At 42.9% G+C, this 57,671-nt stretch carries 59 protein-coding genes and 2 riboswitches; of the genes, 39 read left to right on the top strand and 20 right to left on the bottom strand.

What is annotated here, in order from left to right:
• A partial coding sequence (locus ACR65H_RS16905; protein ID WP_440502030.1) for a hypothetical protein occupies window positions 1–480 on the bottom strand: 480 nt, incomplete at its 3' end.
• On the opposite strand from ACR65H_RS16905, the gene ACR65H_RS16910 reads away from it, so the two are divergent.
• Window positions 410–1,267 carry a DMT family transporter gene (locus tag ACR65H_RS16910; protein ID WP_440502022.1) on the top strand — a complete coding sequence of 286 codons (858 nt, stop codon included), beginning with the start codon at window positions 410–412 and terminating at the stop codon, window positions 1,265–1,267. The two genes, ACR65H_RS16905 and ACR65H_RS16910, sit on opposite strands and share 71 nt — an antisense overlap.
• Before the next feature lie 176 nt (window positions 1,268–1,443).
• Window positions 1,444–1,917: a DinB family protein gene (locus ACR65H_RS16915; RefSeq protein WP_440501905.1), complete on the top strand. Its 474-nt coding sequence runs from the start codon at window positions 1,444–1,446 to the stop codon at window positions 1,915–1,917.
• A 57-nt stretch (window positions 1,918–1,974) separates the two neighbouring features.
• On the opposite strand, the gene ACR65H_RS16920 is transcribed toward ACR65H_RS16915, so the two are convergent.
• The gene (locus ACR65H_RS16920; RefSeq protein WP_440502024.1) at window positions 1,975–2,601 is read right to left on the bottom strand and encodes an HAD family hydrolase; all 627 of its coding nucleotides are present in this window, start codon (window positions 2,599–2,601) and stop codon (window positions 1,975–1,977) included.
• 138 nt (window positions 2,602–2,739) lie between these two features.
• On the opposite strand from ACR65H_RS16920, the gene ACR65H_RS16925 reads away from it, so the two are divergent.
• The 3 genes from ACR65H_RS16925 (at window position 2,740) to ACR65H_RS16935 (ending at window position 5,629) form a co-directional block, all read left to right on the top strand.
• A complete protein-coding gene (locus ACR65H_RS16925; protein ID WP_440501907.1) occupies window positions 2,740–3,402 on the top strand; it encodes a ribonuclease H family protein in 663 nt (220 codons plus the stop codon).
• Between the two features lie 294 nt (window positions 3,403–3,696).
• Complete coding sequence (locus tag ACR65H_RS16930; RefSeq protein WP_440501909.1) at window positions 3,697–4,752, top strand: LLM class flavin-dependent oxidoreductase; 1,056 nt, start codon at window positions 3,697–3,699, stop codon at window positions 4,750–4,752.
• 31 nt (window positions 4,753–4,783) lie between these two features.
• On the top strand, window positions 4,784–5,629 hold the full coding sequence (locus ACR65H_RS16935; protein ID WP_440501911.1) for an MBL fold metallo-hydrolase: 846 nt from the start codon (window positions 4,784–4,786) through the stop codon (window positions 5,627–5,629).
• Window positions 5,630–5,632: 3 nt separating this feature from the next.
• Here ACR65H_RS16935 and ACR65H_RS16940 read toward each other — a convergent pair whose 3' ends face one another.
• Window positions 5,633–5,968: a DUF3889 domain-containing protein gene (locus ACR65H_RS16940; protein ID WP_440501912.1), complete on the bottom strand. Its 336-nt coding sequence runs from the start codon at window positions 5,966–5,968 to the stop codon at window positions 5,633–5,635.
• 133 nt (window positions 5,969–6,101) lie between these two features.
• On the opposite strand from ACR65H_RS16940, the gene ACR65H_RS16945 reads away from it, so the two are divergent.
• From ACR65H_RS16945 to ACR65H_RS17035, 19 genes are all read left to right on the top strand, one after another.
• Window positions 6,102–6,668: an ATP-binding protein gene (locus ACR65H_RS16945; protein WP_440501914.1), complete on the top strand. Its 567-nt coding sequence runs from the start codon at window positions 6,102–6,104 to the stop codon at window positions 6,666–6,668.
• Window positions 6,669–6,740: 72 nt separating this feature from the next.
• Complete coding sequence (locus ACR65H_RS16950) at window positions 6,741–7,670, top strand: polysaccharide deacetylase family protein (RefSeq protein WP_440501916.1); 930 nt, start codon at window positions 6,741–6,743, stop codon at window positions 7,668–7,670.
• A gap of 99 nt (window positions 7,671–7,769) precedes the next feature.
• Window positions 7,770–8,261 carry a hypothetical protein gene (locus ACR65H_RS16955; RefSeq protein ID WP_440501918.1) on the top strand — a complete coding sequence of 164 codons (492 nt, stop codon included), beginning with the start codon at window positions 7,770–7,772 and terminating at the stop codon, window positions 8,259–8,261.
• A 181-nt stretch (window positions 8,262–8,442) separates the two neighbouring features.
• Window positions 8,443–9,441: a YecA family protein gene (locus ACR65H_RS16960; protein ID WP_440501919.1), complete on the top strand. Its 999-nt coding sequence runs from the start codon at window positions 8,443–8,445 to the stop codon at window positions 9,439–9,441.
• A gap of 125 nt (window positions 9,442–9,566) precedes the next feature.
• Complete coding sequence (locus ACR65H_RS16965; protein WP_440501921.1) at window positions 9,567–10,049, top strand: NUDIX hydrolase; 483 nt, start codon at window positions 9,567–9,569, stop codon at window positions 10,047–10,049.
• A 101-nt stretch (window positions 10,050–10,150) separates the two neighbouring features.
• A riboswitch (TPP riboswitch) is annotated at window positions 10,151–10,257 on the top strand.
• Window positions 10,258–10,335: 78 nt separating this feature from the next.
• Window positions 10,336–10,917, top strand: a complete 582-nt coding sequence (locus tag ACR65H_RS16970) for a YkoF family thiamine/hydroxymethylpyrimidine-binding protein (protein WP_440501923.1) — start codon at window positions 10,336–10,338, stop codon at window positions 10,915–10,917.
• Between the two features lies 1 nt (window position 10,918).
• Window positions 10,919–11,500: an ECF transporter S component gene (locus ACR65H_RS16975; protein ID WP_440501925.1), complete on the top strand. Its 582-nt coding sequence runs from the start codon at window positions 10,919–10,921 to the stop codon at window positions 11,498–11,500.
• Window positions 11,493–12,860: an ABC transporter ATP-binding protein gene (locus ACR65H_RS16980; protein ID WP_440501927.1), complete on the top strand. Its 1,368-nt coding sequence runs from the start codon at window positions 11,493–11,495 to the stop codon at window positions 12,858–12,860. Before ACR65H_RS16975 ends, ACR65H_RS16980 begins: the two co-directional genes overlap by 8 nt.
• Window positions 12,841–13,596 (top strand): energy-coupling factor transporter transmembrane component T family protein, encoded by a 756-nt coding sequence (locus ACR65H_RS16985; protein ID WP_440501929.1) that lies wholly within the window; start codon window positions 12,841–12,843, stop codon window positions 13,594–13,596. The genes ACR65H_RS16980 and ACR65H_RS16985 overlap by 20 nt, the downstream gene beginning before the upstream one ends.
• A gap of 108 nt (window positions 13,597–13,704) precedes the next feature.
• The gene (locus ACR65H_RS16990; protein WP_440501930.1) at window positions 13,705–14,778 is read left to right on the top strand and encodes a metallophosphoesterase; all 1,074 of its coding nucleotides are present in this window, start codon (window positions 13,705–13,707) and stop codon (window positions 14,776–14,778) included.
• A gap of 126 nt (window positions 14,779–14,904) precedes the next feature.
• Window positions 14,905–15,510, top strand: a complete 606-nt coding sequence (locus tag ACR65H_RS16995; protein ID WP_440501932.1) for a VanZ family protein — start codon at window positions 14,905–14,907, stop codon at window positions 15,508–15,510.
• A gap of 208 nt (window positions 15,511–15,718) precedes the next feature.
• Window positions 15,719–16,798 (top strand): ribosome small subunit-dependent GTPase A, encoded by a 1,080-nt coding sequence (gene rsgA, locus ACR65H_RS17000; RefSeq protein ID WP_440502026.1) that lies wholly within the window; start codon window positions 15,719–15,721, stop codon window positions 16,796–16,798.
• A 153-nt stretch (window positions 16,799–16,951) separates the two neighbouring features.
• Window positions 16,952–17,950 (top strand): dipeptidase, encoded by a 999-nt coding sequence (locus tag ACR65H_RS17005; RefSeq protein ID WP_440501934.1) that lies wholly within the window; start codon window positions 16,952–16,954, stop codon window positions 17,948–17,950.
• 17 nt (window positions 17,951–17,967) lie between these two features.
• Window positions 17,968–19,194 carry a DUF819 family protein gene (locus ACR65H_RS17010; RefSeq protein WP_440501936.1) on the top strand — a complete coding sequence of 409 codons (1,227 nt, stop codon included), beginning with the start codon at window positions 17,968–17,970 and terminating at the stop codon, window positions 19,192–19,194.
• A 79-nt stretch (window positions 19,195–19,273) separates the two neighbouring features.
• A complete protein-coding gene (locus ACR65H_RS17015; RefSeq protein WP_440501938.1) occupies window positions 19,274–19,810 on the top strand; it encodes a helix-turn-helix domain-containing protein in 537 nt (178 codons plus the stop codon).
• Between the two features lie 136 nt (window positions 19,811–19,946).
• Entirely contained in the window at window positions 19,947–20,846 is a 900-nt protein-coding gene (locus ACR65H_RS17020) for an ABC transporter ATP-binding protein (protein ID WP_440501939.1), read from the top strand.
• Window positions 20,847–21,584, top strand: coding sequence for an ABC transporter permease (locus tag ACR65H_RS17025; protein WP_440501941.1), 738 nt, complete (start codon window positions 20,847–20,849; stop codon window positions 21,582–21,584).
• Between the two features lie 2 nt (window positions 21,585–21,586).
• Entirely contained in the window at window positions 21,587–22,708 is a 1,122-nt protein-coding gene (locus ACR65H_RS17030) for a sensor histidine kinase (RefSeq protein WP_440501943.1), read from the top strand.
• A complete protein-coding gene (locus ACR65H_RS17035) occupies window positions 22,705–23,307 on the top strand; it encodes a response regulator (RefSeq protein WP_440501945.1) in 603 nt (200 codons plus the stop codon). Before ACR65H_RS17030 ends, ACR65H_RS17035 begins: the two co-directional genes overlap by 4 nt.
• 62 nt (window positions 23,308–23,369) lie before the next feature.
• On the opposite strand, the gene ACR65H_RS17040 is transcribed toward ACR65H_RS17035, so the two are convergent.
• The 3 genes from ACR65H_RS17040 to yxzF all read right to left on the bottom strand — a co-directional run bounded on the left by ACR65H_RS17040 (window position 23,370) and on the right by yxzF (window position 28,781).
• Window positions 23,370–27,848 (bottom strand): S8 family serine peptidase, encoded by a 4,479-nt coding sequence (locus ACR65H_RS17040; RefSeq protein WP_440501947.1) that lies wholly within the window; start codon window positions 27,846–27,848, stop codon window positions 23,370–23,372.
• 520 nt (window positions 27,849–28,368) lie between these two features.
• Window positions 28,369–28,572 carry a YczO family protein gene (locus tag ACR65H_RS17045; RefSeq protein ID WP_440501948.1) on the bottom strand — a complete coding sequence of 68 codons (204 nt, stop codon included), beginning with the start codon at window positions 28,570–28,572 and terminating at the stop codon, window positions 28,369–28,371.
• A gap of 92 nt (window positions 28,573–28,664) precedes the next feature.
• Window positions 28,665–28,781 (bottom strand): small protein YxzF, encoded by a 117-nt coding sequence (yxzF, locus tag ACR65H_RS17050; protein WP_495164287.1) that lies wholly within the window; start codon window positions 28,779–28,781, stop codon window positions 28,665–28,667.
• Window positions 28,782–28,990: 209 nt separating this feature from the next.
• Between yxzF and ACR65H_RS17055 the strand changes: the two genes are divergently transcribed.
• Both ACR65H_RS17055 and ACR65H_RS17060 read left to right on the top strand, forming a co-directional pair.
• Entirely contained in the window at window positions 28,991–29,785 is a 795-nt protein-coding gene (locus tag ACR65H_RS17055) for a 3D domain-containing protein (RefSeq protein WP_440502027.1), read from the top strand.
• A gap of 108 nt (window positions 29,786–29,893) precedes the next feature.
• Window positions 29,894–30,739: an STAS domain-containing protein gene (locus tag ACR65H_RS17060; RefSeq protein ID WP_440502029.1), complete on the top strand. Its 846-nt coding sequence runs from the start codon at window positions 29,894–29,896 to the stop codon at window positions 30,737–30,739.
• 54 nt (window positions 30,740–30,793) lie between these two features.
• Here ACR65H_RS17060 and ACR65H_RS17065 read toward each other — a convergent pair whose 3' ends face one another.
• The 3 genes from ACR65H_RS17065 to ACR65H_RS17075 all read right to left on the bottom strand — a co-directional run bounded on the left by ACR65H_RS17065 (window position 30,794) and on the right by ACR65H_RS17075 (window position 34,090).
• On the bottom strand, window positions 30,794–31,537 hold the full coding sequence (locus tag ACR65H_RS17065; RefSeq protein ID WP_440501949.1) for an arylamine N-acetyltransferase family protein: 744 nt from the start codon (window positions 31,535–31,537) through the stop codon (window positions 30,794–30,796).
• 122 nt (window positions 31,538–31,659) lie between these two features.
• Entirely contained in the window at window positions 31,660–32,904 is a 1,245-nt protein-coding gene (locus ACR65H_RS17070; protein WP_440501951.1) for a metal-dependent hydrolase family protein, read from the bottom strand.
• Window positions 32,905–32,920: 16 nt separating this feature from the next.
• The gene (locus tag ACR65H_RS17075) at window positions 32,921–34,090 is read right to left on the bottom strand and encodes a hypothetical protein (RefSeq protein ID WP_440501952.1); all 1,170 of its coding nucleotides are present in this window, start codon (window positions 34,088–34,090) and stop codon (window positions 32,921–32,923) included.
• A gap of 421 nt (window positions 34,091–34,511) precedes the next feature.
• Here ACR65H_RS17075 and ACR65H_RS17080 point away from each other — a divergent pair, with 421 nt between their 5' ends.
• The 6 genes from ACR65H_RS17080 to ACR65H_RS17105 all read left to right on the top strand — a co-directional run bounded on the left by ACR65H_RS17080 (window position 34,512) and on the right by ACR65H_RS17105 (window position 40,499).
• Window positions 34,512–35,345: a glycerophosphodiester phosphodiesterase gene (locus ACR65H_RS17080; protein ID WP_440501954.1), complete on the top strand. Its 834-nt coding sequence runs from the start codon at window positions 34,512–34,514 to the stop codon at window positions 35,343–35,345.
• A 201-nt stretch (window positions 35,346–35,546) separates the two neighbouring features.
• Window positions 35,547–36,242: an RluA family pseudouridine synthase gene (locus ACR65H_RS17085; protein WP_440501956.1), complete on the top strand. Its 696-nt coding sequence runs from the start codon at window positions 35,547–35,549 to the stop codon at window positions 36,240–36,242.
• 87 nt (window positions 36,243–36,329) lie between these two features.
• Window positions 36,330–37,547, top strand: coding sequence for a carboxylate--amine ligase (locus tag ACR65H_RS17090; RefSeq protein ID WP_440501958.1), 1,218 nt, complete (start codon window positions 36,330–36,332; stop codon window positions 37,545–37,547).
• Window positions 37,548–37,659: 112 nt separating this feature from the next.
• Complete coding sequence (locus ACR65H_RS17095) at window positions 37,660–37,812, top strand: Fur-regulated basic protein FbpA (protein WP_440501960.1); 153 nt, start codon at window positions 37,660–37,662, stop codon at window positions 37,810–37,812.
• 19 nt (window positions 37,813–37,831) lie between these two features.
• Window positions 37,832–39,280: an amidase family protein gene (locus tag ACR65H_RS17100; protein WP_440501962.1), complete on the top strand. Its 1,449-nt coding sequence runs from the start codon at window positions 37,832–37,834 to the stop codon at window positions 39,278–39,280.
• A gap of 64 nt (window positions 39,281–39,344) precedes the next feature.
• A complete protein-coding gene (locus ACR65H_RS17105; RefSeq protein ID WP_440501963.1) occupies window positions 39,345–40,499 on the top strand; it encodes a DEAD/DEAH box helicase in 1,155 nt (384 codons plus the stop codon).
• 201 nt (window positions 40,500–40,700) lie between these two features.
• Here the strand turns inward: ACR65H_RS17105 and map are convergent, their stop codons facing one another.
• Both map and ACR65H_RS17115 read right to left on the bottom strand, forming a co-directional pair.
• Window positions 40,701–41,447, bottom strand: a complete 747-nt coding sequence (gene map, locus ACR65H_RS17110; protein WP_440501965.1) for a type I methionyl aminopeptidase — start codon at window positions 41,445–41,447, stop codon at window positions 40,701–40,703.
• Window positions 41,448–41,527: 80 nt separating this feature from the next.
• Window positions 41,528–41,869: a magnetosome magnetite crystal formation protein family gene (locus tag ACR65H_RS17115; RefSeq protein ID WP_440501967.1), complete on the bottom strand. Its 342-nt coding sequence runs from the start codon at window positions 41,867–41,869 to the stop codon at window positions 41,528–41,530.
• Window positions 41,870–41,961: 92 nt separating this feature from the next.
• A riboswitch (TPP riboswitch) is annotated at window positions 41,962–42,064 on the top strand.
• 186 nt (window positions 42,065–42,250) lie between these two features.
• Here ACR65H_RS17115 and thiT point away from each other — a divergent pair.
• The gene (gene thiT, locus ACR65H_RS17120) at window positions 42,251–42,808 is read left to right on the top strand and encodes an energy-coupled thiamine transporter ThiT (protein ID WP_440501969.1); all 558 of its coding nucleotides are present in this window, start codon (window positions 42,251–42,253) and stop codon (window positions 42,806–42,808) included.
• Window positions 42,809–42,851: 43 nt separating this feature from the next.
• Here thiT and ACR65H_RS17125 read toward each other — a convergent pair whose 3' ends face one another.
• Entirely contained in the window at window positions 42,852–43,583 is a 732-nt protein-coding gene (locus ACR65H_RS17125; protein ID WP_440501971.1) for a TspO-related membrane protein, read from the bottom strand.
• Window positions 43,584–43,744: 161 nt separating this feature from the next.
• Between ACR65H_RS17125 and ACR65H_RS17130 the strand changes: the two genes are divergently transcribed.
• Both ACR65H_RS17130 and ACR65H_RS17135 read left to right on the top strand, forming a co-directional pair.
• Window positions 43,745–45,550 carry a M3 family oligoendopeptidase gene (locus tag ACR65H_RS17130; protein ID WP_440501973.1) on the top strand — a complete coding sequence of 602 codons (1,806 nt, stop codon included), beginning with the start codon at window positions 43,745–43,747 and terminating at the stop codon, window positions 45,548–45,550.
• A gap of 7 nt (window positions 45,551–45,557) precedes the next feature.
• Entirely contained in the window at window positions 45,558–46,103 is a 546-nt protein-coding gene (locus tag ACR65H_RS17135) for a GNAT family N-acetyltransferase (protein WP_440501975.1), read from the top strand.
• 226 nt (window positions 46,104–46,329) lie between these two features.
• On the opposite strand, the gene ACR65H_RS17140 is transcribed toward ACR65H_RS17135, so the two are convergent.
• From ACR65H_RS17140 to ACR65H_RS17150, 3 genes are all read right to left on the bottom strand, one after another.
• The gene (locus ACR65H_RS17140) at window positions 46,330–46,905 is read right to left on the bottom strand and encodes a beta-class carbonic anhydrase (protein WP_440501977.1); all 576 of its coding nucleotides are present in this window, start codon (window positions 46,903–46,905) and stop codon (window positions 46,330–46,332) included.
• Window positions 46,906–47,045: 140 nt separating this feature from the next.
• The gene (locus ACR65H_RS17145) at window positions 47,046–47,183 is read right to left on the bottom strand and encodes a hypothetical protein (protein WP_440501979.1); all 138 of its coding nucleotides are present in this window, start codon (window positions 47,181–47,183) and stop codon (window positions 47,046–47,048) included.
• Between the two features lie 106 nt (window positions 47,184–47,289).
• Window positions 47,290–48,522 (bottom strand): aminopeptidase, encoded by a 1,233-nt coding sequence (locus ACR65H_RS17150; RefSeq protein WP_440501980.1) that lies wholly within the window; start codon window positions 48,520–48,522, stop codon window positions 47,290–47,292.
• Between the two features lie 269 nt (window positions 48,523–48,791).
• Here ACR65H_RS17150 and motA point away from each other — a divergent pair, with 269 nt between their 5' ends.
• Both motA and motB read left to right on the top strand, forming a co-directional pair.
• Complete coding sequence (motA, locus tag ACR65H_RS17155) at window positions 48,792–49,607, top strand: flagellar motor stator protein MotA (RefSeq protein ID WP_440501982.1); 816 nt, start codon at window positions 48,792–48,794, stop codon at window positions 49,605–49,607.
• Entirely contained in the window at window positions 49,591–50,352 is a 762-nt protein-coding gene (gene motB, locus ACR65H_RS17160) for a flagellar motor protein MotB (protein ID WP_440501983.1), read from the top strand. Before motA ends, motB begins: the two co-directional genes overlap by 17 nt.
• 64 nt (window positions 50,353–50,416) lie before the next feature.
• On the opposite strand, the gene ACR65H_RS17165 is transcribed toward motB, so the two are convergent.
• Window positions 50,417–50,638 carry a DUF1128 domain-containing protein gene (locus ACR65H_RS17165; RefSeq protein ID WP_429919549.1) on the bottom strand — a complete coding sequence of 74 codons (222 nt, stop codon included), beginning with the start codon at window positions 50,636–50,638 and terminating at the stop codon, window positions 50,417–50,419.
• 41 nt (window positions 50,639–50,679) lie between these two features.
• Complete coding sequence (locus ACR65H_RS17170; protein WP_440501985.1) at window positions 50,680–52,068, bottom strand: alanine/glycine:cation symporter family protein; 1,389 nt, start codon at window positions 52,066–52,068, stop codon at window positions 50,680–50,682.
• Between the two features lie 256 nt (window positions 52,069–52,324).
• Here ACR65H_RS17170 and ACR65H_RS17175 point away from each other — a divergent pair, with 256 nt between their 5' ends.
• Window positions 52,325–52,702, top strand: a complete 378-nt coding sequence (locus tag ACR65H_RS17175) for a YtxH domain-containing protein (RefSeq protein WP_440501987.1) — start codon at window positions 52,325–52,327, stop codon at window positions 52,700–52,702.
• Between the two features lie 23 nt (window positions 52,703–52,725).
• The gene (locus ACR65H_RS17180; RefSeq protein WP_440501989.1) at window positions 52,726–53,712 is read left to right on the top strand and encodes a YihY/virulence factor BrkB family protein; all 987 of its coding nucleotides are present in this window, start codon (window positions 52,726–52,728) and stop codon (window positions 53,710–53,712) included.
• A 92-nt stretch (window positions 53,713–53,804) separates the two neighbouring features.
• Here the strand turns inward: ACR65H_RS17180 and ACR65H_RS17185 are convergent, their stop codons facing one another.
• From ACR65H_RS17185 to ACR65H_RS17195, 3 genes are all read right to left on the bottom strand, one after another.
• The gene (locus ACR65H_RS17185) at window positions 53,805–55,709 is read right to left on the bottom strand and encodes a heavy metal translocating P-type ATPase (RefSeq protein ID WP_440501990.1); all 1,905 of its coding nucleotides are present in this window, start codon (window positions 55,707–55,709) and stop codon (window positions 53,805–53,807) included.
• Between the two features lie 179 nt (window positions 55,710–55,888).
• Complete coding sequence (locus ACR65H_RS17190) at window positions 55,889–57,424, bottom strand: fumarate hydratase (protein ID WP_440501992.1); 1,536 nt, start codon at window positions 57,422–57,424, stop codon at window positions 55,889–55,891.
• A 20-nt stretch (window positions 57,425–57,444) separates the two neighbouring features.
• Window positions 57,445–57,621 (bottom strand): SE1561 family protein, encoded by a 177-nt coding sequence (locus tag ACR65H_RS17195; protein ID WP_440501993.1) that lies wholly within the window; start codon window positions 57,619–57,621, stop codon window positions 57,445–57,447.
• Window positions 57,622–57,671: the final 50 nt, after the last annotated feature.

Consider the following 57,671-nt stretch of genomic DNA (forward strand, 5'->3'; position numbering starts at 1 on the left):
TTTGAATTTATTTACAGCAAGTCGACTGGTAAAAAATGAAAGTAATAACTTTTTACGGTATCCGTGCAACGCTAATGGGCAGTGTCTGTGTAAGAAACATTTATGACAATTCAATAATCCGCATAAAAAAAGTAAGAAAACCTTTTGATTATTGAATCGAATCGTTTTCTTATTTTTTTTATTCAATTGTAGTGCATAGTCAAAATAGATTGCTGCATATGCACTTGAAATAGATCTGAAGTAAAGGGAGTATAAAATCCACTTTGAAAGACAAATTAAAGAGTGGGTTGATTTATAGATTTCTTGAGAAGAGGTAAAGTCGATGACTAAAAAGAGTGCTAAAGAAGTCAGAATGGGGATAGGCTTAGGGGCGACTTCCGCTATTGCATGGGGTGTCGATACAGTAATCATTGGCATAATTATAGCGAGCACGCCATTTAAAGAAGCTATAACTCTTGCTCCAATTATAGCAGCATTCATGCATGACTTTTTCTCCTCGATTTGGATTTCGTTATTTATGATAATTAAGGGTGAATTTATAAATGTCTTAAAGGTTTTTCCAACGAAGAGCGGCGCTATTTTAGCTTTAGGCGCACTGTCGGGAGGACCTCTAGCGATGAGTTTTTACTTTCTTGGGATTCAAAATGCCGGGGTGACATACGCGGCAAGTATTGCGTCTATATTTCCTGGCATAGGGGCCGTGCTCGCATATTTCTTTTTGAAAGAAAAAATGAACAAAAAGACTTGGTCGGGCGTAGTGTTGAGTATTATCGGGGTGATTGTACTGGCATATGTACCGACAAGGTTTGATGCTGAAAGCAATTTCTTCATAGGGATTTTGTTCTCTTTAGGTGCCGCCATCTTTTGGGGCCTTGAAGGTGTCATTGGTGCATGGGGAATGAGAGGCAAAGAGGTCATCCCTCTATACGCAATTAATATTAGACAAATTACTTCAGCTCTCAGTTATGGAATTATACTCGTCCCGTTGCTGCATGGCTATCCTTTAGTATTTGAGGCGGCGACGTCCAGCGTTGTATGGGTCATCGTTATCGCAGGTCTATTAGGAACTGCTAATTATTCTTTATATTATTCGGCGATCGACAAAATCGGAGCTGCAAGGGGACAATCATTAAACAATACGTATGTATTTTGGGCAATCGCAACTGAAATCGTGTTTATCGGTACCCCGGTTAATTTACAATTTATCGTAGGAGCTATCATCGTAATTTTAGGATCCATTCTCGTATCAGGCAGCGTCAAAAGGTAAAGGCATAGGCATTGACTCCATGCCTTTTTTGGTGCCTGTGCTTGGAACTATTAATTGGTTCTATAGGGAAAATCCTATTTGCACGTATAGTCTGGATAGTTTGCGGCTCGTGGACCGGTTTTGCTATCATTACAGTTGTATAGGCACTAATAATAATTCCTAGAGGTGAATCAATTATGTACCGTAAAGTTGAGGATTTCATAGAAGAATGGGTGAATGCATCTGAAGGAACTGCCAATGTGATTAAAGCAATTACAGATGAGAAGCTCAATCAATCCATCGAAGCAGGTCATAGCACGCTTGGCTGGTTAGCATGGCATTTAGTAGGAGCTGCAGGTGCATTTGGCCACTTTGCAGGATTTAACGTACAAGGACCTGGTCCGAATGATCCGCAGCCAACTAGCGCAAAAGAAATTTCTGATGCGTATGAGGCAATTGCAAAAGCTATTAAGGAACAAGCAATGAAGCTTTCCGACGAAGATTTGCTTGGTGATGTAACGAGTTTTACAGGGCAAACACAACGTGGAAAGCTATTGCGTGGATTGATTGATCACCAAACGCACCATCGAGGTCAAATGACGGTTCTTCTACGTCAAGCAGGCTTGTCGGTGCCACCAGTTATGGGGCCGACAAAGGAAATGAGCATGTAAGAAACAATCGAAACCGATTCTCTATAAATTATAGTGAATCGGTTTTTATAGTAACTGTCATCTTGACAATACGGTCTTCAATTCAAGCAATTCATTAATGACAACATCAGCATGAACAAGTTCATCGACTTGGGCAAAATCAAAATTACAGCCAATTGCTAGGAAACCATTGTCTTTCGCAGCGTTTATATCGGATAGCCGATCGCCTACAACCACGCCTTTTTGGATGTTATAATTCTCTTTTATTGTTTTGACTAAATCACTCTTATTTAACGAGTCGATTTGTTGGATACTAAACGTCTCAGTAACCCAGTGATCTAAATGATAGTAGTCAACAATTGCTTGTAAGTATGCTGTTAACCCATTGCTCGCTATGTAAATCGAATAATCATTCGAAGTAAGATACTCGAAAGTTTCTTTTACATTTGGATATAATGCTCCTTTTCCCAATTTGATGTTTTCAATCAATCTCTCCAAAAAGTAGGCGTCTGTTTGTTCTCTCACTTCCATAGAATGCTCTGGCAATAATGTCTCCCATACTTTTGGCAAAGGTGCCCCCATAATTTCACGGTATGCTGCAATAGGTGTTTCGCCAGTCCAGTACTTCATTGAGCGCAATTTTTCAAAAGCATCGTCAAGAGCAAGCTCTAAAATGTTATCCGTCTGAAATAACGTTCCGTCCATATCAAAAATTATTGATTCCACATTGTTCTACCCTTTCATACCATCATTAACATTCATTATACAGTCAAGTTAGGCGTGAGAGGATGAGTAAGGGGAAATAGATGAATACTAAGCGTGCATAACATTGGAGGGGTAACGATGATCGTCACAATTGAATGGACGTACAGAACACCGAAAGGATTAGAAACCGTCTTTCGTTCCGAGGAAATGAATGCGGCAGATGCTGTCCTCGTTGCGGATGATTTGGATAGGACCGGACGTGCGAAAAACGTGAAGTTCCTTGATAGATTCGACAGCTATTGGACCATTAAGGAAATGAAGGGCTACTTGAAAGGGATTGAAACAGAACCGCATAATATAACCGTTTATTTTGATGGGGGATTCGATTTGGCGACAAAGGCGGCAGGTTTTGGCTGTGTCATTTATTATGATCAGAATGGAAAGTCATATCGCCTAAGAAGAAACGCATCAGTGGAAGAACTCATCTCAAATAATGAAGCTGAATATGCTGCTCTTTATTTTAGCTTGCAAGAATTGGAGCTATTGAATGTCCACGATTTATCAGTCCGTTTTGTTGGGGATTCGCGTGTTGTCATTAATCATCTGAGTGAGGAATGGCCGGTTATTGAAGAGAGTTTGTTCAGTTGGGCGGATCGAATCGAAGCGAAAATGAAACAGCTTGGAATTCGTCCTGAATATGAGCTGGTGTCGCGAAAAGCGAATGCCGAAGCGGATCGGCTTGCTGGCCAGGCATTGAATGGCGTTGAAATTACAGCGACGATTGAAAAAGTACCGGAATAAAAAAAGTCCCCGATAGGGAACGAAGGCTTTTCACATTCATCTATGCCCAATGATCAATTACATTTTTTGCAATCTTTGCATTTAGAATTATCAGCACCACATTTTTTACATTTCGCCACTTCATCACTCCTTTGTAAGCATATAATCAAATTTATTCTATTTCATTTGAAGTTATGCATTGAAATCACTTGCATCAGTAAATAAAGAGCTGGATTCTTCTTAACAGCCGTAACATCATAGTTAGTATACAATGGATTCGAAGCAATTGAGATTGTTCAAATGGGAGGAAATACAATGGAGATTGGTTTAACAACTTTCGTGGAAACGACGCCCGATGTGGAAACTGGTCAAGTCGTCAGCCATGCACAAAGAATAAGAGAAGTCGTAGAAGAAATCGTATTAGCAGATAAAGTCGGGTTGGACGTTTTTGGCGTAGGAGAACACCATCGTAAAGATTATGCGTGTTCATCGCCTACTGTTTTGCTCGCTGCAGCAGCCGCTCGGACAAGCCGAATTAAACTGACGAGCGCAGTTTCCGTTTTATCTTCAGATGATCCGGTGCGCCTTTATCAGCAGTTCGCAACGGTAGATGCCATTTCAAACGGTCGCGCGGAGATTATGGCAGGACGGGGATCATTCATTGAATCATTTCCTTTATTCGGTTACGACTTACAAGACTATAATGAGTTATTCGATGAAAAGCTTGAGCTCTTAATGAAAATTAATGAGTCTGAGAAGGTTACATGGAATGGAAAACACCGACCGTCGATTCCTAATTTAGGTGTTTATCCAAGACCTGAGCAGGATAAATTGCCGATTTGGATTGCAAGTGGCGGTACTCCCCAATCAGCGGTGCGCGCCGGTGTTCTTGGGCTGCCACTCGTTCTTGCGATCATTGGAGGCAGTCCGTTGCAATTTGCACCGATTGTCGACCTATATAAGCGGGCGGCAAAGCAAGCGGGGCATGACGTTTCAAAGCTGAAGATTGCTTCGCATTCCCATGGGTTTGTAGGGGAAACGACTGATGAGGCGAAAGATAAATTCTTTCCGTCAACTGCACAGGCGATGAATGTGTTAGGGAAGGAACGCGGATGGGGACCATATACGCGGGAGACGTTTGAGGCAGCGAGCAGCTTGGAAGGTGCATTGTATGTCGGCGATGCTGAAACAGTTGCGAAAAAGATCATCTTTCTCCGTAAAAACGTCGGAGTTGAACGGTTCATGCTCCACGTACCTGTCGGCTCCATGCCGCATGAAGAAGTTATGAGGGCGATTGAATTATTGGGAACAGAAGTGGCACCACTCGTTAGAGCAGAGATTGATCGATGGGAGAAGGAAACGCAGCAATAAGTGATATATCGAAGTAGTAAGGAGAAGGAAAATGCAAAAGTTAACGAAAGTATCAGAGCGCATCTATTATTTGCCGCCTGTCCAAGAAACGGACCGACCGATATTAGGCGCGGTTGTGGGAGACGAAAAGACGATTCTCATTGATGCGGGAAACTCATCAAACAACGCCAAGTTGTTCCTTCAGCAGCTCAAGGGAATTGGGGTGGAAGCCGATCTTCTCGTCCTTTCCCATTGGCACTGGGACCATGTCTTTGGCATGCGTGACATTTCCGTTCCAAGCATTTCATATATAAAAACATACGAAAAAATAAAGGAAATGCAGTCGTTATCTTGGGAAGACAAAGATTTAGATGAGCGTGTTCGGGCAGGAACGGAAATTCCGTTTTGTGCAGATACGATGAAGAAAGAATTTGGCGATGAGCGGGATATTCAAGTCCAACTTCCTACGATTGTTTTCGAAGATCGAATGAATGTTCATTTAGGTGGAGTGACTTGCGAAATTGAACACGTTGGCGGGGACCACTCAAGCGATTCGTGCGTCATTTACATTCCTGAGGAAAAGGCATTATTCGTAGGAGATTGCCTCTATGCGAACATGTACGCCGAAAAATGGAATTATACCGTTAAAAATACATTGAAGTTAATTGAGCAACTGGAAAAATATGATGCGGATATTTATTTCCTCTCCCATCATCCAGCTCCTTTAACAAAAGAGGCATTCCAATCATTTTTACAACTTTTGAAAAACTGCGCATTGCTTACAAAAAAGCACGCAGGTAATCGAGGCGCAATCCGTCAAGAAATGGTGGAGAATCTGCAACGCGACCTGAACGAAGAAGAATTAGAAACAATCACCTTCTTCGTCAACGGCCACTAATTTTTATTTATTTGTCTCTTTGAAATCAATTTTTTTGAGTTGGCCGGTCTTTGTTATGAAGGTTATGGTGACAAAGACACCAAATTCATGTTGGTCGTCTTTTAGCCATAGCTTGAACTTTTCGATTGTTGTATTGCCTTGAGTTTCGCTCCCAATATGCAAGTAATCAATGACATTTGCATTGGGATATTTTTGCTTCGACTCTTTTACAGCAAGCAACCCCCATTTGGCATATGCAGGGACTTCTACTTCTTGTTGGACTAGAATGATGCCAGGTGCAAATGTCGCGGATGTATTTACCGACATCAAAAAAACAAGTGCTATAAGAAAATACTTCATTTGATTTCAACTCCTTTGCCAGTCTCAGTTGTTATAGGATGAGTCATTTATTCAGTTTCATTCTGAAGATGCAGGAATGAGATAGAGTTTTTAGTAAACTGATTCGTAGATTGTATGAATAGGAGCTGCACTTATGAAAAGGTTAGTCATTATTACAGTCGGCAAGACCCATAGCGGCAAGACCACTTTTGCACGGAATTTAGAGCGAACGCTAGTCAACTCCATTGTGATGGATCAAGATAACCACGGAGCATTCATCAACACATATTACAATAACTTGCAGCCGAAAACAGGGCCGAATACGCTTAAGCACTCCATCTCACAGCTCATTGTTAATTATGCAAAAGAGCATAGTGACTGCCATCTAATTATTTGCAATTCAAATCGAAGTCGCCAAGGCCGAGCATATTTACTAAAGGAATTGTTTCCGGGAAATGAGTTTATCCGTATTCTCGTGCACTTTGATTTGCCGGATCATGTCCTTCATTCACGCGTTACGAACAGTGAACGCGCCACGAATATATTTAGGAGTGCCTCTAATTTTGTGCAAGTGCTTGACCGGCAAAATGCAGATTCACTAAAGGCGGATGTTGTAGATCCTGTAGAAGGTGAAGCGGATCATTTATTTGTAATAAAAGACAGCAGCGAAGTGGACAACGTTATCAATAGAATTGTATTAATAGAGAAAGATTTACACTAGAAGTTGACCCGTATAGTTCTTTAAAGAACGGGAATCTTAAAGCCAATATACTCAATTGGAGGATTGGCGGACATGAAAAATCTAGTGCTTATTGGCACACTTATTCTAGCAATCGAAGGTATTATTATTCCCGCTAATGCTATGGTCATTGATTCCAACAAGAAAAACACAGTACAGAACGAAGCACTTTTTGAGGAAATAAAATCTTACAGTAAGCAGCATGAAATCAAACCAATTGATGCAAAAGTGGACAGGGTGTGGAAGGCGATGCCTGGGTATAATGGATTGCGGGTCGATGTTCAAGCGAGTTATGAAAAAATGAAAACAGCAGGGAAATTTGACGAGACGAAGCTCGTTTACGAAGAAGTGCCACCGTCTGTGCATTTAGACGACTTGGAACCCCAGCCGATCTTTAGAGGGAATCCGGAAAAGCCGATGGTCTCTTTAAATATTAATGTTGCTTGGGGAAATGAATTTATTCCTCCTATCCTTAAAACTCTCAATGATCACCAAGTGAAGGCAACATTTTTCTTCGACGGCAGTTGGACGAAAAAGAATCAGGAACTGGCACAGATGATCTACAATGAAGGTCATGAAATCGGCAACCATGCATACAGTCATCCTGATCTTCAAAAACGCTCCAGAATCGACACGATGGAAGAAATCTCAAAAACGAATACAGTAATCGAGGAAACAATCGGCTTCAAGCCGAAATGGTTCGCCCCGCCAAGCGGAAGCTTCAATCAGCAAACTGTCGACGTCGCGTACGAACTAAATATGAAAACTGTGTTATGGACGGTCGATACAGTTGATTGGAAAAAACCTGCACCATCCGAAATGGTTAGGCGTGTCGTGTCGCAAGTTGAAAACGGCACGATGATCCTCATGCATCCTACCGAGCCAATCGCACTAGGATTGGGAAAAATGATTGCCGATATCAAAGCGAAAGGTTATCAGCTCGGGACGGTCAGTGAATTGATGAGTGAGAAACGGGTTGATTGAATAATCCTATAGAAACGGAAATGTTTACTTTAAGCCATCACTTTGGAATGAACTTGCATACTATGTATCGAACGTTCTAATCATGATGGAGGTATGCAATTGACGAACTTTTTATCATTTACTGGCAGAGTGATGTGGATTGATGACTTCCCAACTGCAACAAACGATCCGCAATTAGGCTGCTATAAGTTATTTTCGCTGTCTGACAGGGACGGTTCGATTGTAAATTTTGTTATTGAACCTGCCACTTATTTTGTAGACTATGTTAAGGTGAAAGTCGGAGATATTGTGACGGGGTTTTATGATGCAGATGCGCCGGTGCCATTAATTTACCCTCCTCAATATCGGGCAGCTGTGATGGCAAGGGATCAACCAAATACTTTTGTGACAGTGAGTTTCTTCAACAACCAATTAATAAGCAGCGACGGCAGTTTAAAATTGAATGTATCGAGGCAAACAGAAATTGTACTGGAAAACGGGCAAGACTTTAATGGCAATCCTGCAAACCGCGATCTAATCGTCATCTACAGTACTTCAACAAGAAGCATTCCAGCCCAAACGACACCACATAAAATTATCGTGCTTTGTTAAAGCCACCCATGATGAAAGAGCCAAACGCTAGGCGATTGGTTCTTTTTATTATGTTAAAATTAAGCTCCAACAGCCTAAAGGGTCAATAACTACATCAAAACAAGAAATTGGAACCGTTTCGAAAACGCCATATAAATGGTAAAATAGAAGAGTTGTAAATTTTTTAAGGGAAGTGTTATAAATGATTGGTCGTAATGATCCTTGTCCTTGTGGCAGTGGAAAGAAATATAAAAAATGTTGTCAGTCGAAAGAGACTGTTTCCGTAGAGACAGTTCAAATGGAAGAATTGGAAGGGGTACTGCAAACATTTTATGATGTGTATCCTGAGCGGAAAGATATCCCGGAGTACTTGGAATTAGCGAATGAATGGAAGCGTTCATTAGATACATATTTGCCCGAAGAAGAGATGGTTGAAGCGATTGTGTTGGATGAATTCTTTTTCCATCACCGTCCGGACATTTGGACTGGATACTTGGACAAACAAAAGAAAAAACAGTTGCGTCCTTCCGTATTGCGGGTAATGGACACTTGGCGGCAACCGCAAGCAATTATTGGTGAAGTGATTGATGTTGAAGGAAATTACATTTCAGTGAAATCGATCTTTGCTGACGAAGTCATCAGGTTGCGCCGGGAAAGTGAGAAGCCGGTGCCAGTGGGCGTCCACTTATTCTGCTTCATGTTGCCTGACGGTACAGGAGTGGAAGGACAATATTTGGCCGTGTCGAGCTTAATCTTCTTCCCGACAGATCACGCGGATGTATTCAAAGAATTTACGAAGAAATTTGCGGAAAGTGAGGAACAAGATATCAGCAATTTCTTACAAGAAAATGCGATGGATTTTTGGAAGTTGCTTGGTCAAAACGGATATCAAGGCGGCGAGTTCACGGAGTTCGAAGCCGGCGTATTGCTCGATGCAATGGATTTTCTCGAAAAACATGACCGCATGTCTAGAAAGTTATTGGACGTCGTCGAAGACTTTTTAGTGGAACAACAACCGAATGCTCGTAAGGAAACAGCGATTGCAGCTGGGGCGATCCGATTCGGGCAAGAGAAGTCGTTTTTCGAGCCGCTATCTATGACGTTGAAAGAAATCGCTGAGTGGTTCGATGTTTCCCCTTCTTCCATGAACAAATATTACAAGGAATTGGATGCTTATTATAGCTCCAAAGTTATGAATTAAGAAAAATACGGTCCACCTATTGCCTTCAATAGCAATAGGTGGACTTTTTAGAATCTTTCATTATTACTGGAAGATTGGTAGTATTAAGTGGTGAGATGATTTAGTAGAGCAAAGGGGATGGGAAAATGGCAATGCCAACGCATATTGTCGCTTGCGGTGCGCTCGTCGAAGATGATGGTGGAAATTTACTAATCGTAAAAACGCATCACGGGGGATGGGTATTTCCAGGCGGACAAGTCGAAGTGGGTGAAAACTTAATGGATGGCGTCATTCGGGAAGTGAAAGAGGAGAGTGGCATCGATGTAGAAGTGTCCCACTTGATCGGCGTGTATACGAATTCGGCTATTTATAAATGGTATGACGGAGTGACTGACGTTCCGACGAAAGTGATGTTCGACTTCGCTTGCAAGCCGGTCGGCGGGGAGTTATGCACGTCAGAGGAAACATCCGATTGCAAGTGGGTTCCTAAGGATGAAGTACTGGATTATATTACACAACCGGCGATACGGGCACGCATTGAGGAGTATTTCAAATTTGACGGAAACGTGGAGTACCAAGAATATGTTACACATCCGGAGTTTAAACTGAAATTGAGCAGGAAAGTGTAGCACCGTTGAATGGACAAAAAGTACGAGTTTGCTAGTTTTCATTTACAATAAAAAATTCTTCGTCTATACTGATGGCAACATAACTAATAACTACATACCGTTTTCTGCACTAGGGGTGCCCAATTTTGGCTGAGATGCGAGCAATAGCTCCGATCCCTTATGACCCGATCAGGATAATACCTGCGTGGGGAAGTGTAGTGGCTTTCCGATGGTTTCATATTGGAGAAGTGCTACATCTTCCGGGATGTAGTTTTTTTTATGAAAAATTTTCGGGAGGTCGAAGGAAATGGAATGTGGTTTAAGTCCAATCGTCGGATTTCGTTTTTCGTTATATCCGATGGCAGATGATTTTGTAAGTGTAATTAAAGGAGCACTGGAAAAGACCGACACGTCGAATGTGTGGATGCATACGGATGATGTATCGACCGTCATCCGAGGAAAGCAAGTCCATGTATTTAACGTTGCTAAAGCGATAGCATTGCACGCTGCGAAAACAGGCAAGCATATTGCGTTATCCGGTACTTTTTCGGCGGGATGCCCAGGTGATACTGCTGGCGATGCGTATTTGGACAAGGCCGATGAAGTGGCCAATACGGATGGGACAAAGCAATATGTGTCCTCACAATTTGCGCTGTATCCAATGAATAATCCGGCGTATATGGAAATCATTTATCGCGAAGTGGACAGGGCGAAAGAGCAAGGCGTCTTTAATGAATCGATGCATTATGCGAGCGGCATCCATGGGGATATTCATGATGTATTTGCATTTTACGAAGAGGCTTTCAGCAATGCGCGCTCTGAAGAACATAAGCATCTCGTTATGACCGTCTCGATGAGCATAAATAGTCCGTCGCACGGAGGACTGTAACATGTTGAAATCATGGAAGCTGAAAGAGGTCGTCCTCATGTCTTTGTTTTCGGTCGTGTTCGGGATTATTTATTTGCTGTTTTTGCATGTCGGGAATATTTGGGCGGGGTTCATTGGGCCGATCGCCTATGAATGGATTTTCGGTATTTGGTTCATCGTGTCGATCATTTGTATGTATATTATTCGGAAACCTGGGGCGGCTGTCATTTCGGAAACGATTGCAGCTGCCATCGAGGTACTGTTAGGGAATGCAGTTGGTCCACGATTGATTCTTGCAGGTATCATTCAAGGGCTAGGTGCCGAGGCGGCATTTGCTGCAACGCGCTATCGTCGGTTTGATGTATGGGTCTTAATGTTGGCAGGTGTCGGTGCATCAGTGTTCAGTTTCACATATGGTTATTTCTTAGGTGGATTTACTGTGTTCAGCACAGGCTATGTCCTACTCATGCTTGGCATCCGGATTCTCAGCGGAGCAATGATTGCGGGAATTGGCGGCAAAGCGGTCGTCGACGGATTGCTTGCAACAGGCTCGCTCCGCGGATATGCCATTACACGTGCGAAAAAAGGTGAGGCCCGTGCATGAAGTAATCCAGTTTGATAACGTAAGTTTTCGCTATCCCGATGACGATGATTGGATATTTGAAGATCTATCATTCTCCGTTGGAAGCGGAGAAAAGGTTGTCATTACAGGGCCAAGCGGAAGCGGCAAAACGACGATGCTCTATCTTTGCAACCGGCTGTATCCCGAAAACTGTGATGGAATCGTAAAAGGCACTGTTACGTTATTTGATAAAGAAAGCAAGTCTTATTCTCCTGGTGAAGTGAATCACCGGATTGCGACTGTTTTTCAAGATCCTGATGCACAGTTTTGCATGCTGACTGTCGAAGAAGAGCTTGCGTTCACGCTTGAAAACTTAAAAGTAGATCGCGCAGAGATGGATAGGCGGATACAGGACGTTTTGGAGCTGACAGGATTGACCAATTTCCGTCATTCCGTTATTCAACAGTTATCCGGCGGGGAAAAGCAGCGGATTGCGACGGCATGCGCATTAATTATGGAGCCGGAAATTCTTCTGCTCGATGAACCGATTTCCCATTTGGATCCGTATACCGCAAAACAGTTCATCATTTGGCTTGATGAGCTTCAGCGGAAACGGTCTTTGACGGTGTTGGCGATCGAGCATCGACTTGATTTATGGGGCGATTTTTTCGATCGAGAAATTCAGTTGGAACAAACGGCTAGTGCGATTCCAATGATGAAAAGGGCAAGCAGCAAACAGGAGTCACAAGCATTGAAGGCAAATAGAGTTAGTACTGATTTTTTAAAAGAAGTTTCTTTCACATTAAACAAAGGTGAAGTGACAGTCCTCGCAGGTCCGAATGGAAGTGGAAAATCGACGTTATTGAAAGCATTATGCGGATTGATTCCTGCGAATGGAACTGTGCACCCTTCCCATGTCGGATATGTGCCTCAATCACCGGAATTTTTATTCGTGACGAAAACAGTACGGGAAGAAATCGCTTTCGGAGGAGGTACTACTGCAGATGAATTGCTTGAACGGTTGCAATTGACGAAGGTTGCGGATGCCCATCCGTTTGCTGTGAGTCATGGACAAAAAAGAAGAGTGGCGATTGCCGCTATGCTATGCGATGGCAGAGAAATTATTATGATGGATGAACCGACATCAGGCCAGGATGCCGCTTCCATGGTGGAACTGTTCCGGTTGATCGACGAGCGTGCAAAGGAAGGGACGACCTTTTTGATCGTCACCCATGATATGGAGTTTGCTTTTCATGTGGCGGATTCGATTTTAATAATGAAGGATGGGGCATTGACAGGGAAGTTTAATGCCGATGAAGTATGGCGGGATGTTAAGTTGCTCGCTTCGCATCGTCTGCTTCAGCCGAAAGGGTGGGTCGATCGTGAACTCTGCTTTGCATAATATGAACCCTGCCGCAAAGTTCATCGTCGTTACGATTTGTATGTTGACGATGGCGTTCTTTTTCAATCCGTGGACCCCGCTGTTCATGTGGGTCGGCGTGCTAATCGTCCAGCTGCTGTTCAGCCGAATCGATTGGAAACTGTGGATTCTGTTCATGATTCCGTTCTTTATTATGGCATTCGGTTACTTTTGGACGACGCTCGTGTTTGCCGAAGACAAGTCGGGACCCGTTGTACTATCGATTTGGTCAATTAACATCACGGAAGTCCAGTTAAATCATGCATTGTCTTTAAGTTTTCGTGTGCTCGCATTTTCCGGATTGTCATTGCTATTCGCGTTGACGACAAATCCCGTTTCATTCATTTTAAGCTTAATGCAGCAAATGAAGCTGTCACCGAAAATCGCGTACAGCATATTGGTCGGGTATCAGTTCCTGCCTGTCCTGAAGGATGAATTTGTGCAAATCCAACAAGCTCATCGTCTAAGGGGCGCCATGCAAGAGAAAAATGTGGTTCATCGGCTATTGCATTTGAGGAAAATTCTCCTTCCGATGCTTGCAGGGGCGGTCCGGAAAGCAGAACGGGCGGCATTTGCAATGGAAGCGAGGGGGTTCACGGGAGAAAAAAGGAAAGACTTTTATAAGATTGTTCGTGTCAGCAAGTTGGATGGTTATTTGGTTAGTCTCTTCATGTTACTGCTCGTAGTAAGTTGTACAAGTACTTTGTATATAAAATAATGTGCGAGGGTCCCACTTGGAGTGGGGCCCTTTTGCCGTTCATTTCCATATGGTATAGTTTTTCTTATAGAAATTCTGAAAATCGTTCAGAAAAGGGGAAATCGCATTATGATTGATGTAAGGGAATTGAAGTTGGAAAAAGGGAGAAGAGTCATCATTACATCGGATGTTCATGCAAATCTTTCACTGTTCCAGGAATTGCTTGCGAAAGTAAATTATACGACGGACGATTACTTATTCATTAACGGAGACCTTTGTGAAAAAGGGCAGGACAGCTTGTCGACAGTTGGATTTGCAAGGAAGCTTATCGCTGAATCGGACCGGGTTTTCATTACAAAAGGGAATTGCGATGTCGTCCATGACTACGTATTCAATCACGTCGAAGGCATCAAAAACTATATGCAGCAGCGCAAGAACTCTATTTTGAATGAGATGATGTTTTCTCACGGGAAGACACTTGATGATTTTGAAACGCTTCAGCAACTTGGAGAATTTTATCGAACTCATTTCGGTGAGCTGCTTGACTGGTTGGATGAACTGCCGATTGCTTATGAAACAGACGATTTCATCATCATCCATGCAGGAGTAGAAGACATTCCTGATTGGAAGGAGACGAGCCGTGAATTTGCTCTGTATACGCCAGCATTTTATGAGAAAGAGCATCAGGCGGATAAGCCGGTTATCGTCGGTCATTGGCCAGTCGTTAATTACCGAGCGAATGCAGTTAGCTCGAACTGTCCTCTTATTGATTTAGAGAAAAAGGTAATCGCAATCGATGGCGGCAATCAAATTAAAAAAGACGGTCAGTTAAATGCGCTTATTATTGAAGGAGAAAACATTACTTATACATACGTGGATGGTTTGGAAGAAAAAACAATTACACGAAATCATATTGATGAACTGGGGCGGGTTGGAACGGTCACCTATCCGAACTATGAATTGCGCGTACTTCAAGAAGATGATCATTTTACATTATGCGAAAATGTGAATCTTAGTATTAAGCAGTGGATAAAAAATGAATTTATTCATGAAGGTAATTGCAAAAACGACTTGAGCACGACTTTTTTATCTGTTGAAAAAGGACAAAGCGTTTCCATCGTCGATGATCGCCATGAAGGATATACATTAGTGAAGTCATGCGTTGGCGAAGTTGGGTGGATTCCAAACGATTGCCTAGTATAATACGTATGCTTCGAAGGCTGATGCCTATCGAAGCTTTTTCTTGTGGACAAAGGTCATGATTGGGAACAACTCAAGATTGAAAACGTCAAGCTCTTTAAGAACAATTCGGAGTCAAAAGGAGAAGCTATGTGGTTAATTAGTATGTATGTCATTGAGATGCTAGGATATATGATCGTCGCGTTACCAATTTATGCAATCGTGCGAATGATCATCGTCAAAAGAAGAAAGCGGCCCGTTAACAAATTGCATGAGGTGCTGCTCGCCTTATTCATCCTCTACTTGGTGGGACTAGCCTCCCAGACGATTATTCCGAAGTGGACTATGGGAATTGATGTAAGTACGGGGAAGTTCTTTTTTGATGTTTACATTTTTGATCGTCTATCAAGCGTCAATATGATGCCGTTCCGAACAATCATGAGTTACTTTCAAGCTAATGAATATGTGAGCGGTTGGAGCAGCGTATCGCTTGTGAATCTTCTTGGAAATATGTTCGTTTTTTCCCCGATTGGATTTTTCATTCCTTTGTTGTGGCGAAGGATGGATTCATTTAAAGCAATCTTTTTCATCGGTTTTGGCGTCACTTGCTTCATCGAAGGCACCCAATATTTCATCGGTCGCAGTACGGATATTGATGATATCATCCTGAACACAATCGGCGTATTAATTGGATACTGGGTCTATCTCACTTGGAAAGTCTTAACTAAGCGTGAAAAAATTGTTGACCGCAAATAATCATTTTGTTATGATAAAAACAACTTTCAGAAAGCAGGTGATGTTTTATGGCGAAAATCGATATGGCTATTGCAAAATTGATCGGCACCATAATTTCACCTGCCATGCCTTCGTAATAGGCATGTTTCTTCTGTTATGCGCGTGAAAGCATGGTGTCCGATCCGGAACCATGCTTTTTTATTTGCCCATAATAGGAGGAAGTAATTTGATTAACTTAAACGAATACGGTTGGAATCAATTCCATCAAGAAAATATGTACACGATAGTAGAAGAACTTAAAGCGGATAATTACGTTCCAGGACGTGTCACACTTGAACATAAAAGGATGTACCGTGTCATGACAGCTGAAGGGGAATGGCTGTCCGTATGCTCGGGCGCATTCCAGCATGCAGCCTATGAAAGAAGGGATTACCCTGCTGTCGGCGATTGGGTAGTCGTTGAAAAAATGCCCGGCGAAGAGCGTGGAATTATCCACTCTATCCTTCCAAGGACGTCACTTTTTTCTAGGAAATCGGCGGGGACAACAAATTCCGAGCAAATCATTGCGGTGAATGTCGACATCGTTTTCCTCGTCATGTCCATGAATCATGATTTCAACGCAAGACGATTGGAACGCTATCTTGTTGCGGCCTATGATTCCGGGGCGACGCCTGTCGTTGTCCTAACGAAAATGGATGTTAGCGATGATCCGGATCATTATTTGGAATTGGCGAGAGCAATCGCACTTGGCACAGATGTTTTTCCGGTGAGCAATACGACCGGGGAAGGAATCGAACGGATTACGGATTTATTGAGAAATGGCAAGACGGCGGCGTTGCTCGGTTCTTCCGGCGTCGGGAAATCTTCGCTCGTCAACTCAATTTGCGGCGAAGGGAAGATGGCGGTGCAAGGCATCCGTGAAGATGACGCGAAAGGAAGACATACGACAACCCATCGGGAGCTCATCAAAATTCCGACAGGAGGAGTGCTCATCGATACGCCGGGAATGCGGGAATTTCAGTTGTGGAATGAAAGTGAGAGCCTCGATTCCGGATTCAAAGATATCGAAGAACTAGCAACGGCTTGCAAATTCGGTGATTGCCGACATGAAAGCGAACCGGGATGTGCAATCCAAGACGCGCTCGAAACAGGTGAGCTGGCGAAGGAGCGGTACGGAAATTACGTCAAACTCCAAAAAGAGCTCGCTTTCCTAGACCGGAAAATGGACCGCCAGGCACAAGCCGCTGAACGGGATAAATGGAAGAAGATAACGAAAGGCATGCGAAAGCATCCTTCGAAGAAAAAATAAAAGTCATAGATGCGGAAGCAGGGATAGCGTAATTCCTGCTTTCGCTTTTTTACATTAACTGCCTACAATATTTCGCTTTCCGAAATCACACTCTTGTTTTAATATAGTAAATAAAATATACTATATTAAAAGTCAGTTAAAGGAGGTGTGAGAATGAAAGTATTCGATTTGCATTCGGATCTATTTACCGACATAGCATATCGGCGGAAAATTGGAGAAACGAATGTTTTTGACCGGATCCACTATCCGAGATTAAAAAAAGGCTACATTGATTCCGTCATATGTGTTTTTTGGGTGGAACCGGCATTCCGGAATAATCCTCTGGCAAGGTTTGAGGAACTCTATCGATATGTGATGGAAGACTTGCATGAATCATTGCATGTGAATTTATGTGTATCAACAAAAGACATGGTAGATTCGAACGAAACGAAAAAGATCAATGTTTTCCTTGGGCTAGAAGGAATGACCTTTATGGAGCAATGGGGCAAGGGTGATCTATCCGAGAATATTGAGAGCGCTTTCCCAGAACTGCATGAGAAAGATTTCAGGCATGCGATTTACGCATGGAATGAAACGAATTTCCTCGCTAGCGGTACAGGTTCTTATAATGAAGGAATACATAAAGGGTTAACAATGCATGGAAAGGAAGTCACTCGACTGGCGAATACACAGAATTGGATAGTGGATGCTTCCCATACAGACGATAAAACCTTTTGGGATCTCTACCATGCAAGCGATCAGCCAATCATTGCGTCACACAGCAATGTCCGGGCACTTTGCCCGCAAAATCGGAACCTCACAGATGAACAAATTAAAGCGATTGCAAACAGGGGAGGCATTATCGGACTGAATGCATACTTTGAATTCATCGACGAAAAAAATCCGACTGTCGACCATTTCATAGACCATGCTGTATATATTGCAGAGCTGGTCGGACCGGAATACGTCGCTTTTGGCTTTGATTTTGTAGATTTCTTGGATGCTCATGAAGTAGGGGCGTCATTTGAAGGAACTACAGTCGGGCTTGAAACTGTCGAACAAGTACCAGAGCTTTTAATGAAAATGGAGAAAAGGGGCTTTTCTGCGAAAGAGTTGGCGGGCATCAGTTTTGAAAATGCCTTCAATTTTTTAAGCAGGCAATTAAAGGGATGAAAATGGGGGAATAAAAAATGGAGAAAACACTTATTCAACCAGATGATATGATCACCCTATGGGGGATTATCGTCGTTTGGGCAGCAGTCAGTATCTTTTTAGAACAACGATTTAGTTGGGCAAGTAAAATATCAGGCGCAATCATTGCCCTTGTTGGTGCAATTATTTTATCGAATACGGGTGTCATACCGACAGAATCACCTGTTTATGATGCCGTTTGGGCATTTATTATACCGCTTGCGATTCCATTATTGCTGTTTCACGTGAATTTTAAAAAGATCTGGCAGGAAAGTGGGCGTATGCTCATCATTTTCTTGCTTAGTTCCATCGGGACGGTTGCAGGGACAATCATTAGCTTCTTCTTATTGAAAGATCATATTCCTTATTTAGATAAAATCGGTGCGATGATGAGTGCTTCTTATGTTGGCGGCGGCGTCAACTTTGCGGCAATGGCAGGGAAGTTCGAGACGCCTGGTGAAATGGTCTCTGCAACAATTGTTGCAGATAATTTAATGATGGCAATGTATTTTGTTGTCCTCATGATCATACCTACGTTGGCGTTTTTCCGGAAGCGTTATTCCCATCCACATGTATTGGAAGTTGAAGCAGGGAAAGGAAAAAACGACGGAAAAACACTTGCGGAAAGCTTTTGGGCACGCAAAGATATTTCATTGAAGGATATGGCGTTATCCGTTGGGACAGCCTTCTTCCTCGTAATTGTTGCCTTTAAAATTGCAGCATTCTTAGACGGGATTATTCCTTCTGGTGAAGATGTGTCCTTCTTTATGAATTTATTGAATGGTTTATTCGGGGACAAATATTTAGTGTTAACGACAATAACATTTTTAGCACTTGCTTTGTTTCCTAAATACTTCGAAGGAATCAATGGAAGCCAAGAGATCGGTACATTGCTCATATACTTATTCTTCGTCGTTATTGGGGTACCGGCGTCAATTCCGTTAATCATTCAAAATGCGCCGCTTCTATTAGTCTTCGTTGCTATTATCGTCATCGTCAACATGGTCATTTCCCTCGTTGCAGGGAAGTTGCTGAAATATGACCTTGAAGACATTCTACTTGTGAGCAACGCTAACATTGGCGGACCGACAACGGCGGCGGCAATGGCGATTGCGAAAGGATGGAAAAACTTAATAGGTCCGATTTTAGTCGTCGGCACGATCGGTTACATTATCGGAAACTATATCGGTACGACATTAGGTTTATGGTTTGCAACACTTCTATAAAAGGGAAGCCTGGCACTGTAAGACTGCCAGGCTTTTTATATGGTAAAATGAATAAAAGAAGTTAAATGAGGCGGGTATTATGTTTGATGGTCAAAAAATTAGAAAACTGCGTACGGAACAAAATCTTTCATTGAAGGATCTCTCAGACAAATCAGGTGTCAGTGTAAGTATGATCAGTCAAATTGAACGGCGGAATACGGATCCTACGCTCACGACGCTTTATAAATTGTGTAAAGGACTCGATGTTTCTATTTCGACATTATTAGGCGCGGATGAACAAGCGTTGCAGCTTGTACGGAAAAACGAACGGAAATCAGTCAATTTCCCTAAGTCCAATTCGAAATACGAACTTCTCACTCCGATTAATGAAGGGTCTATAGAAATGATAATGATCCATTTGGAGCCTGGTCAAGAGGATCAGCAGCTTGTCGAGCATTCAGGCGAGGAATGCGGGTATGTCGTGAAAGGGGAAATGACAATTGTACTCGGAGATGAAGAGTATATACTGTACGAAGGCGACAGCATCCGCTTCAAAAGTACAACACCCCATCGTTTTTTCAACCACTCACAAGAAACCGCCATATCCGTATGGGCAATGACTGGAAGGGTGCTTTAATAGCAAAATGCGGGAGGACATCATTGGATGCCTCCCGTTTTTATTTTCATGACAAATGTCATCTCACCATATGACAGAGCATACTGAAAAAAGCTGCGCAAACCTCCTATGATAATTATAAGAGGAGTGTGAGCGCATGGAAACAATTGTTCAGATTAAAAATCTATCAAAGGAATTCAAAGGGAAAAAAGCGGTCGAGAATGTCTCGTTCTCCATTGAACCAGGTGAAGTCGTTGCGATTCTAGGCCCTAATGGGGCTGGAAAGAGTACGTCAATACTTATGATGCTCGGTTTGCTGCATCCGACGTCGGGTACAGTTTCGATTTTCAATAAACAGCCTCAAGATCAAAAAGTTCGTGAACGGATAGGAGTCATGCTCCAGCAAGTAAGCTTGATGGATGCATTAAAGGTGAAAGAGGTTCTCGCATTGTTTAGAAGCTATTATCCAAACCCGTTGTCGATGGAAGAGTTGATCCGATTGACTGGCTTGCAAGATAGTGAATTGAACAAACGGACAGAAAAATTATCAGGCGGGCAAAAGCGTCGCGTGAGCTTCGCACTTGCGATGGCTGGAAACCCCGATCTTGTATTTTTTGATGAACCAACTGTCGGGATGGACAGCACAGCAAGAAGAGAATTTTGGGCAAAAGTCCAGCAGCTTTCCAAAGCGGGGAAAACTGTATTATTTTCCACCCATTACTTGCAGGAGGCAGATGATGTAGCGACGCGCATCCTTTTATTCAATGAAGGTAAATTGATTGCAGACGGTTGTCCGTCAACGATTAAACAAAGTTTGCTGAAAAAGACGGTTTCTTTCAAGATCAAGGGAAATTTCCCGAAAGAGCAATTTCTCTCCATGAATCATATATCGGACGTTTACGAGGAAAAGGGAAGAATCGTCATTCAAACAGAGGACACCGATCATGTCCTATCATCGCTCTTCACTGGAGAATTGGCAGTTTCAGATATTTCCATTGATAAAGGGCGACTGGAAGATGCGTTTGAACAATTGACAGTCGAACAGGGGGTATCGTGAATGAAAATGCTATTAAATGAATGCAAAATAGAAATGATCCGGATTTTCCGCAATCCATATTTCGTCTTCTGGTCCTTGTTCATGCCAATTGTCTTCTATTTCATTTTCACGAAAGTCGTTAACACAGGTATAGATGATCAGGAATTATGGAACAAACATTTCCTTATGTCTATTGCAGTTTTCAGTGTCATGGGGAGCGCCATCATGACACTCGGCATCCGGATGGTGCAGGAAAGGAATGAAGGGTGGACGACGTGGATAAAAGTGACGCCGTTGCCTAGTTCAAGTTATTTCATATCAAAGATGATTGGTCAATCGGCAGTCCATCTTTTTTCGATAATCGTCATTTTCATGGCTGGGATTATCGTGAACGGCGTATCGATGTCCTTCGTGGAATGGTTGTCATGTGCTGCTTGGATATTGATAGCATCGTTCCCGTTTCTAGCGTTGGGCGTGCTTGTCGGTACGATGAAGCGGGTTGATACCGCTTCAGGAGTGAGCAATATTATATATTTAGCTTTGGCGATCACGGGAGGATTATGGATGCCGATGGAAATTTTGCCGAAGACGATTCAGCAAATCGGTTCTTGGCTGCCGGCGTACCATTATGGGAATGGCGCTTGGGGAATTATCCGAGGACATTTTCCGGAATTTATAAGTATTGTAATTTTAGCGTCCTACCTGCTTATATTCATGGTATTATCAATTTATATAAGAAGGAAACAGGAAGCGGTGTGAACGTGAAGAACTTTAGGTTGTTTCCAAAAAGATTTGGCTACATCCCTCATATTTTTTTAGTCTATTTGATACTGCCGCTCTATCAAGTGAACAAAGAAGTAGGAATGAAAGCGGTAATCGGCTATGGCCTATTGCTGCTTTTTTTCATTTCTTACCGGCAATGTTATCAGCCAATTGCACAAAAGAAATTTTACGCTTGGTTGTCAGTTCAAGTAGCGATTACTGTCATCTTCGTCGTCTTATATGATCCTTATAGCATATTTTTAGGGTTTTACACTTCAAACTTCATTGGCTGGATAAATGATAAAAAAAGATTTCGTAATGCCTTGAAAGTTTTTGTTAGTATCATTGGAGTATGTTCCGGATGGATTTGGTTTCAAACTGGGTTTGTAAGTTTTGTCTCCCTTTTGCCATTTTTAGTTGTTATCATTCTATCCCCATATGGTGTTCGGCATATGAATGAACGGATGGAATTGGAGAGCCAATTGAATGAAGCGAATGAACAGATTAAAACGCTCATCAAAAAAGAGGAGAGAGTAAGGATAGCCCGTGACTTGCATGATACATTAGGGCATACGCTGTCGCTTATCACATTGCAAAGTCAAGTCATCCAAAGAGTTGCGAGTGATCCTGAAAAGGTGAAGAAGGAGGCGAAAGAAATCGAGAAAACGTCTCGTTCCGCACTTCAACAAGTACGGGAACTTGTATCCGACATGCGGGTTAGCACAATCGAAGAGGAGCTCGCACATATGGAAAGAATTTTAGCGGCAGGCAATATTGAATTTCAGTGCGATGTTCTGGGGAGAGAAACAACAGAGCTCTCTCCACTCCAGCAAAATATTGCGGGGATGTGCTTGCGTGAAGCTTCGACAAATATCGTGAAGCATAGCAAAGCGACGCAATGCTCGGTAACTGTGCAGCAAGATTCGCATGGGTTTTCAATACGCATACATGATAATGGAACTGGAATAGGAAATCGTCCGTGGGGCAATGGGTTGAAAGGGATGTCCGAACGCCTTTCATTAGTAGAAGGGGAAATGAAAGTGGAGTCTGTAACGGGGACGGTTATAGAATTTTCAATTCCAATAGTTGTGAAGGCAAAGGAAGGGGCGGTTGCCTTATGATCCGAATTGTCATTGCTGAAGACCAGAGGATTTTAAGAGGGGCTTTAGGGACTCTTCTCGATTTTGAGGAAGATATGAAAGTTGTCGGCCAAGCTGAAAATGGGGAGCAGGCATTGCGGCTCGTCCGAGAATTGCGTCCTGACGTTTGTATATTAGATATTGAAATGCCGTTAAAAACCGGTCTCGAAGTTGCTGATGAATTAAGAGAATGCGGCTCTCCATGTAAAGTGATCATATTGACGACGTTTGCGAGGCCAGGCTTTTTCGAGAGGGCGATTAAAGCGAAGGTTCACGGCTATATGTTAAAGGATGGTTCAATCGATGATTTGGCAGCTGCTATTAGAAACGTCATGCAAGGGAAGAGGGAATTTGCAGCTGAACTGATCATGAATTCTTATCATGAGGATAATCCGTTGACGGAGCGGGAGCGGGAAGTGTTGCAGCTGTCGGCAGATGGAATGACGGCTAAAGAAATTGGATCAGCACTTTATTTATCCCCCGGGACAGTCCGCAATTATATGTCTGAAATTCTGCAGAAAGTGGAAGCGAAAAACAAAGTGGAAGCCATATCGATCTGTCGTGATAAAGGATGGATTTGAAAAAATAAAAAACGGGCTGCGGCTTTCATCGAGAATCCGATGATGAGCCACGCCCGTTTTGCTTATTCGGCCTGTTCAGCCATTTCTTCTGCTTCCACGCTTTCTTCAACTGCTCCTTCATCGTTGCCTTCAGTTGGCTCGACTTCATTCGTTTGCCCGATATTGATGAACAGTTTTCCGTCTGCGAGTTTTCTTCTTTCATTTCCAAAATCATCGACGACTTTCACTTCGACGCGTGCCCCGTCAGCAGTTACGCCTAATGGAACAGTCCAGTAGCCAACGTAATGGCCTGGTGATACTTCATGCATCGGCAATTCAGTCGCATTCGTCAAATCATTGCCTCCGACATTCGTAAGCGGCATGTGGATGAAGTATGTCGCAGTTAATCCAGGCTCGCTGTCGAATTCGAATTTGACGGATTTTCCAGTTACTAAATGGACATCTTTCGTCGGCGTCAAATTCGTGATTTCTGGAGCCGTATATTTTGCGGTGATTGAAACGGTTTGTGTCGTTTCGTTACCTGCAGCATCCGTTGCGATAACAGTAATTTCATTTGCACCGTTATCCAAAAGAATCCGCTTCGAGAACGTGCCATCTTGGCCAACAGTCGCTTGTTCACCATTTACAGTTACTGATTTCAAGTAGGCATCCATAACTGTACCTTCAACAGTGACCGTTTCACGATTTGTCGTTTCGCCGTTTTTCGGATTCGTAATTGTCAATTCCGGTTGCATCGTATCCAACGCAACTGTTACTGGCGCTGATGTTCCTGTTACGCGTCCGTCTAATAAAGCGACAGCTGTAAATTCATTTTCACCTTCTGTCAGAACTGTTTGGAAAGAGAATTTCCCGTCAGCACCGATGACAACAGAATCGACTTCTTCGCCGTTATTATGGAGTGCGATTGTCGTTGTTGGTGGTGCTGAACCTTCGATGACGATGTTTTCTTCATTCGTCACAGTGCCTGTTTCAGGAGACGTGATGACCGGCTCGAATACTTCATAGCTTACTCGTGCCCGAATCATATAGTTCCCTTCAGCAGCAGGTGCTGGCGACCAAGATCCGACCAACTGGTAACTTCTTTCCGCATTTGGTCCGTCCTCATCTGTTGCGAGGCCTGGCGCATACGGATTCGCTTCCGTTTGGATATACACCATATAGAAGTCGCCGTTTACAACGATATTGTGCTCCGTCAAATCAACGACTGTCCATTCTCCATTCCGTTTCGCTTGGGCATTGATTGGTCCTGCAATCTTTTGCCCCGGTGCTCCGTCAGCACCTGTAGCATCCCAAACTTCTACTGCAAATGCAGTTCCGCCTGGTACTGGCCATTCAGTGTCCCAGAATCGGAAAACACCTTCAGTGACAATTCCTGTTTCATTGCCTTCCGGTAAGGACATTTTCACGCCCCAACCATTGCCTGCATCGTAGAAAGCACGAGCATTTTCAGCAGTTCCGTCATCATATCCAATTTCACCGCCAGGATATGTGAAGAACGGCTCAAGTGCGAAATCTTGTGAAGGTTGGCCGCCGATATTGATGCTAGCCTCTTGTCCGTGATAACCGCGAGCGACTACTTTCAGCGTATAATTGCCCTCATATGCTGTGATTGCGAAATGGCCAGCTGCATCAGTCAACACAGGGGCGATGTTCGCATCTTCCACTAGAAGCAAAGTTGCGCCTTCAATCGGCTCACCTGTTGATTGGTCTGTTACAGTCCCGCTAATTGTTGCCTGTGGCATTTCCTCCAATGTGAAATTGGCATTTGTCGTTTCATCTGCATTGATTGTCACAGTTTGCGTTTTGGATTGGTATCCGTACGCTTCTGCTTGTGCAGTGAACGTTCCTGCGCCATGAGTCATCGTATATGATCCGTCAGCAGGGTTTGTATAGACGGAGCGATCTGTTTCAAGAATATTCACTTGTGCACCTAATGGAAGTAGGACAGGCGCTGCTTTGCCTTCTTCAACAGGAGGTGCTGGCTCTTCTTTCGGCATGACAGGTCTGATAGTTTTTGGGTCGACAGGTGTTTCAAGTGCGTCTTTTCCTTTTTCAATTAGATCGCCAGGATCTCTGTCTTTCGGTGGTTTTAAAGCTTGAGGAGCTTTGAGCTCAGTTTTTTCCATCAACTTATTTTTTGGTGCAAGAGAGATTGTGCCTGCTTGAGACTCAGTGCTTAAAGCTACGTCATCAATATACCAGCCTTCCCTCACTACGCTTCCATCGGAAAACGCATTGAATCCGATATAAACGCGCTGTCCGCTATATGCAGACAGATCCACTTCAGCGTCGATCCATCCTTGTGAAGCACCTTGAATCATGAGCAATTGCGTCCATTCTTCCATATCAGTGGAGATGAATACATGTCCATAATCCCAAGCTCTTCCGGAACTAGATTGCTCGAAATTATGCCATTGCTTGAATTGTAAATAAGATGCGCCTTCCGGAAGATCAACTGGAGGCATAACAAGAGTCGCATTCATGCTGCTTTCATACATGCCGGCTAAATTCGTTGCATACACATTTTCGCCAGAAGCTGCACTGCCTGGACCGGAAGTCGGTTTGCCCCATTCCCAGCTGTTTTTATTCCCAAATGAAGTCCATCCTACTGGCATTTGTTCAAAATCCTCAAAATAACCTGCAGTGATGCCAGGTTTTACGAGTACTGTGAATTCCTCACTAGATACTTCATTGTTGCCGAAATCGTTAATGACCCATTTATAAGTGAACGCATCACCGGAAATGAGATCTCCGGAAACTGTAACACCGTATTCGCCTGATAGGTAATCTCCCGATTTCCGTTCGGCTTTCAATGACTTCCATTGCCCGTCCGCATTTACATACTGCAACGTCACAGAAGAAACGCTAATATTATCCGTTACATTGATGCGTAAATCTAAATCCATGCCTGCGTACGTTTCATTTGGAGCGGAGTGTTCGAAGGCAGGCGGTTCGCTATCATCGCCTTGCTTCGTAACTTGGCCTTCGAGTTTTCCGAGTCCGCTTGCGATGGAAGAAACCGCTGCGTATGCATCTACAAGTCCATGCCCATACCCATGGTTAGGAGATGTCGGATACGCGCTATCTGTCAAAGGAGTTGCTGTGTTCAATAGAACTTGTTCCATGTCCTCGACAGTTATCGTAGCGTTCACTTGTCGAAGCAAAGCCGCTACGCCAGAAACGGCAGGGCCTGCCATAGATGTTCCATTCCAGCCGCCTTCATAGCGGCTGCCTGGTACAGATGAACGGATATTTACGCCGGGTGCGGAAATATCTGGTTTTATTTGGTCATAAGGTGAAGGTCCGCGAAGTGAAAAGCTTGCCACTTTATCATTGATGTCTGTGGCACCTGTTGCAAAGGATTCTGGATAGTTCGCTGGTGCAGCGACTGATCCAGGTCCGCCTGGGTTTGTAAGAGTCGTGTTGCCTGCAGAGAACTCAGGGAAGATTTCTGCCGCACGCCAGTTTCTAACGACATCACGGTACCATTCGTCAAGCCCTGCTCCTCCGCCCCAAGAATTATTAACGACATCCGGAGCCAAATCCACTCGCGCATTGCCATTTGCGTCTGTTGGAGCAAGAATCCATTGAGCCGCGGCCAATAAATCACGGTCTGTTCCACCATTAGCAGTGAATGCTTTAACAGCAATCCACTTCGCACCAGGTGCAACACCGATCTGGTTATTTCCATTCGGTTCGCTTCCAACCATCGTACCTGTCACGTGCGTTCCATGACCATGATCATCATATGGAGTTGTCCGTCCAGCAGTTGCGTCAAACCAGTTGAAGTCATGATTCACTTCACCTGTGACGGAGTTATACCCGCGATATTTCTCTTTTAATGCTGGGTGATCCCATTGGACGCCCGAATCAATGCTAGCAACGACTGTTCCAGATCCATCGATTCCCATGTCCCAAACTTGAGGTGCATTGACACGTTCAATGTTCCACTCGACATTTGCGAGCTGAGATTTCGGCGCATCTGCGTTCTCGACTACGGTTGTGTTCAATTGACGCGTTTCATTCGGAAGGACCTTTTCGACTTCTGCGAATGTGCCAATCGCTTCCGCTACTTCCTTTGTAGCCGTTACAGCCATGCCGTTAACGATGTAATAGGAAGTGATGTCCTTCGCTTTTCCTGCTTTCACTTGTTGTTCAAGATATTGTTTCACATTTTGCTGTGATTCTAGAGATGTCAATCTAAGCTCGGAGACGACAGCCGATCGAGTCATCATGACCGATTGCTTTCCAGAAAGGTTCGCTTGGCTTGCTTGCTGTTTTGCCGCCGCTGCCACCTGCTCCGTATCTGCTTGTTCTTTGAACTTGATCAAAAAGGTGACCATGCTATCGTCTTTAAAGTTTTCAAGTAATCGCTGGCTGACTTTTTCTTTTGCAATCTCATTCGAATCGCGCAATGAGTGATGCAGTTTCTTGTTTAGTCCCGTGCTTGCAGCCATCGCGGGCGTTATCAATGAAAATACCATCAAGAACGTTGCCGCGATGCTGAATAATCTCATCCGCTGACGTTTCCTCAATTCCATTCCTCCTTTTTGTTTTTGACCGTTCCCCTTATTAAGAGCCAACAAAAAACACCCTTTGCCCCCTTTCTGTTAAACGATAAGGTTCTCAATGGTGTCGGAATCTCCGTATCTGGCTGTCTAGCTAACATTATACATTTATTAAACTATAATTAAATACCAAATCATCTGATTAGTTAATAAATAATAATAAGTAACTAAATTGTCCAACATGAATAGGGAGTTTTATCACAGTTAAATAGTTTTCAATAAATGTCAAGTATTCTTTATAAATGCTTTGAAATAGAGTTTTTAAAGTGTTTTGAAGAAAGTAGGCATCAGAAAGGGGAATAGATGGAATAAGATAAAATAAGGTAGAAGACCTAAATGAGGGTTGAAATCGTATATTACTTATTTATAAAACATTTAATTTTAGGCATAAATTAATATGAAACTAGGGTGCTACAAATAGGGATTATGTTCGTGAAAATTTTCCCAAGTTCAGGAATTAAAAAGAAGCCGGCAATTTTCCGGCTTCTTTCATTTATGACTTCGGATGTTTATGGATTCTTTCCTTTCGTAAATCCTCTTTCATATCATCCAAATTAATCGTATCAACGGTTTGCATATCCTCATGCATGTCAAATAAACTTGTTCGGTCTGATGGAATCCCTTCAGGATGTTCTAAATAACGAAATTGGATCTCTTCCCGTTCGTCATTAGTAGCCTTCCGATTATCCTCTGCCATGGCAGTTGCCTCCTTATAACTGTTTCCTTATAGGATTAGCAAGCTGCATGAATCTATGCGTGCTTCAAATAGCGTTGCAAAAGCAAGCAAGTTCAACGTCTCCGTAAAGGAGCATTCGTCTTTTGTTTATTATCAATTATTTTGCGGACGATCGGATAAACGACCGGAGCCCATTTAATAGCTGTCTTAATAAGTCTTCCTATTTTCATGTCACTCGCCCCTTACTAACCATTTTCTATATTTTGCCCTCTCTACAGAGAATGTAAACCAAAATCTGCTTCTCCTATGACAGTCTCACTATGATACTCAACTTCTTGATTGTCATATTCCGAACTTTTGAAAAAGTATATGTTTGAATTTGAAAGATTTTGGACAGTACTGGGGGAAATTGTTATTGAGAGAGGAGCAATACTACTTGATTAAGATGAAAATGATTGTGCTAACCGCAATCATGACACTCTCATTCAGTGTCGTGACCGAAGCGGCTATATCTAGCGGGACGGAGCATGAAAAGGAGATAGGGCTTCCTTCCGAAGAAATTAGACCGAACCTTAGTGATATTCCGTTTATCGACATTTTGGAAAATACAATATCGTTGTTTTATCCGCCACTGGACTTGTTGAAGGAAGAAACTGTGACCTACAAGGTTGAAGAAGGAGATACGTTGTATCGCATTGCCTTGAATCATGGAATGACTTTGCAAGAATTGAAAAGTTTGAACGACTTGGAAGAGGATCTGATCTACCCGGGTGACGTATTGACGGTTAGTGAAGAAGATGGGGAAAATAATCTCGGAAATGCAGGGACGTTCAAAGTGGCTGCAGTCATATCGGAAAAGGCACCAGAAATTACTACTGAAACAAGTTTGGCACCGAAAGAACCGGCATTCAACGTCTCCGTTTCGAGTCCTCCAGAAAGTACGGGAGCAGAAATGACGGTGACTGCAACAGCTTATACAGCTTATTGTACAGGTTGCTCTGGAACGACAGCGTATGGTATTGATCTCCGTTCCAATCCAAATCAGAAAGTTATTGCAGTGGACCCATCAATAATCCCGCTTGGAACGAAAGTTTGGGTGGAAGGGTATGGGGAAGCAATTGCAGGAGATGTCGGCAGCGCAATAAAAGGACATAAAATTGACGTATTTATCCCTACCTATGAAAGCGCAATGGAGTGGGGCGTTAAAAAGGTGAAACTTAAAATCATAAAATGAATTCATACGTATTGGGGATTTTTCACTATAATTTCCCAATACGTATTTATTTTTTATGTTACAATAAAAAACAACAGGTTGTCGGTGGGAGGGTTAATAGTGAAAACTATGAATTGTGAGCTGTATGAATTCTTATTGGAACAAATAGACGCCATCACAGAGGAATGGCTGTTGGATCGTGAAGATAAGGAAGGTTCGATTTACTCGAAAGATGCCAGTGGCGGTTCGGTTCAAATGTTAAGAGAGCAAAACAGGCTAACAAACTTGACCGTTGCAAGCAGCCTCTTATTAGAAGTAGAGATGTTTGAAGAAAACAAGAAAAATTGGGCGTTAGTTGTCGCTGAGAGTAGGGTGAATAGCCGAACGCCAATCTATGAAGTTTTGGAAGCCCTTAGTAAGGCGCGTCAAGCGTTTTGGAAGTTTGTTGAGAGATTTGTCGAGAAGGAAGGGGAGAGGATTCTCCGTTCAGACATTATGAATTGGGGAATTGCCATCCATAAGGCGTTTGATGAAATGATGGTGGAGTTTTCAAATAGATACGATGAGCTTATGAACAAACGGTTAGTTGCTCAACAGAGCCTTATTGAAGAATTGAATGCACCTATTATTAAACTTGATTCATCAATTGGGATTTTACCGATCATCGGAGATATTGATACGACGCGGGTCCAATCCATTGTGGACTATGTACCGAATCGGTGTGTTGAGATTGACGTGACTCATCTATTCATCGATTTGTCGGGAGTTTCTATGATCGATACGATGGTAGCGAATCATATTTATCAGTTAATGGCGGTGCTCGATCTATTAGGTATTAAGGCGACGATGACAGGAATCCACCCTGTCATCGCTCAAACTTCGGTCCAGTTGGGCTTGGATTTTTCAAAAATCCAAACATATAGTTCATTGCAATTGGCCTTAAAAAAGAATTTCAGAAGTTTGGCCATCAATTAAATCGATAAAAAAAGAGCGATAAAGGGATGAAACCTTTGCCGTTCTTTTTTATTACTATATGTTGATACCGAATAAGTCTGAAAGAATTGCATCTTTTTCATTCTTGGAAAGAGGTGTTGTCTTGGAGGCACCATTTTCCGTAACGGTAAATTCATAGTCCTTTACTGTCATTCTGCCCTCAGCTGTTGCTTTTGTGACAATGTCGACATGCGTGAATGTCGATTCTCGGGAGACTTGATTGAAAACGCAGCCTTCATGGAAGTCAACAAGTTGTTTCATATTTGTAGAAAAGCGATAGAGCGGACGAGAATCGCCATTCCGGTTTCGTATCAGATCAAATAGCCCCTTGCCAACTTGCTCGACCGAGTAAGTTCCACTTACGTCAGTTTGCGGACTGCCGTTCAATGGAATTGGTAAGATTGTCGAGTCTCCAAATCCAACATCGACTAAGTACGGTTCATCCATCTGCACGAGGATGGCGGCATGTGTTTCGGGCTTGGCCCACCGTCCATTTGGACGATATACAGTGGCAGCAATTAGGGAAGCATCGTATCCAAGCTGTTCTAATAACCAATGGAACAGCCCGTTTAATTCATAACAATACCCGCCGCGATTCCGAAGAACGATTTTATCGTAAATCGAATGTAAATTTAAGTAAATCGGAACTCGGCGAATGACGTCGAGGTTTTCAAACGGTATTTTGGTCATATGTAAACGTTGTAGTTCCGACAATTGATGCAAGGAAGGTTTACTGTCGCTTGATGCGTGAAAACGATTGAGGTATTTTTCAATATCCATTCTATCGGCCTCCTAACGAATTAGTTATAGTATAGCATTCATCGTGATGCTCTAATGAAAATACGGCCACTGCAAGACAAATGTCTGTCTTTGCAATGGCCGTTTATTTTAGATACATCATCTTATGCCGTTAAATCTTTCTCCACTTTTCCGCCTTTAATGACGACTTGGATGTTGTCATTGTCTGCAAGAGAATGAATATCTTTTAATGGATCGCATTTTACGATAATAATATCCGCGAGTTTCCCTGTTTCAATCGTTCCGACACGATCCCCCCAGCCTAAACATTCGGCGGCTGTTTTCGTAGATGCGACAATCGCATCCATCGGACTCATTCCGGCATCGGCCATCAACCCTAGTTCACGCAAGTTCGTGCCGTGCTTCATAACACCAGCGTCAGTTCCCATAGCGATTTTTACGCCAGCCTTATACGCTTTTTGGAAACTTTCAATATGGTGTTGAATAACTTCCCTCGACTTCTGAACAGCTGTTTCAGGCATACCTGTTTCTGCGGCTGTTTCTAAAACCGCAACCGGAGCTAGAAGGGTAGGTACGAGGTAGGTTCCGTTTTCGAGCATTAATTCGATAGCTTCATCGTCAATGAAGATGCCATGTTCAATCGAATGGACTCCTGCACGGACGGCGTTTTTAATCCCTTCTGCCCCTTGTGCATGGGCCATGACTTTAACGCCTTTCCGGAAACGTCCTTCCTCGACGATAACCTTCAACTCTTCTAACGAGAATTGTGTGAATTCCGGATGATCAGTTGCGCTCAAGACGCCGCCTGTCGCATGCACTTTAATGACTTCTGCGCCTGCCCGAAGCATTTCACGCGTCTTTTTCCGGACTTCCTCTACGCCATCGCAAAGCCCGTTCGGCATTCCTGGGTACGGAGAAGGCAATAAATCGAGTACATTACCTGAAACTGTGTAACCATCTCCATGTCCACCGGTAATCGTCAATGCATTAATGCTGAGCTGCAAGCGTGGCCCCGGAATAAGTCCTTCTTCAACAGCCTTTTTCACACCTAGATCGGTACCGAGGGCGTCCCTGACCGAAGTGACTCCCGCCTCCAAAGTTGCCTTCAAATATTGTGCAGCTCGGTAATACATGAACGAAAAGGGAGTTGCCAATCGTTCATGGACAGGCGAAAATTCGAACATCATATGGACGTGCGTATCGATGAAGCCGGGAAGGATTGATCCGCCAGCCGCATCTATGACTTGTTCGTCACCAGTTTCTGCATATCGGTCCTCATCACCGACATACTCAATTCGATCTCCGTCAATAACAATAATTTGTCCTTGTTTTGGCGCTTCTCCGTTTCCATCAATAAGTGATCCGTTTCGAATGATTGTTTTAGTCATTGTAAATCCCTCCGAATTATAATGTTTGTACTAAAATGCCAGCGATAACGACAGAAGCCACGGTCACGGTCGTAAACCCACCGATAAGCATTGGAGCTAATAATTCATCGAAGATCGCTTTTTCTTCCTCTTGGTTTCTTGCAATGCTCCGGCTCACTTCCTCGCAAAGTATATAATCTGCAGGAAAACCAAACAAAGCCGTTAATGCGACGGGCATCCCTTTATACGGATGCCATTTCAGCAGCTTGGACATGATGAACCCGCCTAGTGCTATGCCGAAAGTACCAATGACAAGGATAAGGACGACACTTGGTAAATTGTTGAGTACTTGTGTTGGCGTGACGCCAGCCATTGTCCCAATGACGACAAAGATAATGCCGATCATCGTAATCGTAAATGAATTTGCTTTATCTAATGTTTTTGGCTCGAAAACCCCAATCTTCAGACCGATGACGCCAATTGCAAGACACCAAAGCGTATAATGGACCGGTGTTACTGAACCAAGAGCAACCCCAATGGATGCACCGACAAAAACATAGAACAGTTTTAATGTGGTACTGGATTTTAATGGGCTTTGTTTTTTACTTTTTTCCTCTTCCTTCAAAATATCTGTTTCTGACACCATTGGTATGAAAGTTCCGTTATCCATATCTTTCTGTAATTTCACTGCGTATCTTCTCATGAAATTCATCGCAAGCGGCATTCCCATAACACCTTGGAAAGCTACTACCAACGCTGGAATTATGACAAGGCTTGTAAGGCCGAGTTCGGTCAATTTTTCTGATGTGATGATAAGGGCGATGATTCCACCGCTAATCGGACCAACTCCTGCAACGGCAGTCGGGTAATCAAAAATCAAAGGAATGATCGTCAATATGAGTACTCCTGAAACGATGATGCCTCCAAGGGCGATAAGAACTGCTTTGAATTGACTTTTCAATAATGAAAAGGGAATCATTGTCCCCATATGCAAAATTGCCGGGCCAATTAAAATGGCGCCTAACGCGGGAAATTGTGACTTCTCTAAAATGTCCTTCGGGAAGATGCCTGTCCAATTTAGGATAAGGAATCCTACCATCGCTGTTAGAAGCATCGGGATTCTGGCTCTTGAAACGATAGATAGCCATTCGCCCAATGCAATAAGAGCGAAAATTAATGTGGTGGCGATTACAGGATTACTTAACATGATGGCTCCTCCTAGATGCAATTCAATTATTCTTCCGACTAGATAGTGAACTTCTAGTCTTAAGTGATATCCAATATATCAGTCGAAAAATAGTTTGTAAATAGTATTTTGACGATTATTACTATTACTTCAAATTGGAAGCGCATACATTTAATTAGTTGTTGTTTAGTTGTTGTTGCGAAAAAAATGCAATACTTTTAGCTCATTGTGCATATTAAGGTATTCAAGACTATAGATATATGATAATATAATAGAAAGATAATTCGGATATTAACTAAATCCAGCGAGCTGGATTGGGTTTGCCTTCGGCGGATGTCAAGGATTTTTAAGTGAGTTTATAGAGCTAGCTCGATTAAAATCCTGACACAATTACGCCGAGGCGTAATTGGTAGTATCCGATGAGAGAATGCGGGGAATTCTAATGAGAAAACATAGTCTGTTTTGCGTAGCAATCGTCGGTGCATGTCTATTCCTTCTTTTCGGTTTCAATGATCAGACAAAGAGGGTCCATACACCTAATATGATTAGTATCGCACACCGTGGAGCTTCCAGTTTTGCACCTGAAAATACCCGTTCCGCATTCCATAAAGCAGTCGAGCTCCGTGCAGATTTTCTAGAATGTGATGTCCACCTTTCAAAGGATGGCGAACTCGTCATTATGCACGATGCGAAAATCGACCGTACAACTGATGGAAGCGGTTACATTAAAGACTATACTTTGGCGGAGCTGAAAGAGTTGGACGCCGGTGGAAGATTCAGCAAAGAGTTTCAAGGCGAGTCAATCATAACGCTCAACGAATTATTAGAAGAATTCTATGACAAAGCCGGTTTGCTAATTGAACTGAAAAACCCACAAACTTATCCAGGAATTGAAGAAAAGGTTGTGACGCTGCTGAGCGATTATGTCGACAGCAGCTCGATCATCGTCCAATCATTCGATGCAGAGTCCATGAGGAAGATACATACTTTATTGCCCGATATTGAAGTAGCAGTCCTTATAAAACCTTCCGAATCAATACTTACTACAAAGAAGTTAGACGAATTGACATCCTTTGCATCTTATATCAATTTCAATGTGTCCTTCTTAAATAAGAGGATGGTGGATAGTGTCCACGAACGTGGTAGTAAGGTCCTTGTCTGGTCAAAAAAAGATAAACGGTTAGTTTCGAAAGCACAGAAGTTTGGCGTAGACGGTATTATATCAGACTTTTCCAGTTGGCCGACAGATGAGCCAATCTATTTGGTGCAAGAATAAAAGTATGAGCAAAAGCCGGAAAAACTTCGGCTTTTTTATTTTTAGGGAGAATTATCTTCAATAACCAATCATCCACCAATTTTGTCGGATAATCTGGGAGATATATAGTATGATAGACGGAATGGAGGCGAACTGAAATGAAAAATGAACAGTTAAATAGAGAAATTTGTCCATCAATACTATTGAAAGGAACTGTGAAAGTTGATCATACGCATTTTATATGAAGACAATCATTTGCTCGTAGTAGAGAAGCCTGTCAATTTGCCCGTGCAGGCTGATGATAGCGGAGATGAGGATTTATTAACCTTATTGAAAGCAGACTTGAAAAAGCGCCATCAAAAACCGGGGAATGTCTATTTGGGTTTAGTGCATCGGCTGGACCGTCCAGTAGGAGGCGTTCTCGTATTCGCAAAAACATCCAAGGCAGCATCCCGGCTTTCCGACGTGCTGCGAAAAAGGGAAATGGAACGGACATACTTAGCTGTTGTAAGAGGCGGATTGGAAAATAGCGGCCTATTGGAGCATCATCTTTGGAAGGATGCGAAGAATAACAAGGTCCATGCAGTTAAGCCCTCTCACCCAGGAGGGAAGAAGGCGGTCCTTCATTATGAAACAATTGAAAGACAGGACGGTATGAGCTTGCTCGCCATCCGGCTTCATACAGGCAGATCCCATCAGATTCGCGTTCAAATGGCAACGTCTGGCGCTCCACTCTACGGAGATCAAAAGTACGGTCAACATGTGAACCGGCCGGGACAGCAAATTGCGTTATGGGCGCATACGCTATCATTTCCGCATCCGACGACGAAGGAAATCCTCACGTTTGAATCGGCACCGCCAACAGAGCAACCTTGGAATATTTGGAAGTATGTTGACTCTGGAGCTCTGACAATGTGAGTTATTTCGAATAGGCCATACTGCTTGATTGACATAGAAATTCATGAACCCTACACTAAGATAGAGAAAAGCATGTTGGAGGAAACTATGACAAACCATCCGTTTATCCCGATCATTGTAGGGACAGATATTAATGCATACAATATGGCGATTTCATTTCACGAGGCATATGGCATCCATCCGGTCCTAGTCGGGAAAGAGCCTTTATCATTTACGAGCTTAAGTACAATCCCTGGCGCCATCGAGCTGAATCCGAAATTAGGGGAGAAGGAAGAGTTCGTCCGCTTCTTAAAAAAAGTTGCGGATAAGTACAGGTCGAAAGGGAAGAGACTGCTCCTTATCGGGACGAATGACTTGTATGTGCGCCTGATCATCGAATGCCGACAAGCTCTCAAGTCCGATTATGTATTCAACTATATCGATGAAGAGTTGATGAATAATTTACTTGTAAAGAAGAATTTCTACCGGCTTTGCGAAGAGCATGGAATTGATGCGCCTGCAACTTATTTCTATTCATGTGAAACAGACGACCGTTTCGTCGAAGAAGTGATGTTCCCGGTCATCATCAAACCGAGCAACGGTGTGCAATATTACAAGCATCCATTTGAAGGCATGCAAAAAGTGTATAAAGTCAACTCATATGAAGAAATTCAGAAAGTCATTGACACGATTAAGAATAGTGGTTATCGCGACGACTTGATCATCCAAGATTTCATTCCTGGCGATGATACATATATGTGGGATTCCGTCTTCTACGTCAATAGTAAAGGGAATTCCGAGCTGATCACCTTTGGACAAGTTGTATTGCAGGAGCATACTGTTACTGCGATCGGCAATTATACAGCGGTCATTACCCGTTATAATGAAGAAATGATGTTGAAATTGAAAGGGTTTCTAGAAGCGCTCAACTATGTCGGTTATGCAAACTTTGATTTGAAATATGATCATCGCGACAAAAAGTTCAAAGTGTTTGAAGTGAATATCCGACAGGGACGTTCAAGTTATTACATCACGTCATGCGGACATAACCTGGCAAAGAACTTTGTTGATGACCTCATCTACGGTGTTGAAAAACCATTGACATTATTAGATGAAAAATTCCTTTTCACAGTCGTTCCGAAAGCCGTTTTACGGAAGTTTGTCGACAATGCCAAAATCCGAAAAGAGGTCGACCAGCTGTTACGGGCAGGCAAATACGCCAACCCGCTGTTCTACAAAAGAGATAAAAGCTTTAAACGTAAACTTTATCTTTTCATGAGACAAGTCAATTACTACCGCAAATATAAAAATAATAAATGGTCATGATTACTCCCCGAGTGCTTAGCACCTCGGGGATTTTTTGGTTATTTCTTCATGGTTTACAGTTTTCATGGAAGAGGAATAGATGTTAGGCAACTATCTAGGAGGAACAAACACCATGAGAAAGAAAGAAAATCCCGAACTAGAAACCAAAAGGGATAAAATAATCGAAAATCTTGTTAATGATGGCGTCTTTAAAATTAACGGAAAACAATTATATGAACTATCTTTATATGAATTGATGAAACAGTATACAATGAGGATAGAGTGATGACTACGGGGGGATTTGCATGAACAGGAAATTAGATGATTTACAGCATGAATGGTTAGAAGAAGCGACTATTCGGCAAATGCAGGAAAAAATGTCTTCCGGTCAACTCACGGCCGAAGAACTGACCGTCATGTACATGAAGACAATTTCAGAGAAAAATAGGAATATCAATGCAGTCCTCGAACTGAATCCACAAGCTGTCCATATCGCTCGTGCACTTGACGAGGAACGTCATCGTGGAATTGTGCGGTCATTGTTGCATGGCATTCCGGTTCTGTTAAAAGACAATATGGATACGGGAGACGGGATGCATACAAGCTGCGGCTCGATAGCGATGAAAAACCATTATGCTGGGGAAGATGCATTTTTAGTGAAAAAGCTGAGGGAAGCTGGCGCAGTCATTTTAGGCAAGACGAATATGACGGAATGGGCGAATTTCATGTCGGACCGCATGCGGAATGGATGGAGCTCCCGTGGTGGACAAGTGAACAATCCTTATGGGCTTTTTGATGTGGGAGGGTCGAGTTCCGGATCCGCAGCAGCTGTTGCAGCCAATATGTCGGCAGTCTCCATTGGAACTGAAACGAGCGGATCAATCATCAACCCTGCAGTTCAAAACGCTCTTGTAGGCATTAAGCCAACTGTTGGGGCGATCAGCAGAAGCGGCATCATCCCGCTTTCATTCACCCAAGACACACCAGGGCCATTCGCTCGAACTGTAGAAGACGCGGCTATTACATTCGGCTTGATGGTCGGCTACGATGAAACTGATCCAGTCACTAGGAAAGCAGAGCGTTTCAATGGAATAGATTGGCTCTCCATATGTGACGCAACTTCGCTTGCAGGCAAAAGAATTGGCATTGCCAGATCCATTTTTGTAAGGGAGATTTCGACGGAGAGGAAAGAAAAGTTCGAGGAAGCGCTCCAACATTTTGAATCATTAGGTGCAGAAATTATCGACCATATCGATTTAGGGACGATGGAAGACGATTTAGGCTATGACGTCCTCCTGTATGAATTCAAAGCGGCATTGAATGAGTATCTTGGAAAAACGCCAGCGACGAACCCAATCCGTACGTTATCCGATATCATTCAATTCAATAAGGAACATGCAGAAGAAACGCTGGAATTCGGTCAAGTGATGTTGGAAAAAGTAGATCGGACGAGCGGAACGTTGACCGAGCCGGAATATATTGAGGCATTTTTGAGAAACCGCCATCTGGCTGGAGAATTAGCTCTAGATCGGGCTTTTGACGAACATAAGATTGATATGCTTGTGTTCCCGCAGGATCATGGCTGCAGTTTTAGCGCCGCAGCTGGGTACCCGGCCATTACGGTTCCATCATCCTTCACGAAGGAAGGCGAGCCTTTTTGCATTACAATATGCGGCAAAGCGTATTCCGAGCCGGAATTAATCGGCTATGCCTATGCATATGAACAGGCGACAAAAGCAAGAAGAAAGCCTTGAACACTTGAAAGAAATGCAAATCCGGTTCATTATAAGATAAGGAACAGTGAAAGCGGGGATGAGAATGTCCTTCTTGGAAAAAATGGACGATAGTATTAAAAAGAAATGGAAATTTGAAAGAGAAACACCGATTCAATCGCAAATGATACCGGAATTATTAAACGGCCGGGACGTAGTGGCGGAATCACCAACCGGGACAGGGAAGACGCTTGCATATGTTTTGCCGATTCTTCAGCAAGTGGACGGGAAGAAAATGCAGACACAGGCGTTGATTATAGCTCCTTCCCAGGAATTGTCGATGCAAATCGTCAATGTCATCCGTGAATGGGTGGAAGGCACGGATATTACAGTCACCCAGTTGATCGGCGGCGCGAATATGCAGCGGCAAGTTGAACGATTGAAAAAGAAGCCGACGATTGTTGTCGGAACTCCGGGACGCCTCGTGGAACTTGTTAAAGCGAAGCGTTTAAAAATGCATGATATTCGGTATATCATTTTGGACGAAGGTGATCAGTTGTTATCACGGGATTACCGCGTCATTGTGAAAGATTTAATCGAAGCGGCACATCCTGAACGTCAAGTCGCTGTCGTATCAGCAACAATTACGAATGAAATTGAACTTGTCGCTAAGAACCTATTGGATGAGCCTGTCCGGTTGCATGTCTCTGTCGATGATATGCCGTTGTCGGGCAAAGTAGTCCATTCATTCATCAAGACGGATGCACGAGATAAGACAGACCTTCTTCGAGGACTGTCGCATCTGCCAGCCATAAGGGCGCTCGCTTTTATGAATAATGTCGATCAGCTTCGAATGAAGGAAATGAAGTTGCAATATAATGAGGCACCTGTTGCGGTTCTATATTCCTCAATGACAAAGTTCGAAAGGCAGGAGACACTGGAAAGCTTCCGAAAGGGCGATATCCGAATATTGATTGCGACGGATTTGGCTGCAAGAGGACTGGATATACAAGGACTGACCCACGTCATCCATGTCGACGTCCCCCATACGACCGAGCAGTATTTGCATCGCTCCGGTCGGACAGGACGTGCCGGGGAGGATGGCGAAGTGCTTACATTGCTATCGTATCCTGAAGAACGGACGTACAAGAAGCTGACGAAAGGGTTCAAGCCTGTCCAAAAAGTCTGGTATAAAGGAAAGCTGACCGAAGGGAATTCGAAGACAGTAGGCGGTCAGAAAGACGTTAAGAAGAAAAGATAAAAGGAGGCTATCCAGAAAGTCAGTTTTAACGACTTTCTGGATAGCCCTTTTAATTAGTGCAAGTGATCATAAATCGTGGTGAGTGATCATAAATCCTGGCGAGCGCTCATAAATCCCGGTGAGTGATCATAAAACCTCTCCCTACAAAAAGAGACTGTCAGAAAGTCGATTCATCGACTTTCCGGACAGTCTCCTTTGTTCTTATAGCTGTGTAAGTATGATCGGTTCATCTTTTGTGACGATGATTGTATGTTCAATTTGAGCGACGAGGGATTTATCAGGCGTTACGAATGTCCATCCGTCTCCGAGCTCAATAATATGCTCAGCTTTCTCGGAAATGAATGGCTCAACCGCTAAAACCATACCTTCCTGCATCAACGTTTTATCCCAAGCATCATAATAGTTAAGTATATGTTGCGGCTCTTCGTGCAGCGATGTTCCAATCCCGTGCCCGGTCAAGTTCTTTATAACTTTCAGGCCGTTATCCTTAGCTTCCCGCTCGACTGCCTTCCCGATCTGGTTCAACCTTGAGCCTGCTTTCACTTTTGTCATTGCGCGGTCAAAAGCGAGTTTCGCTACGTCGCAAAGCTGTTGCTTCTTCTCATCATTCGTGCCGACGACGAATGAAATGCCTGTATCTGCAAAGTACCCGCCATATGATGCGGAAACATCGATGTTGACGAGATCGCCATCTTGAATGACGCGTGATCCAGGGATGCCGTGGGCTACTTCGTGATTGACACTGATACATGTATACCCAGGGAATTCATATTGGTCAATCGGCGCGGAGACAGCTCCGCGCTCAGCAAGAAGTCGTCCTCCGATTTCATCAATCTCTTTCGTCGTAATGCCTGGCACTGTGGCAGCTTTCATCGCTTCCCGCACTTCTGCGACGATGCGGCCGATTTTTTTCAGTGCCTCGATCTCTTCGTTGTTTTTTACAATCATGATTTACAGGTCCCTTCCTCGAAACGTACTTTTCCAGCTAATTATAACATAATTATTCGATTCTCAAGAAACGTATGCGTTTATTTCAACACTTTTACACCTTGATAAACGTTCCAAATGACGACAATCAAAAATAGCAGACCATAGATGAGCATGAACAGGAAAGGGGCAAGTCCCCAAAAATCAAATTGCCCTGTTAACATTGTATGCATTCTTGATTCATACGAAACCATTGAAAACGTAAAGAGAATAAAGCCAGCTATGAGAAGCACTACGGGTATAAGATGTGATATGAGTGAACGCTTCGCATGTCCCTTCACGTCATGATCGTCCGTGACGAAATAGACAATCGCGGGCAATAATAGCGGTGAAAAAAAGATGCTGAAATAACAGAGAGCCGATAGTAGTTTATTATTGGTCATAGGCTTACCTCCCGCAATTCTAATAAGTAGTTTACAATATCATCTTGCTTATAACTACTGTAACATATACAATGGAGACGACAATTGAATTACACGACCACAAGGGGTGCCTGTATTGGCTGAGATTGGACGTTTTGTCCTGACCCTTCGAACCTGTAAGTTCATGCTTGCGTAGGGATGTGGATGGAAACTGACATATATCGATGTCTCGGTTCTATCCGGGATGTCGTTTTTTGTTGTATAGGAAAAGTGGCTCTATGTTACTATTCGTTACCTTGATTGGCTTTCTGTAAACTAATTTATACTGCCCTCAGGTCGAAGCAGAAAACCGCGTTTTCTTCATTCCGTATCCCTCCGACAAAAAAAGAGGAGGAGTTTCAATTGGATCGTAAAAGACTTCAGTTATTGTTGGAGGTTGCTATTTTAGGAGCTTTATCATTTGTCTTGGATAATTTAACGTTATTCAAAATGCCACAAGGCGGTTCCATTACCTTATCGATGTTGCCGATTATCTTGATGGCATACCGTTGGGGGCTTGCTGGAGGATTGTTGACTGGGTTTATTACAGGTCTTCTTCAAGCGGTAATAGGAGGTTATATCATCCATCCAGTGCAAGGTGCTTTGGACTATTTTTTTGCCTACACACTAGTTGGATTGGCGGCGTCTACACATGGTTGGTTGATTAAAAGTAAATTGGCTGGGCGCAAAGGTTCAATGGCTGCGGCAATTGCTGTGGGGACGGTTCTAGGGGGCCTTTTTAGATTTTTAGCCCACTTCATTGCCGGAATGGTATTTTTCGCTGATGCCGCCGGTGATAAGCCCGCTTGGTTATTTTCTTTAGGATATAATGCAACCTATATGATTCCATCCATCATCTTGTGCGCAATCGTAGCGGTCATTTTATTTACATCCGCACCTAGACTTATTCAAAGGACATAAAAAAGGAGTAGGCGTATGAGAAATTCATGCGCCTACTCTGTTTTTATTGTTCCACACGTCTTCCCGAAAACAGAAAGATACAAGTGATGATGACTGCGGATAAGAAGATAGCTGCTGCGGAGATGAATAGCTCCTCTATCCCGTTTCGGACAGCAATCCCGATAAAGACCCAAACAAAAACGAGATTCATTACATAATCCTTGTAATGGTACATAAAATGTAAAGCGAACGCTGTGGAAATCGTTAAAAAGATGACCGTCCATAACGGATCGCTTAATCCCAATCCTGACCAGCCGTGAATCATAAGAAAATAACTGACATTCTCAATAGTCGTAATGAAAATCCATCCAGTGAGCAAACTGATCGGAGCTCTTCCAGTAAGTAGGTTATCCCGTTTCGGGAAACTTCCGTAAAAAATGAGCAACACAATAAGTAGAGCAATTTTCGCAATTAAAGTGCCAGTAAACAATTCGAAATGCCAAAGGAAAATCCAAGCAATATGAAGAAGGCTACTTAATACGAAAAGGAAAGTGAAGCGGTTTTGATGCGCGGAGCTCATCTCGTGGAAAGTCTTATTGAATTTGAAGATCCAGAAAAAGAGCGCCATATAGATCAACCAACAGACGACAAGTACATAGTCGGCCGGCAAAAAAAGCATCGGCAGCCGATTTGTAATCTCTCCTGTTGTATTTCCATTCAAAGAGAAAAAGCTTGCGATTACATTCAATATTATGACTGTACATAGTGACAGGGTCATCAGAAGTATTTTAGACATAGTACATCCTCCCTCTGAACAGTATACATAGGAATGTGAATTAGTGCGAAGGAAAGTATGAAATTTCCGTCACAAATCTAATATTTCGAATCCCGAAGATTCATGGTATAATAAAAACATGTTTTTATTAAAATTTTCTAAATCATTAGGGGGATCATTCATTGACTACTACAAAAACGTATTCACAAGTATGGGATTTAGATGTATTTTTTAAAGGCGGAAGCGATTCAGAGGAGCTTCGTACGCATTTGGATGCGGTGAAACAACAGATTGGTGAGTTGGAAAGTCTTGCATCCGCTACACAAACACCAACATCCGTCGATGAAGCAGGTAAAATTCTTCACGTAATTGATGAAATCAAAAACACTGCAAAAAATTTAAGAGAAGCTGGCGCTGTTATCGGTTGCTTCCTTGCTGCGAATACGAAAGATAAAAAGGCGCTCATTCTACAAGCAGAAGTAGGTACTTTAGGAGCACGATTCCAGACGGCAGTGCTAAAAATCAAACAAGTCGTTGCAAAGACGGAAGAATCCATTTGGAAAGAATTACTTGCGACTGAACAATTGTCTCAATTCGATTTTATTCTACAAGAATGGCGCGAAGAAGTTCAATTGAAACTATCTGAGGAAGAAGAAAGCCTCATTACGGCATTAAGTGTCGATGGGTACCAAGGTTGGGGACAACTATATGATCAGCTCGTAGGAGACATTACAATAGAAATGACAGTAGATGGGGAAGAAAAGAAGCTTTCCGTAGGACAGGCGAATAACTTAAGTTCCCATGCAGATGTTAGCGTGCGCAAGGAAGCATTTGAAAAACTAGAAGAAGCTTGGGAAACGAAAGAGGATTTCTTCGCGTCCACATTAAACCACTTGGCGGGCTTCCGTTTGGCTGTCTATGAAAAACGTGGATGGGATTCTGTTTTGAAGGAACCCCTTATGAAAAATCGGATGAGCCAAGAAACACTAGATGCAATGTGGGGTGCAATCAGCGCAAATAAAGGACCTTTTGCACAATATTTAAAGCGGAAAGCCGAACTATTAGGAAATGAAAATATGAATTGGTATGATTTAGATGCACCGGTCACGTCATCCACGAAGGAGATGTCTTACCAAGAAGGCGCTGAATTTATTTTGGAGCATTTCGGTAAATTTGGTCCTGAATTGGAGTCGTTTTCAAGGAAAGCATTTGAAGATAGCTGGATTGAAGCGGAAGACCGTGCGAATAAGCGTCCAGGAGGTTTCTGTACGGGAATGCCAGTTTCTGAACAGTCTCGTATTTTCATGACGTATAGCGGCTCTATGTCCAATGTTGCGACGTTGGCACATGAACTCGGCCATGCGTTCCATTCATACGCTTTGCGTCCTGTTCATTACATGAACCGTCAATATGCGATGGGGGTTGCGGAGACAGCTTCCACATTTGCGGAAATGATCGTTGCGGACGCTTCTGTCAAAGCTGCAGAAACGCAAGAGGAAAAACTAGCATTGCTGGAGGATAAAATTCAGCGCAGTGTGGCATTCTTCATGAATATACATGCACGTTTTCTTTTCGAAACGCGTTTCTATGAGGAAAGGAAAAACGGAGTTGTCCCTGCTGCAAGATTGAATGAATTAATGGCAGAGGCGCAAAAAGAGGCATACGCTGGCGCTCTTGATACTGTACATCCGCATTTCTGGGCTTCGAAACTGCATTTCTATATTACGGGAACACCATTTTATAACTTCCCATATACTTTCGGATACTTGTTCTCATTGAGTATTTATGCGAAAGCAATTGCAGAAGGCGAATCATTTGAACAGAAGTATATGGCGCTGTTGCGTGATACAGCTGTCATGTCTGTTGAAGATCTTGCGATGAAGCATCTTGGAGAAGATATTACAAAAGAAGAGTTCTGGGCAAAAGGTGTGGCATTATGTGTGAAAGATGTAGAAGAGTTTTTGAAAATAGCTTCCGAAGAAAGGTGAAGACGCATTGATTCTGCTTGAAGGGCGAACTTGTTATTTACGTATATTGACAGAAGACGATGCAGCAATATTCACCGAGCTGCTCAAAGCGAATCGAGAGTACTGGACTGTTTTTGAGCCTCGTCACGAATCGAGCTATTATACGGTTTCTGTCCAGCGGGATAAGATAAGGGAATCCATTTATCAAATGAGAGATCGGCGCGAATACAATTTTGGGATTTTTGACGCCGAAACAAGCAGGTTAATCGGTCACATCTCATTATACAGCATAAAGCGACTGCCTTTCTCAAGCGGTTTCGTCGGTTATTCTATCGACGAACGGGAAACAGGCAGAGGGCTTGCAACTGAAGCGGTGAAGATTGTTAAGAAGTTTGCATTCGAAACAGTTTCATTGCATCGAGTCGAAGCTTTTGTTTCTCCGCGGAATGCCGGTTCGGTGAAAGTGCTGGAGAATGCAGGCTTTGTCCGAGAAGGATTGCTGAGAAAGTTATTGTACATTAATGGTTTTTGGGAAGATCATTATATGTACGCAAGCTTAGCAGATGATTATTGAAAGGGTAAGGCCGCCTGGCGGAAACTAACAGCTAAAATAAAAAGCCGATTCTTCTAACGAAGAATCGGTTTTTGTCATATTACCCCATCCAGCTTCGGGTGCTAGCTGCTCGGGTCATAAGTCAGCTACGCTGCACGGCAAAGAGCGCCTTTTCGCGCATCTACCTAATGCCTGTCACAGCTTAGCGAGCGCCCTCCGCTTTTGTCATTTCCCGGGAAATCTAATGTCATTTTTCGTCGATTGCTTCATATCCGTCAATAATGACATCCAATAATCCGGTGTCAGGATGTGCGACAAGGCCATGGACAGGAACTTTGCGATCCATAAGTGGGTGATTACGCACTTGGTCCACGCTTCGTTTCACGCTCTCAGTAACATCACTGAATCCGCGCAGCCAATCTTTCATATCGACTCCAGAGTACTTTAACGTTTTAAATAGATTTTTGTCTACGCCGCGTGCGACCATTTTTTCAATCATCTGGTCTGTATCTATGGAGCTCATCCCGCAGTCATGATGGGCGATTATATATACTTCTTCCGCCTTCAATTCATAAAGAGAAATAAGGATGCTTCTCATGACGCTGCCAAATGGATGAGTAACGATCGCTCCAGCGCTTTTAATGATTTTAGCATCGCCATTTCGCAAATTCATAGCTTTCGGCAGAAGCTCTATAAGTCTTGTGTCCATGCAAGTCAAAATTACAATTTTTTTATCAGGGAATTTTGTAGTGGTGTATTCCTCGTATTTCTTTTCGTTGACGAATTCTTTATTGTACGCAATGATTTCAGATAAGACAGTCATATAGCGACCTCCGTTTTCTAATTAAGTTTTCTTTAACTAAAATAGTTCTCTTGATCCGGCATCTTAGGTGTGAATATTGATTCGACTCATAGTAAATAGTACAGAAAAAGAAAAGAGCTGCCAAGTGGCAACCCTTTGTTTTATTTTACTTCCGGTTTTGGATCGATTGTTTCTGCATCGGCGGAATTGAGAGCTTTCCCAAGATAATGCATTGTAAATAATGCTGCTATACCAAGGACGATAGCATATCCAATAACTGTAGTATACATCAAGCCCATGATGAGACCCCTCTCTACAATGAATATTTATTATACATCTCATTATACTATAATCCTGCAATAATTAAAGAGGAGATTGAAATGTTTTAAGTAATTGTGTCTAAAATCAGAATGCCCAGCTTCCATTACGGAATACAGGCTCGACAGTTCCATCCTCCAAAACTCCATCTATATCCATATCTGCAGATCCAATCATGAAGTCGACGTGTGTAATACTTTGATTGAGTCCACGTTTTTCCAATTCATCCGAAGACATCGTTTTACCACCTTCAAGACAGAAGGAGTATGCACTCCCGATTGCTAGGTGATTCGATGCGTTTTCATCGAAAAGTGTGTTGTAGAATAATAATCCTGATTCTGAAATTGGGGAAGCGTGTGGAACGAGAGCGACTTCGCCTAAATGTTTAGCCCCTTCATCCGTATCAACGAGACGTTGCAGGACTTCTTCGCCTTGGCCAGCTTTCATTTCGGTAATTCGGCCATTTGCAAAAGTTATTGTGAAATCATCGATAATATTTCCACCGTAGCTTAAAGGTTTCGTGTTCTTTACGTAACCGTTTACACCATCTTTATGAGGGACTGTGAACACTTCTTCGGTCGGCATATTTGCCATGAACGCGTTGCCGTCAACATTGACACTCCCTCCTCCGCACCAAATATGCCCTTTCGGCAGTTCAATCGTCAAGTCTGTACCAGGTGCTTTGTAATGAAGTTTCGCATACGCCTTTTTATTCAAGTAATCGGCTTTTTCATTCAAATTGCGGTCTAGTTCCTTCCATGCTCCGACAGCATCTTCCTGATCTGCCCGAACCGCCTTAAAAATAGCCTCCCATAGTGCTGGAACTTGTTCGGATTCATCCAACTCAGGGAACATTTTTGCAGCCCAAGCCTTTGAGGGAGCAGCAACGACTGACCAGCTGAAACGATCTGCCATCATCATTTTTCTGTAATTGCTCAACGCTTTTCCGCTAGCCTTTTGTGCATCCGCAATTCGTGAAGGATCGACACCTTTTAGCAAGTCAGGACTTTGTGAAACGATACTTACAAATGCCGCCCCGGCTTCTGCTAATTTTTCACGCTCCATTACTTTCCATTCAGGGAAATCCGAAAAAGATTCGGCTGGCGCTTTTTCATAACGCAATTTTGTCAGTTCATCATCAACCCAATCAACGATGACATGTCTTGCGCCGATAGAATAAGCCTTGGCAGCCACCTTTCTGACAAGCTCCACGGTCTCGATGGAAGCGCTTATGTAGAGCGTTTGGTCCTTTTGAATATTCGATCCAACCTCTACGATTAGACTTGCGTAGTTCTCCAACTTCTGTTCAAATGTCGACAACATAAATACCTCCTTCGTCTGTATGTATTAATAGTACTCTAGAGTCAGAAGACAGGCAAAGGGAAAAAGTGATAATTTATAGAAATAAAAAAGTCTTTACTAAGCTTTTGAATTTACATTGATTACCTGCACAAATGATCAAAGGACAAAATGTGTATGCAAGGTGACATTTCATTGAAGAACTATATTTATTATTCGAGATGACTAAAGAATGTGGGAGATATGTCGAAATAAGAAGAAGTAGACTGTAGGACATGGAGGGTACTCATATGGATTTATCAACCGTTTTTGGACTTATCCTAGGAATCGTTGCGCTTTTTGTCGGAATGATAATGAAAGGCGTAACACCGGATAATCTGTTAAATATAGCCGCTATCCTTATCATTATCGTTGGAACGATGGCAGCGGTTGTCATCGCATTTCCGATGAAGGAAATCAAGCGAGTGCCGAAGCTGTTCGGCATTATCTTCAAAGAACAGCATTTGACTGCTGACTCGGATTTAATCAAAATGTTTTCCGGTTGGGCAGATATTGCAAGACGGGAAGGTTTGTTGTCATTGGAAGCGAAAGCCGATGAAATATCTGATCCATTTTTGAAAAATGGACTTGGCCTTGCTATCGATGGACAAAATGCCGATTATATCCGTGATGTTCTTACCGAAGAAGTAGAGGCAATGGAAGATAGGCATTCTGCTGGTGCACTCATCTTTTCACAAGCTGGTACTTATGCACCGACGCTCGGTGTGTTGGGAGCGGTTGTCGGTTTGATAGCTGCATTGAAAAATATGAATGATATCGATGCGCTTGGACATGCCATATCAGCAGCTTTCATCGCGACATTGTTAGGTATTTTTACAGGGTATGTACTTTGGCATCCGTTTGCAAATAAACTACAACGTAAGTCGAAAGAAGAAGTTCGTCAAAAAATGATGATGATCGAAGGGATTCTTTCCGTCCTCGAGGGTGAGGCCCCAAGAGTCATTGAACAAAAGCTATCTTCATACTTGTCGATGGAAGAACGTCGAAAGCTCGCTGCTAAAAATACGAGCGACAAGGGGGCGGGCCAGGTTGTCGAGGAAACGTAAAAGAAAAAATAGGGAAGAAGGTCATATTAACGAGTCTTGGCTTTTGCCTTACGCGGACCTTCTCACATTGTTATTAGCGATGTTCATCGTCTTATTTGCATCCAGCTCATTGGATGAAGCAAAATTCAGTCAAATATCTTCTGTATTTAACCAAATTTTCGACGGGGGGACAGGAGTGATGGATAACTCCGCTCCTACCCCAGTACCGGTACCGAAAGACAGTGCAGGGGAGAAAAATGAAAACTCTTCTTATTTGGAAGACCAACAATCTCTTGAGGAAATTCAGGATAAGCTCGATGAATATATCGCTGTCCAAGAGCTTGAGAATCAATTCCAGACGAAATTGACAGAAGAGGGGCTGCTAATTACGATTAGAGACAGCATCCTATTCGAGTCGGGCAAAGCGACTATTAAACCGGAATATGAAAAGTTGGCAAAAGATATCGCTAATCTCCTCGTCTTTGAAAAACCACGGCAAATCGTCGTCACTGGACATACAGACAATGTTCCGATTAATAGCGCTGAATTCCCATCCAACTGGGAGCTTAGCATGATGAGGGCAATCAACTTCCTCAAGACAATCGTCAGCAATGATAAAATGGATCCTCAACTGTTCAGCGTAAAGGGATATGGCGAAAATAAACCTGTCGCTTCCAATGATACAGCAGAAGGAAGAAGCAAGAATAGACGGGTTGAAGTTCTTATACAGCCTCTCGTATTGAAAGATGGAACAGCAGTTGAATAAAACACAATAAAAACCCGATGCTTCAGGATTTTCCTGTCGCATCGGGTTTTTAGTCTAACACACTTCATTTGCGTAATGCACCAAGTTCAGCGGCGATGGCTTGCATTTCGTTCGGACTGATTGTATCCCTTTTCATGACCATCTCGTACATGTATACGAGATCCTCATATTGGGATGTGCTGAAATTGTCCGCTTTCATTGCATCAACGTTGACCATTCGTAGCTTCTCTTTAATTTTTTCAATCATATACGTTACGTTTTCAGGTGTTGGTTGAGATAGATCCATAATGTCGTCCGCCCTTCATTAGCTTCGGACTAATCATCACATTAATCGATTGAACTGTCAACCGATGCTGATTTCCCAAGCTTTGCTTCTTCTTTCTCTTCTTCGATTTTCGCTTTGAATCGTTTAGTTTCCATAACGATGATTCCAGACAATCCAAGAAGACCGATCAAGTTTGGAATAGCCATCAATCCGTTTAATACGTCCGCAAGCAACCAAACGATATCAAGAGATACGACAGCTCCTACCATAATGAACAAAACGAAAGCGATACGATACCCTAATACTGCTCCATTTTTAGGGAAGAGGTATTGGAAACATTTTTCTCCATAGTAGCCCCATCCTAAAATTGTAGAAGTTGCGAAGAATACGATACCAATTGCGACGATGATAGGACCTGCGCTTCCTAGGAATTCTCCGAATGCTTGTGCAGTCAATGCGCCGGCGTCAATTGATTTGTCTTTCCATTGACCTGACATGACAATTGTAATACCTGTAATTGAACAGATAATAAGTGTATCAAATAATACTTGAGTCATTGAAATAAGTGCTTGGCGACCAGGCATGTCTGTTTTTGCAGCGGCGGCAGCGATAGGAGCAGAACCAAGACCAGCTTCGTTAGAGAATAGTCCTCGAGCAACACCGAAACGGATAACTGCACCAATTGCACCACCAGCAGCTGCCTGTCCTGTAAATGCGTCACTGAATATTAAACCAAATGCCGCTGGAACAAGATCGAAGTTCATAATTACAACGATTGCACCTGCAATGAAATAGAAGAGTGCCATGATCGGTACGAAGAATGCAGTAACCCGGCCGATCGATTTGATTCCTCCAAGAATTACGAGTCCGGCAAAAACAAAAAGTACAACCCCAGTAATCCAATGCGGAACGTTGAAAGTGTTGTTCATGACGTCTGCGACTGCCTTCGATTGCGTACCGTTTCCGATACCGAAAGCCGCAAGCGCCCCAAAAATAGCGAACAGGACACCGAGCCATTTTTGTTTCAGACCGTGTTCAAGATAGTACATCGGCCCCCCAGCCATTTGCCCTTTTGCATCCTTAACACGATATTTTACTGCAAGAATAGCTTCCCCATATTTTGTAGCCATTCCGAAGAAACCTGCGAGCCACATCCAGAAAATTGCCCCTGGACCGCCCATATAAACTGCAGTTGCGACCCCGACAATGTTACCGACCCCGACAGTTGCAGCCATCGCCGTCATCAAAGCCTGGAATTGCGTAATGTCGCCATCCGCTTTTTTATTATGCTTACGAGAAAATACTTGTTTCAATGAATACGGCAATAACCGCACTTGAATAAATCCGAGCCTTACAGTTAGAAAAATACCTGTTCCCACAAGTAGGACAAGAAGTGGCGGTCCCCAAATAAATCCGCTTGCTTTGTCCAAAAAGCCTGTGATTGCATCCATCAAATTACCCCCTTATTTTGTTTGTTTTTGTAACTAAATTCCCTTCTGTGCCAGATTTTATCCTGGCTAACGACTCCCTCCCGTTGCCACTATCTAATACATTAGACTATTGAGAACATTGGTAGTCTTATCGTTTATATTCCGAAACTTCTTCGAAATAGTCAAGACATTTTTTCAAATTCATGAACATTGTTTGTTTTTTCAATCGAAGGGTATAATGGTGTATGCAGATTAGAATGGAATTGGAGGGTTTTACGTGGGAAACAGCAAATTTGGAAGGTTTATCATGTTGGGGGCAATTTTAGGTGGTGCTATCAGCATGTTCGATAGAAGCACCCGGCAACAAGTGATGAAAAAATCGAACGCAATGATTTCACAGGCCGGCTATTATTCAAAAAATCCGGATGTCCTGAAACATAAGTTACAACAACAGAAAGACAAGTACTTATCGATTTATGAACAATTTTCAGGAGATGCGGCATATATTAAGAATCAAGTTGAAGAATTAAAAACATTAACACCGCAAGTGAAAGAGCTGGTTGTTGATACGAAGGAAGCCTTTGTAGATTCAAAAGAGGAATACAAAGAAATAGTGAAAGAATCGAAAGAGGCTTTGAGCGCAAAAAAGATGTAAGTTACGGAAGGAGTGAGTCAAATGTGAATAACAAAGACCGCATTACTCCGAAAAAAGATAAAACAGTAACCGATGAAGAAAAAAGTGGTTTCATGGCAAATTCACAAGTTATGAAATTCCTGGATGATGTGAAGGACGGGGATTTGGAAAAATTCGATGTTACAACGACAAAAGGATTTTGGAAGGAGCTCCTTGTGCGGATCAAGATGGTGGATATCACTGGCTTAGGTTCTCAATTGGCGTTCTTTTTCCTATTATCTTTATTCCCTCTATTAATCTTCTTAATTACGTTGTTACCTTTCTTAAGCATCGATGAATCTCAAGTGTACCTTTTCATAAGGGATTATGCGCCTGATAGCGTGTATACACTCATCCATGACACCGTTGAAGAAATATTGAAAAACCGTAATGGAGGGCTATTATCAATTGGTGCATTGGCGACGATTTGGTCGGCATCTAAAGGGATGAACGCTCTCACGAAGGCATTAAACCGCTCCTATCATGTCGAGGAATCAAGATCTTTCCTCGTTGCGAGAGGGATGTCAGTCGTATTTACAGTCGCATTAATTGCCGTATTGATCATTGCCCTTCTATTGCCGGTATTCGGCCAACAGATTGGAATGCTAGCATTCTCCTATTTTGGAATGGAGGAAGGATTTCTGAAATTATGGGGAAGCATGCGATGGATTATACCACCAATTTTAATTTTCATCGTATTTACAGCACTTTATTGGGTGGTCCCAAATTTAAAAGTTCGACTAAAAAGTGCAATGCCAGGGGCTTTATTCGCCACAACGGGATGGATCTTGACTTCACTTGCATTCTCGTTTTACGTCGGTAATTTCGCGAACTATTCAAAGACGTACGGAAGCATTGGAGGAATTATCGTCCTTATGATGTGGCTCTACTTTTCAGCGATCATCTTAATGCTTGGCGGTCAATTGAATGCTGTCATGACAGAACGAAAACAAGCAAAATTAGCAAAAGAAAAGAGCAATGCAGTGGGTTGACTGCATTGCTCAGAGTGTAGACAAAGTCGTTTTTGGACTTTGTCTACACTCTTTTTTAAGGCAAGTGGCAATGGGCAGGAATTTTTTATTCTTTATTCTACTTTGCTCAACATCCGTAAACCATTCAATATAACAAGAATTGTACTTCCTTCATGGCCAATGACCCCTAATGGAAGATCGACGATTTGCAAGAAGTTGGAAGTAATTAGAATGGCGATTACTGCGACGGAAAAGAAGATATTTTGTTTCACAATCCGTTGCATTTTCTTTGAAACTTTCACAGCATAAGAAATACGAGTCAAATCATTTTTCATAAGAACGACATCAGCAGTTTCAAGCGCAACGTCGGTGCCTTCGCCCATTGCAATGCCTGAAGTGGCTGTAGCTAATGCAGGGGCATCATTGATGCCGTCACCGACCATGCCAACTTCCTTATATTCTGTAAGTAGTCGTTTCAATTCGTTAACTTTCATCTCTGGCAGACATTCTGCCACATACCGATCCAATCCTGCTTCGTTGGCAATCGTCCTTGCTGTATTTACATTGTCTCCTGTTAACATGATTGACTCAATCCCTAATTGTTTAAGGTCTTTGATTGCTTTGACTGCTTCAGGACGCAATGTATCTTTCAACGCAATGACAGCGAGAATTCCTTCAGAATCTTTCATGGAAACAACTGTTTTTCCTTCATTTGAAAGCTTTTGGACAATACCTTCGTTAAATTCATCAATCAATTCTTTTCCGACAAAATTCGGGTTTCCTACGAGAATTTCACCGGATTTTGTAACTGCCCGAATGCCGTAACCCGGAACGTCCTCAATCGGCGGGCTTTCTTGTTGGACGATTCCTTCCTGTTCAGCATAATTTACGATTGCAACAGCGAGTGGATGATTGGACTGTTTTTCGATGCTTGAGAGCAGGGCAAGAGCCTTTTCGACGTCCGTATTTTCACGGACGATAAAGTCGGTTACGACCGGCTTCCCGGAAGTCAATGTACCAGTCTTGTCAAATGCGATTGCTTTTAATGAACCGAGATGCTCCAAGTGGATGCCGCCTTTAAACAGAATGCCTCTTTTCGCTCCATTCGAAACTGCTGCCAGCGTTGCAGGCATGATCGATGCCACTAGCGCGCAAGGGGAGGCGACAACTAATAAGACAATGGCGCGATAAAATGTCGTCGTCCAATCCCAGTCGAATAGGTAATGCGGTAAAAACATCATGACGAGTACTGTGAAAATGACAATTTTAACGTATGTGCCTTCAAATTTTTCGATGAACTGCTGGGAAGGGGACTTTTCACTTTGCGCATTTTGAACGAGAGTGATTATTTTCTGGAATAATGTCTCCGAGCTCGGCTTCGTCATTTCCATATGAATCGCCCCGCTTATATTGACAGTGCCAGCAAATAACTCATCATCTTGAGTCTTTGAGACAGGTAACGACTCGCCGTTAATGGCAGACATGTCAACGGAGGTTGTGCCTTTGATGACAACTCCATCGACGGGAATCCGTTCGCCTGGCTTTACAAGTATTCGTGCACCTACGGAAAGGGAAGAGGTCGGTATGCTAACTGTTGAGCCGTCTTCCTGAATGAGCCAAGCCTCCTCAGGCTGTAATTCCATTAACGCAGATATCTCTTTATGACTTTTATTTAATGTATACGTTTCGAGTGCGCCGCTGATCGCAAAAATGAAAATGAGGATGGCGCCTTCTGCCCAATAGCCGATGACAGCAGAGCCGATTGCTGCAAATACCATTAACATTTCGACATTCAACTGCTTATCCGCGATCGTTTCCTCGATGCCTTCTTTCGCTTTTGCGAAACCGCCGATCAGGAAGGCGATTATATATAGCGAGATTGATAGCGACGATGATTCATTTTTTCCGGTCAACCAGGCAGCTAAAATTAATATCCCTGCTACAATTGCAGCGATCAGTTCCAAACGTGCTGTCAAATGAGTAGAACTTTGTGGCGTTTCTTTCGTTTGAGTTGTCATTTGACTACCTCCTCTTTGAGAATGAGTATCAAATTCAATTAACAATAATGATTCTGATATGATAATTATTATAAATAACAGTATATCAAACTAAAAGGGAAATGCAACACTCATGACTCAAAATGAAGAATAGTTGACATAAAAAAGCCCCGGCACAATATGTGCCGAGGCGCTTGTAATTAGCTGAAGACCTTTTCTTTGAACTGGGACAATTTTTCAAGCGATGTTTGATCCACATCTGCGTGTAAGCTATTTCCGTGTGAATCCATTGTGACGACAGCGGTAAAGTCCTCTACCCGCAAATGCCACATCGCTTCGGGGATGCCGAATTGGAGAAGATCGACACCTTCAACCGCTTTAATGCAATCTGCATAATATTGGGCTGCTCCGCCGATAGCGTTCAAGTACACTCCGCCATGTTCTTGCAGCGCTGCTAGTGTTTTCGGTCCCATTCCGCCTTTTCCGATCACAGCACGGATGCCGAATTTCTTCATTATATCGCCTTGGTATGGCTCTTCACGAATAGATGTCGTCGGGCCAGCTGCTACGATTTCATATCCACCGTCTTCGTTTTTCAGAACGACCGGACCGCAATGGTAAATGATGTGGCCATCCAAATCGACTGGTGCATCGTTTTCTGAAAGATGCTTATGGATTGCATCGCGACCTGTATACATACGACCGCTAATTTTAACAACGTCCCCAACTTGAAGATCACGGATTTGTTCTTCAGTTATTGGGGCTGTTAGTTCAACAACGCGGGAAGACTGTTTCGTTTCCGTTTGTTCTTCTTGATCAAAAGAAAGCTTTTTACCTTCATTATAGTGCCAGTTTGTCACAGCGCCAGTCGTCGGATCTAAATCTACAGCCATCCGGCGGTAAGCCCAGCAGTTGTAAGCTACAGAAACATAAAAGCTTGCAGGGATACGGTGCATGACACCGATTTTACAACCTAATAAAGTCGCTTCTCCACCGAAGCCCATCGTTCCAATTCCTAGTTTATTGGCTGATTCCAAAATATAAGCTTCCATTTCGGCTAGCTGAGCATTTGGGTTTACATCATCCACTGCGCGGAAAAGTTGATCTTTCGCGAGCTCATAGCCGGACGTGCGGTCTCCGCCGATACCTACTCCGATGAAGCCAGCTGAACAGCCTTGTCCTTGTGCTTGATATACAGAGTGGAGGATACATTTTCGGATTCCGTCAAGATCGCGTCCTGCCCGGCCTAAACCATCCAATTCAGTCGGTAGGCTATATTGAATGTTTTTATTCTCACAGCCGCCGCCTTTTAGGATCAACTTTACTTCAATATGGTCGTTTTCCCACTGTTCGAATTTGATGACTGGTAGGCCTTCGCCGAGATTATCTCCGCTGTTCTCACCAGTAATTGAGTCAACTGCATTCGGTCTTAGCTTGCCATCTTTTGTCGCTTGGATGAGCGCTTTTTTTATAGCCGCCTTAATTTCTAATTGATTGACTCCAATAGGAGTTTTTATTTTGAAGGTTGGTAAACCAGTATCTTGGCAAATAGGTGAAAGCTTGTCGTCTGCCATATTAATATTTTTCGCGATCGTATCAAGGCTCATTGCAGCCCGTGTGCCGGCATCTTCTTTTTCTCTTGCTGCTTTTACGGCACGTCGGACGTCTTTCGGAAGATTTGTAGACGTTTCACAAATTAGATCATACATGCTTTTCTCAAGTTGTTCTATGTACATTCTTATTTCCCCCTGAAGAATCATTGATCTTTTTTTAATCTGTTCATCTGGTTTTCAAGTTCGTCGACTAAGCTGATAAGCTGATCGATATCATTCAAATCGGTCGTTTCCGGCTCAATCGATTCAAGCTTCTCCAAGAATTGATGGAGACGATTTTTCAAGTCGTCGACGTGACTGTTGCTTTGCCCTTTTTCCAAGAACTACACCTCTTTTCATCATTGTAATCGTATACGAACTTCGCGCATTT

Source organism: Sporosarcina sp. SAFN-015 (assembly GCF_059415085.1).

What these genes read in the sequence shown, in the direction of transcription:
- ACR65H_RS16915 (WP_440501905.1), top strand. Translation starts at nt 1,444, where the DNA reads ATGTACCGTAAAGTTGAGGATTTCATAGAAGAATGGGTGAATGCATCT.
- ACR65H_RS16920 (WP_440502024.1), bottom strand. Translation starts at nt 2,601, where the DNA reads ATGGACGGAACGTTATTTCAGACGGATAACATTTTAGAGCTTGCTCTT.
- ACR65H_RS16925 (WP_440501907.1), top strand. Translation starts at nt 2,740, where the DNA reads ATGATCGTCACAATTGAATGGACGTACAGAACACCGAAAGGATTAGAA.
- ACR65H_RS16930 (WP_440501909.1), top strand. Translation starts at nt 3,697, where the DNA reads ATGGAGATTGGTTTAACAACTTTCGTGGAAACGACGCCCGATGTGGAA.
- ACR65H_RS16935 (WP_440501911.1), top strand. Translation starts at nt 4,784, where the DNA reads ATGCAAAAGTTAACGAAAGTATCAGAGCGCATCTATTATTTGCCGCCT.
- ACR65H_RS16940 (WP_440501912.1), bottom strand. Translation starts at nt 5,968, where the DNA reads ATGAAGTATTTTCTTATAGCACTTGTTTTTTTGATGTCGGTAAATACA.
- ACR65H_RS16945 (WP_440501914.1), top strand. Translation starts at nt 6,102, where the DNA reads ATGAAAAGGTTAGTCATTATTACAGTCGGCAAGACCCATAGCGGCAAG.
- ACR65H_RS16950 (WP_440501916.1), top strand. Translation starts at nt 6,741, where the DNA reads ATGAAAAATCTAGTGCTTATTGGCACACTTATTCTAGCAATCGAAGGT.
- ACR65H_RS16960 (WP_440501919.1), top strand. Translation starts at nt 8,443, where the DNA reads ATGATTGGTCGTAATGATCCTTGTCCTTGTGGCAGTGGAAAGAAATAT.
- ACR65H_RS16965 (WP_440501921.1), top strand. Translation starts at nt 9,567, where the DNA reads ATGGCAATGCCAACGCATATTGTCGCTTGCGGTGCGCTCGTCGAAGAT.
- ACR65H_RS16970 (WP_440501923.1), top strand. Translation starts at nt 10,336, where the DNA reads ATGGAATGTGGTTTAAGTCCAATCGTCGGATTTCGTTTTTCGTTATAT.
- ACR65H_RS16975 (WP_440501925.1), top strand. Translation starts at nt 10,919, where the DNA reads ATGTTGAAATCATGGAAGCTGAAAGAGGTCGTCCTCATGTCTTTGTTT.
- ACR65H_RS16990 (WP_440501930.1), top strand. Translation starts at nt 13,705, where the DNA reads ATGATTGATGTAAGGGAATTGAAGTTGGAAAAAGGGAGAAGAGTCATC.
- ACR65H_RS16995 (WP_440501932.1), top strand. Translation starts at nt 14,905, where the DNA reads ATGTGGTTAATTAGTATGTATGTCATTGAGATGCTAGGATATATGATC.
- ACR65H_RS17005 (WP_440501934.1), top strand. Translation starts at nt 16,952, where the DNA reads ATGAAAGTATTCGATTTGCATTCGGATCTATTTACCGACATAGCATAT.
- ACR65H_RS17010 (WP_440501936.1), top strand. Translation starts at nt 17,968, where the DNA reads ATGGAGAAAACACTTATTCAACCAGATGATATGATCACCCTATGGGGG.
- ACR65H_RS17015 (WP_440501938.1), top strand. Translation starts at nt 19,274, where the DNA reads ATGTTTGATGGTCAAAAAATTAGAAAACTGCGTACGGAACAAAATCTT.
- ACR65H_RS17020 (WP_440501939.1), top strand. Translation starts at nt 19,947, where the DNA reads ATGGAAACAATTGTTCAGATTAAAAATCTATCAAAGGAATTCAAAGGG.
- ACR65H_RS17025 (WP_440501941.1), top strand. Translation starts at nt 20,847, where the DNA reads ATGAAAATGCTATTAAATGAATGCAAAATAGAAATGATCCGGATTTTC.
- ACR65H_RS17035 (WP_440501945.1), top strand. Translation starts at nt 22,705, where the DNA reads ATGATCCGAATTGTCATTGCTGAAGACCAGAGGATTTTAAGAGGGGCT.
- ACR65H_RS17040 (WP_440501947.1), bottom strand. Translation starts at nt 27,848, where the DNA reads ATGGAATTGAGGAAACGTCAGCGGATGAGATTATTCAGCATCGCGGCA.
- ACR65H_RS17045 (WP_440501948.1), bottom strand. Translation starts at nt 28,572, where the DNA reads ATGGCAGAGGATAATCGGAAGGCTACTAATGACGAACGGGAAGAGATC.
- yxzF (WP_495164287.1), bottom strand. Translation starts at nt 28,781, where the DNA reads ATGAAAATAGGAAGACTTATTAAGACAGCTATTAAATGGGCTCCGGTC.
- ACR65H_RS17060 (WP_440502029.1), top strand. Translation starts at nt 29,894, where the DNA reads ATGAATTGTGAGCTGTATGAATTCTTATTGGAACAAATAGACGCCATC.
- ACR65H_RS17065 (WP_440501949.1), bottom strand. Translation starts at nt 31,537, where the DNA reads ATGGATATTGAAAAATACCTCAATCGTTTTCACGCATCAAGCGACAGT.
- ACR65H_RS17070 (WP_440501951.1), bottom strand. Translation starts at nt 32,904, where the DNA reads ATGACTAAAACAATCATTCGAAACGGATCACTTATTGATGGAAACGGA.
- ACR65H_RS17075 (WP_440501952.1), bottom strand. Translation starts at nt 34,090, where the DNA reads ATGTTAAGTAATCCTGTAATCGCCACCACATTAATTTTCGCTCTTATT.
- ACR65H_RS17080 (WP_440501954.1), top strand. Translation starts at nt 34,512, where the DNA reads ATGAGAAAACATAGTCTGTTTTGCGTAGCAATCGTCGGTGCATGTCTA.
- ACR65H_RS17090 (WP_440501958.1), top strand. Translation starts at nt 36,330, where the DNA reads ATGACAAACCATCCGTTTATCCCGATCATTGTAGGGACAGATATTAAT.
- ACR65H_RS17095 (WP_440501960.1), top strand. Translation starts at nt 37,660, where the DNA reads ATGAGAAAGAAAGAAAATCCCGAACTAGAAACCAAAAGGGATAAAATA.
- ACR65H_RS17100 (WP_440501962.1), top strand. Translation starts at nt 37,832, where the DNA reads ATGAACAGGAAATTAGATGATTTACAGCATGAATGGTTAGAAGAAGCG.
- ACR65H_RS17105 (WP_440501963.1), top strand. Translation starts at nt 39,345, where the DNA reads ATGTCCTTCTTGGAAAAAATGGACGATAGTATTAAAAAGAAATGGAAA.
- map (WP_440501965.1), bottom strand. Translation starts at nt 41,447, where the DNA reads ATGATTGTAAAAAACAACGAAGAGATCGAGGCACTGAAAAAAATCGGC.
- ACR65H_RS17115 (WP_440501967.1), bottom strand. Translation starts at nt 41,869, where the DNA reads ATGACCAATAATAAACTACTATCGGCTCTCTGTTATTTCAGCATCTTT.
- ACR65H_RS17125 (WP_440501971.1), bottom strand. Translation starts at nt 43,583, where the DNA reads ATGTCTAAAATACTTCTGATGACCCTGTCACTATGTACAGTCATAATA.
- ACR65H_RS17140 (WP_440501977.1), bottom strand. Translation starts at nt 46,905, where the DNA reads ATGACTGTCTTATCTGAAATCATTGCGTACAATAAAGAATTCGTCAAC.
- ACR65H_RS17145 (WP_440501979.1), bottom strand. Translation starts at nt 47,183, where the DNA reads ATGGGCTTGATGTATACTACAGTTATTGGATATGCTATCGTCCTTGGT.
- motA (WP_440501982.1), top strand. Translation starts at nt 48,792, where the DNA reads ATGGATTTATCAACCGTTTTTGGACTTATCCTAGGAATCGTTGCGCTT.
- ACR65H_RS17165 (WP_429919549.1), bottom strand. Translation starts at nt 50,638, where the DNA reads ATGGATCTATCTCAACCAACACCTGAAAACGTAACGTATATGATTGAA.
- ACR65H_RS17170 (WP_440501985.1), bottom strand. Translation starts at nt 52,068, where the DNA reads ATGGATGCAATCACAGGCTTTTTGGACAAAGCAAGCGGATTTATTTGG.
- ACR65H_RS17185 (WP_440501990.1), bottom strand. Translation starts at nt 55,709, where the DNA reads ATGACAACTCAAACGAAAGAAACGCCACAAAGTTCTACTCATTTGACA.
- ACR65H_RS17190 (WP_440501992.1), bottom strand. Translation starts at nt 57,424, where the DNA reads ATGTACATAGAACAACTTGAGAAAAGCATGTATGATCTAATTTGTGAA.